Below are 54031 nucleotides of genomic sequence, written 5' to 3'. Positions count from 1 at the left end.
GCTGCCGGTGATCTTCCCGGCCTATCTGACCGGCATCACCCTGTCCTTCGCCCGCTCGCTGGGCGAGTTCGGGGCCGTCATCTTCATCGCCGGCAACCTGCCGATGAAGACCGAGATCGCCTCGCTGCTGGCGGTGATCCGGCTCGAGGAATACGACTACAACGGCGCCGCGGCCATCGCGCTGGTGCTGCTGGTGATCGCGCTGGCGCTGCTGGCGGTGTCGAACCTGCTGCAATCGCGCGCGCTGCGCTACAAGGCGGATGCGGCATGAACGTCACCGCCATCACCCCGCAGGACAGCGCCCGCGCCGCGCTGAGCCACGACATCGCGATGCGGCGGCTGCTGATCGGGGCGGCGCTGGCTCTGACGGCTTTGCTGGTGGTGGTGCCGCTGGCCTATATCTTCTATCGCGCCTTCGCGGCCGGCTGGCAGGTGTTCGCCGCCAATATCACCGAGCCGAACACCCTGCACGCCATCGGGCTGACCGCGCTGGTCGCGGCGATCGCGGTGCCGGTCAACATCGTCTTCGGCCTCTGCGCCGCATGGGTGATCGCGCGGTTCCGCTTTGCCGGCCGCAGGCTGCTGCTGACGCTGATCGAGATCCCGTTCTCGATTTCCCCGATCATCGCCGGGATCTGCTATCTGCTGCTCTACGGCCGCCAGGGGCTGCTGGGGCCGTTCCTGATGGCCCATGACATCCGTATCCTGTTCGCGCTGCCGGGCATCGTCATGGTCACCATGTTCGTGACCGCCCCCTTCGTGGTGCGCGAGGTGCTGCCGCTGATGCAGGCGCAGGGGTCCGAACAGGAACAGGCGGCGCTGACGCTGGGCGCCTCGGGCTGGCAGGTGTTCCGGCTCGTGTCGCTGCCCAATATCCGCTGGGCGCTGGTCTATGGCGCGGTGCTGTGCACCGCCCGCGCGGTGGGCGAGTTCGGCGGGGTCTCGGTGGTCTCGGGCTCGATCCGGGGCCAGACCAACACGCTGCCCCTGCAGATCGAGCTGCTGTTCAACGACCTGAACATGGTCGGCGCCTTTGCCGCCTCATCCGTGCTGACGCTGATCGCGGTGATCGCGCTGGTGGTCAAGTCGCTGCTGGAAACGCGGCGGGGGTAAGCGGCTGCCGGGGGATCGAGGCCGCAATATATCCTTTTAAATACAACCATTCGCCGGAAGCAGGAGGGGATGGGAGAGTGGCCTGCATCGGCAGGGCGTGGACGATCTGGACCTGACCGCCGGGGCGCCTGAGGACCGTCCGTCACGCAACCGGCCCCGGCCCCCGCTCAGGGCGCTTCGCACCGGCCCATCGCCTCGTCGAAGGGGGCGTCGCTTTTCTCCAGCCGGCCGTCGTCGATCTGGATCGGGCGAAAGGGCGGCTCGGCCTGGGCACCGGGCTGGACCTGGGTCAATCGGTAACAGCCGGTAAAGACGGTGACGGTGCCGTCCTTGCCGGTGGCCTGCAGGGCGATCGGGACCAGCGAATGGATCGAGCCTGCGGCGCCTTCGGTCTGCACCTCGCCCAGGCGCAACTCGACCTGGGTGGTGTCCGCATAGCCCGCGCTGAAATCACCGAGCGGAGGGGCGGTGTCCGCCTTGAAATAGCTCCACGCGCGCAGGTATTCCCCGCGATTGATGGCGTTGTAGAGCGAGACCACCACCCGCTCGGGCGACGAATGGTCGTCGATATACCGCTCTGCCTGCGGCCCGGCGACCGCCGGGGCCGCCAGAGCGAAAGCCAGGCCGAGGGGAAGGACGAAGCGCATCGGGTTTTCCGGTTGCCAGATCATTACCTCTCAACCCTCGCCGCCCGAGGGGCGTTCCATGCGCGGCCGCGGCGTCCTGCGCCCGCCGCCTGACCAGCGCCCGAGGCCGCCGGCCGCTCACCATCCCCGCAAGGTCACCGCCCCTTCGCCCCCGCTGGAATCGCACGCCCCGGTTCCATTTACTTTCCTGCAACTTGGGCGAAAGTCCGAGTCGATCAGCGAATCCCGGGGAGCATCATGCAGCAAGCAGAGCAATCGACGCTGAACTGGGACGATTTCCGCATCGTCTCGGCTGTCTGCGACACCGCCTCGTTCACCCGGGCGGCGCGAATGCTGGGGATGAACGAAACCACGGTCAGCCGCCGGGTCGGGCGGCTCGAGCGGCTGATGGGGCGCGCGTTGTTCGAGGCGGTGAACGGAGAGCGCCAGCCCACCGATGCCTGCCGGGCCATCCTGGCCGAGCTGCACGACATGGCGGCGGCCGCCGAGGACGCCACCCGGAAACTGCGCGAATCCGACTTTACCAGCCGCAAGTTCCGCCTGACGACCATCGCCGCGCTGGCCGAATACTGCCTGGCGCCGCATCTGGCCGGGTTGCTCGCCGACCTGCCCAGGCTGATCCTGGCCATCGACACCTCGGACCGGAATGTCGACATGTCGCGCTGGCAGGCGGATTTCGCCCTGCGGTTGAACCGGCCGCGGCAGGGCACCTTTCTGATGCGCAAGGTCGGCGTGGTCTCGTTCAGCCTGGTGCGGCCGAAGGACGGGGCGGGCGGCACGCCCGCGCTGGTCGCCTATCCCGACGCCTTGGGCGAAATGCCCGAGATGCACGCGCTTTCCAGCCATGCGCCCGCGCGGAGCGTCCGGCTCGAGACCGCCAGCCTCGAGATCATGCGCCGGTTTCTGAAAAGCGGCACCGCCACCGGGGTGCTGCCGGATTTCATGCTGGGCGAGTTCCTGCAGTCTCCGGCGTTCGAGATCGTGCCGGACGTTGCCGCGCGAGAGGTCTGGCTGCTGACGCAGCCGCATCTGCGCAACGATCCGCTGGCCCGCCGCATCGCGGAATGGTGCGCCGATCTGTTCGACGCCCCGCCCGCGCAAGTCCCGCCTTCATACTAAAATACGGCTTTTCGGACGTATCCCGCCGGGGTGCAGTTCACGCTAACCCCGTATTCCAGATAGGAAATAACCGACTCCGCGCCCGACCCGCATTTTTGCAGCCCCATGCTGCATGTTTAGCAATTTCTCCGATGCGACATCTTGTCTCACTGTCGGGTCATCCAGGGTGACGGCAGCCGCCCGCGTTCCAGAGAATGCGCCGGCTGCAGTTCGCCCTGGGGACCCGATGAGGAGGAGGCGTCCAGTGAGCAGCATGGGTGAGGTCGGGATCGACCCGGATTACGTGACCGGCGTGCCGGATTGCGTCAGTTTTCCCGAACAGTTTTCAAGGACGCGGCGGCTGGCGATTCTGGCCGGCAGTATGGCCGCAGGCGCCGGGGCGGGGTTCGCCATGAACGAGGGGATGGTCGCCCCGCTGCTGGTGGCGGCCGCCTTTGCGGGCGGGGTGCTGTCCACCTGGTCGCCCTGCGGGTATTCCTCGATCTCGCTGCTGCGGCCGACCGGCAAGGGCCCGCGGGCGATGCTGGACTGGCTGCCGACATTCGCGGCGCACGGGCTGGGCTATGCGGCGGGGGCGGCGATCCTCGGGACGCTGCTGGGCGCCATCGGGGTGCTGGCCGGGTTTTCCGGGGTCGCGACCGGCTTCGGGCTGGCGCTGCTGGCGCTGATCGGGCTGGCCTATGGTGCGCACCAGCTGGATTTCCTGCGCGTGCCCTACCCGCAGCGCCGCGCTCAGGTGCCCCATGACGCACGGCAGCGGTTTCCGAAATGGGTGGTCGGCGGGCTTTACGGCCTGTCGCTGGGGCTGGATTACCTGACCTATGTCCAGACGCCCCTGCTGTACATGACCACGGCGGCGGCGGTGCTGACCGGAAATATCGTCCATGCCATCGCGATCATCGCCGTGTTCAACCTGGGCCGCTATCTGCCGGTGGCGGTGAACCTGGCTCCGGTCAGCGACTACCAGATCCAGTCCTGGCTGGGCCGGCATCAGGAGCGCGCGGCGATCGCCGACGGCGCGATCCTGACGGCGATCGGCGCGGCCCTTGCGGTGCTGGCGCTGGCCTGACGCACCCGCCCTGACATCCCCACGATCCTGAAATCCTTTCCCGCGATCCGTCGCTGCGGTTCCGGGTGCCATCCAAGGGAGGAAACGATGGCTGCTCTTCCACGTGAATCGACCCCGGGCTATCTGAGGCTGCTCGGCGCCGGGCTGACCTGTTCGGTCCTGGCCCTGGGGGCCGCGCAGGCCCAGACCGGAACCGAGCCCGCCGAGGATGCCGACGCGGCGGCCGCGGCCGCTGCCGACGGCCAGACCCACGGCCAGCGCGCCGCCGCCGAGGCTGCCGCGGCGCTTGCCGCCGGCGAGGCGGACGAGCCGGTGATCCTGAAGGCCCCGGCCCCCGATACCAGGCGCGTCTATGTCCAGGACCCGGCGCATTTCGCCGCCGTCACCCAGCAATATGTCATCGACGGCGCCAGCGGCCGGGTGCTGGGCATGACGGACGGCGGCTTTCTGCCGCATCCGCTGGCCGCCGAGGACGGGTCCTTCTTTGCGCAGGTCAGCTCGGTCTGGTCGCGCATCGCCCGGGGCGACCGCGAGGATTACGTCGAGGTCTTCGATTCCGAGACCCTGCGGCCGATCGCGGACATCGCGATTCCCGACGACGCCCAGCGGTTCCTGGTCGGCACCTATCAGTGGATGAACGCGCTGACCCCCGACAACAAGACCCTGCTGTATTACCAGTTCTCGCCCGCGCCCGCCGTCGGCGTCGTCGACCTGGAGGAGCAGAAGTTCGACCGGCTGCTGGACGTGCCGGACTGCTATCATATCTTCCCGGCCTCTCCGACGGTGTTCTACATGAACTGCCGCGACGGCAGCCTGGCCCGCGTCGATTTTGCGGGTGGCGAAACCGAGGTCACCAACACCGAGGTCTTCCACACCGAGGAAGAGCTGCTGATCAACCACCCGGCGTTTTCCCTGCGCTCGGGGCGGTTGGTCTGGCCGACCTACACCGGCAAGATCTTCCAGATGGACCTGACCGAAGAGGGCGTGAACTTCCGCCCGCCCTTCGAGGCCCTGACCGAGGCCGAGCGCGCCGACGACTGGCGTCCCGGCGGCTGGCAGCAGACCGCCTATCACCGCCCCTCGGACCGCATCTATCTGCTGGTCGACCAGCGCGACGAATGGCGCCACAAGACCGCCAGCCGCTTCGTGGTGGTGATGAACGCCGCGACCGGCGAGCGGATCGACATGCTGGAACTGGGCCACGAGATCGACTCGATCAACGTCAGCCAGGATGCCGAGCCGCTGCTTTACGGGCTGTCGTCGGGCAGCAGGACCCTGCACATCTACGACGCCGCCTCGGGTCAGGAGCTGCGCAGCGTCGACCAGCTTGGCCGCGGTCCGCAGATCCTCATGACCCATGACATGGGGGCCTGAGATGCAGCAGCTCGTGCAAGAACCGCTGCTTCACTGGGCGTTGCGCAGCTTCCTCGCGGTGCTGTTCGCCACCGCGGCGCTGTCCAAGCTGACCGGCATGGAGGAGTTCTACGGCGTGGTCCGCAACTTCCGCCTGCTGCCCGATGCGCTGGCAAGGGCGGTGGCGATGGTGCTGCCGGTGGCAGAGCTGGCGGTGGCCGCGGGGCTGCTGATCACGCCGCTGGCGGGGCCCGCCGCGCTGGCCGCGGCGCTGCTGCTGGCCGGGTTCGGCCTTGCCATCGCGATCAACGTGCTGCGCGGGCGGACCCAGATCGACTGCGGCTGTTTCCGCAACGGCATGAAACAGCGGATCAGCTGGGCCATGGTCGGCCGCAACGCCGTGCTGAGCGCGATGGCGCTGGCCGCGGCGCTCGCGCTGCCCGGCGCCCGCGCGGCCGGGGTGGTCGATGCCGCCACCGGCATCATCGCCGGGCTGGTCCTGATCCTTCTCTATCTCAGCGCCTCGATGCTGGGCGGATTGCCCGCCCGGCGCCCCTCAACCGCTGCCGTGAAAGGTCGCTGACATGACGTTCCTGATGGTTTCCAACATCCTGCTGTGGGTCGCATTCCTGGGCGTGACCGTGGTGCTGCTGGGGCTGATGCGGCAGGTGGGGCTGCTGCACGAACGGTCCTCGCCCATGGGGGCGATGATCACCGACCACGGCCCCGACATCGGCGACAACGCGCCCGAGTTCGACCTGCCGGATTACTTCGGCCGCCCGCTCCATATCGGCGGGGCCTCGGAGCGCCCGACGCTGCTGATGTTCACCGCGCCGACCTGCCCGGTCTGCGACAAGCTGTTCCCGATCATCAAGTCGATCGCCCGGGCCGAGAATATCGGCGTGGTCATGATCAGCGACGGTGCCCCCGAGGAACACGCCCGGTTCCTGAAGACCCACGAGCTTGGCCAGATCCGCTATGTCGTCTCGGCCGAGCTGGGGATGGCCTTCCAGGTCGGCAAGATCCCCTACGGCGTGCTGCTGGATGCCGGCGGCATCATCCGCGCCAAGGGGCTGACCAACACCCGCGAGCATCTGGAAAGCCTGCTCGAGGCCGACAAGACCGGCTTTGCCTCGCTGCAGCAGTTCATGGCCAGCCGCAAGAAAACCGCGGCCTGACCCGGCCGATTCCACGCAATCCCAAGCAGAGGGAGGATAAACGATGCTGGGGAACTTCAGGTTCGACTCCATGGTCGAGAAGATGTCGCGCCGGGTGGCCGGCCGCACCAGCCGCCGCGGCGCCATCGGCCGCATCGGCACGGTGCTGGCCGGGGTGGCGCTGGTGCCGCTGCTGCCGGTGGACCGCCGCGGCCGCGTCAGCCGCGCCAATGCCGCCACGCCGGCCGAGGGCAGCGATCCGCGCGCCAAGTGGCAGCCGCAGGACACCGATATCCAGTCCTGCGACTACTGGCGGCACTGTTCCATCGACGGCAACATCTGCGACTGCTCGGGCGGGTCGCTGACCAACTGCCCGCCGGGGACCAAGCTGGCAACGGCGTCCTGGGTGGCCAGCTGCTACAACCCGACCGACGGGCAAAGCTACCTGATCGCCTATCGCGACTGCTGCGGCACCAACATGCCCGGCCGCTGCCCCTGCCTGAACACCGAGGGCGAGCTGCCGGTCTATCGCCCCGAGTTCGCCAACGACATCATCTGGTGCTTCGGCGCCGAGGATGACGCCATGACCTATCACTGCACCATCTCGCCCATCGTCGGCCGCGCCAGCTGACGATCCTGGCCGGGCGGCGGTTCGCCCGGCCCAATTCCCCCAGGAGGTTTCCATGAATTCCGCAATGACGTTCCGATCCGCGCTTGCCGCTTTCCTGCTGTCCGCCGTCAGCGCCACCGGAGCATTTGCACAGGACAGGATCGCCGTGCTGACCCATGCGCCCGTGGCGGCCGCCGAAGTGCCGGCCGACGCCATCGTCGTGAACATCGACAAGATGAAATACGACGTGCCGGAACTGACCGTCCAGGCCGGCGACACCGTTTATTGGGTCAACAAGGAGGTGATGCCCCACAACGTTGCCTTCAAGAAGGGCATCGTCGGCGACGGGGATTTCCGGGGCGAGATGCTGAAGAAGGATCAGGCCTACGCCATCACCTTCAACGAGGCCGGTGACTTCGAGTATTTCTGCACGCCGCATCCGTTCATGCGCGGCAAGGTCATCGTCGAATAGGTCAGCCGGGATGTGGATTCCTTACGACATCCGCGCCTCGCTCAAGGCCGACAGCAGCAAGGACACCCTGCGGCTGTCGCAGGCGGATCCGCGGCCGCGGGATTTCGTGGTCGGGTTCTTCCTGCGCAACCCGGTCACCCAGGCGTGGGAGCTGGACCTGGTGGCGGACGAGGGTTCGGCCGAGCTGCCGGCCGGGCCAGAGCTGCCGGATGCGTATCTGAGCCTGCATCCCAACCAGGCCGGCAAGCTGGCCGAGGTGATCTATCGCCTGCCGGCCAGCTCTGCGACCGAGGCGCTCGAGCTGGCCCATGCTGACATGCAGCGCCGGATGCTGCGCTGGCTGGTCGAGATCGGCCGCGGCATGGCCATCGCCGGCTGGCGGGTCGCTGACATGGCCCATGGCGCGCGCTGGCGCTGCACGCCCTTCCGGCCAAGCGCGATGCAGGTGAACCATGCGGCGCTGTCGCCGCTGGACGCGGATCTGGCGCCGGTGGTCGAGCTGTTCCAGCGCGCCCGCAACGCCCCGGATGCGGCCAGCCGGCTGCTGGCGGGGTTCGCGGTGCTGGTCGCGGCGCTTCGCCATCCCGCCATGGCGGGATCGGGGGCAGGGGCGCTGCGCGTCACCCAGGAAATGCTGGTCCATGCCGGGGCGCTGGCGCTGGCGGATCAGCTGCTGGACCTGTCGCTGCCCGAGCTTGTCGCCACGCTGCGCCCCGAGCATGAGCGGCTGGTTGGCACGGACGGGGTGCTGCTGCCGGTGCTGGACGATCTGGCGGGGCAGCGGCGCCTTGCGGTGCTGGCGAACCTTGCCGACCTGTCCGCGCATCGCCTGATCGTGGCCGAGATCCGGGCGCGGCAAGACTCTCGCGCGCCCGCTGCCCGCCCGCCTGTCCCCGAACTGGTCAAGGAAGGGTAGGGGTGATGACGAGGCCACCGCTGCCGCGCGCCCTGGTCCTGCTGTTCCCGGTCCTGCTTGCCGCGGCCGGGGTGGTGCTGGCGGCGACGCCAGAGCAGGGTCGGCATGACACCTTGCCCCGGGACGAACGGCAGCTGGCCGCGCTGGGGCGAGAGCTGTTTCACGACCGCGGGCTGTCGCGCGACGGCACCCAGTCCTGCGCGACCTGCCACGACCCCGAGTTTGCCTTTACCGATCCGCGGGAGACCGTTGCCGGCCGGGCGGTGTCGCTGGGCGACGACGGGGTGTCCCATGGCGACCGCAACACGCCGACCCTGTCCTATGCCGCGTTCAGCCCCGATTTCCACCAGACCGTCACCGGCGCCTTCAAGGGCGGGCAGTTCTGGGACGGGCGCGCGGACAACCTGCGCGACCAGGCCGGCCAGCCGATGCTGAACCCGGCCGAAATGGCGATGCCGGATCGCGAGACCGTGGTCTCTCGCCTGCGCGCAAGCCCCGAATATCGCGCCGCCTTCACCGGGCTGTTCGGAGAAGACGCGCTGGGGGATGTGGACCGCGCCTTCGACCACGCGGCCTCGGCGCTGGCCGCCTATCAGCAGACCGAGGAGTTCGCGCCCTTCGATTCCAGGTTCGACCGCTATCTGCGCGGCGAGGCTACCCTGACCCCGCAGGAAGAGTTCGGCCACACCGTGTTCATCACATGGAACTGCCGGCTCTGCCATCAGGTCCGCCAGCCCAGCTTCGTTGCGCAGGAAACCTTCACCAGCTATGAGTTCCACAATATCGGCGTGCCGGTGAACCATGAGGTGCGCCGCGTGAACGGGCTGGGCGCCGATCATGTCGACCAGGGGCTGCTGTCGCGGCCGGGGATCGACGATCCGGCGCAGGCGGGGCGGATCAAGGTGCCGACGCTGCGCAATGTCGCCGTGACCGGCCCCTACATGCACAATGGCGTGTTCAGCGACCTGCGCACGGCGGTTCTGTTCTATAACAAATACACCAGCCGCCGGCCGCAGTCGCAGATCAACCCGGAAACCGGCGAGCCCTGGGGCGACCCCGAGGTGGCCGAGAACCTGTCGCTGACCGAACTGCAGTCGGGGCTGATGCTGGACGATGCGCGCGTCGATGCGCTGGTCGCCTTTCTCGAGACCTTGACCGACCGGCGCTACGAGCCGCTGCTGGCCGAGCAGAAACGCGCAAGAGAGGAGGCCGCCGCCGGCAGGTGACGACCACGCACCCCAGGAACACGCACCCCAGGAAGGAGGGCGCAGAATGGCATCCGGTAAACGCAAGGTGAACCGGCGGACTGCGATCGTCGAGGTCGCCCGCACGGCCGGCGCGGTCTGCCTGGGCGGGCTGTCGCTGGCGGCGCTGGTCCGGTCGGCCGATCAGGCCGACGCCCGCGCGCTTCGCCCGCCCGGCGCCCAGCCGGAGCCGGACTTCCTGTCGGCCTGCGTGCGCTGCGGCCTGTGCGTGCAGGCCTGTCCCTATGGCACGCTGTCGCTGGCCGAATGGGGGCAGGAACCCGCCGTCGGCACCCCCTTCTTCACCCCGCGCGAGGTGCCCTGCTACATGTGCCGAGACGTGCCCTGCGCGCGCGCCTGTCCCACCGGGGCGCTGGACCGCGACATCGCCATAAGCGATGCGGACATGGGCGTCGCGGTGCTGGTCGGGCACGAGGACTGCCTGAACTACAAGGGCATGAATTGCAGCATCTGCGTGCGGGTCTGCCCGATCCGTGGCGACGCCATCACCCTGGAAGAGGGTGAGTTCAACGGCCGCAAGATCATGGTTCCGACCGTGCATTCCGCGCATTGCACCGGCTGCGGCACCTGCGAGAAACATTGCGTGACCGGCCACGCCTCGATCCGGGTGCTGCCGCGCGATCTGGGGCTGGGCGGCGACGGCCGCAACCGGGCCGGGCGGGCGACGTGATCGGCTGGTGGGTCTCGGACAGCCGCAAGCTGGCCGTCGCTTCCCGCGGGCTGCTGCCCGCGCATAAATGGTGGCTGCTGCGCCGGCTGAGCCAAGTCTCGGTGCTGGGGCTGTTCATGCTGGGGCCGATGGCGGGGATCTGGCTGGTGCGCGGCAACTTCGCCGCCAGCGACATCGGCGGGATGGTGACGCTGGCCGATCCCTATGTGCTGCTGCAATCCCTGGCGGGCGGGGCCGTGCCCATCGCCCCGGTGGTGGTCGGCGCCCTGCTGATCCTGCTGCTCTACCTGGTGGTCGGCGGACGGGCCTATTGCGGCTGGGTCTGCCCGGTGAACATCGTCACCGACACCGCCCACTGGCTGCGCGAAAAGACCGGCCTGACCCGGGACCGCAAGCTGGACCGGCGCAGCCGGCTGGTGATCCTCGGGGCCACGCTGGTCGCCTCGGGCCTGACCGGCACCATCGCGTGGGAGTTCGTCAACCCGGTCAGCCTGCTGCAGCGGGGCCTGATCTCCGGCATCGGCTTTGGCTGGACCATCATTCTGGCGGTGTTCCTGCTGGATCTGGTCGTGGCGCGCCGGGCCTGGTGCAGCCACCTGTGCCCGGTCGGCGCCTTTTACGGGCTGGTCGGCCGGGCCGCGGTCATCCGGGTCTCGGCCGCCCGCCGCGATGCCTGCACCGACTGCGGCGCCTGCTTCAACATCTGCCCCGAGCCGCATGTGATCGTCCCCGCGCTGAAAGGCGAGGGCAGCCCCCTGGTCCTGTCCGGCGACTGCCAGAACTGCGGCGGCTGCATCGATTCCTGCCCGGTGAAGGTGTTCCACCTCTCGGCCCGCGGGCGCGGAGGGGCCGGGCAGGTGCATTGACGCGAGAGCTGCGCGCGCTGCTGGGACGAGCGGTTGCCGGGATGTTTCTGTGAGCGGGGTTGGCCATGATAACGGCCTCGTCCTGCAGGAGAATCTGTGCCGGAATGTCGATGAAATGGCGCACCCGACAGGATTCGAACCTGTGACCTCTGCCTTCGGAGGGCAGCACTCTATCCAGCTGAGCTACGGGTGCCGTCCGGGTCGTTTAGTGCAAGCCGCCGCGGCCCGCAACCCGTATTCGTGCGGGGCGCGGCGGGCAGGACGGGCGCCGCCGGTCCCGGGAATCGCCGCCCCGGGCGCGCGGAAATCGCCGCCAAGGCTTGCAATCGCCGGCGATCGCGCATATGTGGCGCGCACTTCACAGGCAAGGGCGGGCCGCGGGCGGGAGACATCCGTTCAGGTCCACCGGTTGGGGGCGACCCCTGATCCCTTGCCCAAGGCGCAAACCGGAAAGGACATGGACATGGCGCTTCCCGAATACTCCATGCGTCAGCTGCTGGAAGCTGGCGTTCACTACGGCCACCAGACCCAGCGCTGGAACCCGCGCATGGCCGAATACATCTATGGCGACCGCAACGGTATCCATATCATCGACCTGACCCAGACCGTCCCGCTGCTGGACCAGGCGCTGCAGGTGATCCGCGATACCGTCGCCAAGGGCGGGCGGGTGCTGTTCGTCGGCACCAAGCGCCAGGCGCAGCGCGCAGTGGCCGATGCCGCGGAAAAATCCGCGCAGTTCTACATGAACCACCGCTGGCTGGGCGGCACGCTGACCAACTGGAAGACCGTCTCGCAGTCGATCCAGCGGCTCAAGCAGATTGACGAGCAGATGGCCTCGGGCGCCGAAGGGCTGACCAAGAAGGAACGCCTGGGGATGGAGCGCGAGCAGGCCAAGCTGCAGGCCAGCCTGGGCGGCATCCGCGACATGGGCGGCCTGCCGGACCTGCTGTTCGTGATCGACGTGAACAAGGAAGACCTCGCGGTCCAGGAAGCCAACAAGCTGGGCATCCCGGTGGTGGCGATCGTGGACACCAACTGCTCGCCCAAGGGCATCGCGCATGTGATCCCGGGCAACGATGACGCCGCCCGCGCCATCGCGCTTTACTGCGACCTGGTGGCCCGCGCCGCGCTGGACGGCATGAGCGCGCAGATGGGCGCCGCCGGCGTCGACCTGGGCGCGCTGGCCGAGCTGCCGGCCGAGGAACTGGACGATCTGTCCGGGGACGAGGCCGCCGCCGCCGCCGAGGAACAGGCCAGCGCCGTCGACGCGTAAGCCGCGACCGGCCGCAGGCACCCAACCACATGCAGGCGGGGGCATTCCCCGCCTGACCCGTTCAAGCAAGGAGATGACCATGGCTATCACGGCCGCGATGGTGAAAGAGCTGCGCGAATCGACCGGCGCCGGCATGATGGACGCCAAGAAGGCGCTGCAGGAAACCTCGGGCGACATGGAAGCCGCGGTCGACTGGCTGCGCACCAAGGGCCTGGCGAAAGCCGCCAAGAAATCCGGCCGCATCGCCGCCGAGGGGCTGGTGGCCGTCGCCGTCGAGGATGGCAAGGGCGTCGCCGTCGAGGTGAACTCGGAAACCGATTTCGTCGGCAAGAACGCCGAGTTCCAGTCGATGGTCGGCGATATCGCCCAGACCGCGCTGTCGGTCGATTCGACCGAAGCGCTGGCCGCCGCGCCGCTGAACGGCAAGCCGGTCAGCGAAGTGCTGACCGACGCCATCGCCCGCATCGGCGAAAACATGACGCTGCGCCGGATGGTTGCGGTCCGTGGCGACCACGTGGTCTCCTATGTCCACAACGCCGCCGCCCCCGGCATGGGCAAGATCGGCGTGCTGGTCGCGCTGAAGGGCGACGCCGACAAGGCGCAGGAGCTGGGCAAGCAGATCGCGATGCATATCGCGGCGACCTCGCCCGCCTCGCTGTCTGAGGCCGACCTGGACCCGGCGCTGGTCGAGCGTGAAAAATCGGTGCTGACCGAGCAGGCCCGCGAATCGGGCAAGCCCGAGGCGGTGATCGAAAAGATGATCGTCGGCCGCATGTCGAAGTTCTTCGAGGAAGTGACGCTGCTGGGCCAGAAATTCGTCATCAACCCCGACGTGACCGTGGCCCAGGCCGCGGCCGAGGCCGGGCTGGAAGTGACGGGCTATGCCCGCGTCGCCGTCGGCGAAGGCATCGAGAAGAAAGAGGAAGACTTCGCCGCCGAGGTCGCCAAGACCCTGCAAGGCGCCTGAGCAACCCCTCTGCTCCAAGATCCGGCCGGTCCCCACGGGGGCCGGCCGTTTTCGTTGCAGATGCCGGGACGGGTGTCGAGCGTTCAGGGCTGGTTTAAAAGGCCGGATTGACTGCCGTCCACCACACCGCAGCGATGCGACAAGCGCCTCAGCTAGGTACACCCCCCGGCCGCCCGACAGGACCTGTGATGCACGGGCGTTTTCTTGCAGGTCTGCGGTATCGGAGCGACCGCTACCCGCGGCCTCGCAGCGAAGATGGTAAGCGCCCAGGTCACAAGCCCCCGCCGCCGGACAAGCCCCTCGGGACCCGGGCTTTCCCTTTTGCCGCGTTCCAGGCGCCGGACAGCCGTTGCCCGCGGCAGCGCAACCCCCACACTCCGCCTTATCTCTTGTCCCCAAATATCCCCGCCGGAGGCTCCGGCCGTGCCATCCTGCGCCGCGGCGCCCATTCCTCACCGCCGCACAACTTCCTGCGACCAAAGGCGGACACCCGGCCCCCCGGCGTTGACTTGCCCGCCCCCGCTTCCAATCTTCATCCCAGATGCGACAACGGAGGAGGTGACGCATGGCCTGGTCGAAACCGATCGCCCGCGAAGTCAGGTGCGGGATGGAAATCAACATGTATGGTCCGGCCGAGGACGATCGCGACGCCCGCGACGTTCTCTGACGACCGTCCACAGTGAAGCTGAGGATTCTTGGGGCGGCCGCCGGAGGGGGGCTGCCCCAATGGAATTGCGGCTGCCCGAATTGCCGTGACGCGCGGACGGGACGGATTGCGCCGATGACGCAATCCTCGGTCGCGGTGACGGTGGGGGGCGAAACCGTGGTGCTGAATGCCTCGCCCGATATCCGTGCGCAGCTGCCCGCCTGCGGGCTGGAGCCGCCGGGCCTGCGCGGCAGTCCGCTGCGGGCGGTGGTGCTGACCAATGGCGACGTGGATCACATGGCTGGGCTCTTGAGCCTGCGCGAGAACAGTCCCTTCACCATCCACGCCACGCAATCCACGCTCGCGATCCTTGACCAGCCGATCTTCCGGGTGCTGAACCAGGATCACGTCGCCCGCGCGCCCATCCAACTGGACCAGAAGTTCCAACCGCTGCCAGAACTGACCGTCACCGCCTTTGCCGTCCCCGGCAAGGTGGCGCTGTGGCAGGAGGAGGGCGAGCCCGATACCGCGCTGATCGGCGAACAGACCGTGGGGCTGCGGCTGGACCACGGCGGCCGCACGGCGTTCTACATTCCCGGCTGCGCGGCGGTCACTGACGATCTGCTGGACCGGCTGACCGACGCCGACCTGTTGCTGTTCGACGGCACGGTCTGGGCCGACGACGACATGGAACGCAGCGGCACCGGCGCCAAGACCGGCGCCCGCATGGGGCATGTGGCGATGGACGGTCCCCATGGCAGCATCGCCCGGCTGGCCGGCCTGCGGGCGCGCCGCATCTTCACCCATATCAACAACACCAACCCGGTGCTGCAGCCCGGCTCGCCCGAACGCGCCGCAGTGGCCGCCGCCGGATGGGAACTGGCCCACGACGGCATGGAGATCGACCCGTGAACGACCACACCCCGAACCGGTCCGCCTTCGAATCCCGGCTGCGCCGCATCGGGGCCGAGCGCTATCACGACAAGCACCCGTTCCACGCGCTGCTGCACTCGGGCGGCTGCGACATTGACCAGGTGCGGGCTTGGGTGATCAACCGCTATTACTATCAGTCGCGCATCCCGATGAAGGACGCGGCCTTCATGTCGCGGGTGGACGATCCGGCGCTGCGCCGGGCCTGGCGCTCGCGCATCGAGGATCACGACGGCACCGAGGATCACCCCGGCGGCATCTGGCGCTGGCTGCGGCTGGCCGAGGGGGTGGGGCTCGACCCGGATTACGTGGCCTCGACCCGGGGCGTGCTGCCGGCCACGCGCTTCGCGGTCGACGCCTATGTGCGCTATGTCCGCGACCAGCCGCTGCTGGCCGCCGTGGCCTCGTCGCTGACGGAACTTTTCGCCCCCGCGATCCACGAACAACGCATCGCCGGGCTGCTCGCGCATTACGATTTCGCCAATCCGCAGACGATCAGCTATTTCCAGCACCGCCTGACCGAGGCGCCCAAGGACGTGGCCTTCGGCCTCGCCTGGGTGCTGGACCACGCAGGCACGGCGGAACAGCAGGACATGGCCGCCGCCGCGCTGGTGTTCAAGACGGATGTGCTGTGGGCGCAGCTTGACGCGCTCTATTCGGCCTATGTCGCCCCCGGCCGCATCCCCCCCGGCGGCTGGCAACCCGGAGAGGGGCTGCTGGGATGACCGGCCCGCTGACCCCCCGGGACCGGCCGTTCCTGCCGCGCGGGGTGCGGCTGCACCACGACCGGGTGCGCGACCTGCCGGTGCTGCTGGGCCCGGAAACCGCGCTGATGCTGGACCCGGTGGGCCACGCGGTGCTGGCCGAGCTGGACGGCGCCCGCGACATCGCCGCGATCAGCGCGGCGCTGGCCGAACGCTACGCCGCGCCGGTCGAGGTGATCGAGGCCGACGTGATCGAGTTTCTGGGCAACATGGCCGCGCAGCGGCTGGTGGAGGTCGCATGACCGCAATTCCGCAACCCACGCTTTCGCCGGACGCCACGCCGGCGCGACTGGTCCGCCCACCGCCGGCGCCGCCCCTGGCGATGCTGGCCGAGCTGACCCACCGCTGCCCGCTATCCTGCCCCTATTGCTCGAACCCGTTGGAGCTGGCCGCCCGCGACAGCGAGCTGACCACCGCCGAATGGGCCGAGGTGTTCCGCCAGGCCGTGGCGCTGGGGGTGCTGCAGCTGCATATCTCGGGGGGCGAGCCGGCCTCGCGTTCCGATCTGGTCGCCATCGTCGCCGCGGCGCGGGAAGCCGGGCTTTACACCAACCTGATCACCTCGGGGATCGGGCTTACGGGTGTGCGGCTGGACGAGCTCGACGCCGCCGGGCTCGACCATGTGCAGCTGTCCCTGCAAGGGGTGAACGCGGGGGTGGCGGATTTCGTCGGCGGCTATCGCGGCGGCTTCGACCGCAAGATGCAGGTCGCGGCCGAGATCGCCCGCATCGGCCTGCCGCTGACCCTGAACGCGGTGATGCACCGCCATAATCTGGGCGATCTGGCGCAGACCATCGCGCTGGCCCACCAGCTTGGTGCGCGGCGGATCGAGATCGCCTGCGTGCAGTTCCAGGGCTGGGCGCTGAAGAACCGCGCTGCCCTGCAGCCGACGCGTGAGCAGGTGGACGAGGCCAAGCGCGTGGTCGCGCAGGCGCGGCGCGACTATGCCGGGAAACTGGCCATCGACTTTGTACCCCCGGATTATTTCGCCGATTTCCCAAAGGCCTGCATGAACGGCTGGGGCTCGACCGGGCTGAATGTCACCCCCGACGGCACCGTGCTGCCCTGCCATGCAGCGGCGACGATTCCGGGGCTCAGCTTCGACAACGTGCGGACGACCCCGCTGGCTCGGATCTGGAACGAGGGTGCCGCCTTCAACGCCTTTCGCGGCACCGACTTTCTGCCCGAGCCCTGCCAGAGCTGCGAGCGCCGCGACATCGACTATGGCGGCTGCCGCTGCCAGGCGATGGCGATCGCGGGCGATGCGCGGGCGACCGACCCGGTCTGCCGCCGCTCGCCCCACCGCGCGCGGCTGGACGCGATCATCGCGGCGGAATCCTCGGCGCCGCCACCCGATTTCGTCTATCGGCGGATGGGGCGCGGCTGATCAGCGCCCGCGCGGCTTGCGGGCGGCCAGCAGCATCCGCGCGTGTTCCGCGATGTAGAGCGTGAACCCGGCGATCCAGGCGGCGCCGGCGGCGGCGATCAGGGTGTTCCAGGCGGCGAACTCGGCCGCGACCCGCAGCAGGGCCGAGGCCGCGATGGCGAGGAAGGCCAGTGTCGTGGGCCATGTCGCCTCGGTGGCGCGGCCGGTGTGGCTGCGGGTGGCGCGGGTCATTACTGCCAGCATCTCGCCCCCGATGGCGCCGGCGGCGAACACATGCAGCGCCGCGGCCTGCGTCAGCCCGCCAAGCGCCGCCAATGCCACCGCGGCAAAGCCCAACGGCACCATCAGCCAACCCAGATGCAGCCCCCAGACCATCGGCTCGCGCCACGCCCGCCAGCCGCGCCAGCGCGCCAGCCGCAGCAGGTTGACCGCGGCGGCAAGGGCGCAGGACGCGGCGGCGGCGGGGGTTTCGGGCCACGCCACCCACAGCGCCAGCGCCGCCACCGACAGCGCCACCGACACGCGGTCGAACCCGTCCAGCGGCGCGGGGACCGGGCCGGGGCGGTGCCGGGCCAGCCAGTTGCGGGTGAAGCTCGGCACCAGCCGCCCGCCCATGATCAGGATCAGCACCACATATCCCGCCACCGCCGCCCGCGCCGCCGGGCGCGGGTCGGCCCCCGTCAGCACCAAGGCGTGGAACCACAGATTCGCCGCCGCGATCACCGCCACCAGCCCGACCAGCTTGAGGTCGCGCCATTTCCGCCCCGCCGCGATCTCGCGCCAAAACAGCGCTGCCATCAGCGGCAGGAACAGCGATTCCAGCAGCACCGCCGGCCACAGCGGCGCTTCGGGCGGCGGAAAGCCGAAGCTCAGCCGCCCCCCCAGCCACAGCGCCGCCAGCGCCATCAGCGGCCGTCCCGACACCGGCATCCGCCCCGTCCAGTTCGGCACCGCGGTCATCAGGAAACCGCACAGCACCGCCGGGGCAAAGCCGAACAGCATCTCGTGCATGTGCCAATGCGAGGCGCCATAGCTCCCCCCCGGCGTGCCGAAGCCCGCCAGCGCCGCGACCCACAGCGCCATGGACAGCACGGCCCAGACCGCCCCGCCCAGGAAGAACGGGCGGAACCCATAGGAAAACAGCGCCGGGCCGTGGTGGTCCAGCCCGCGGGGGATGCCGCCGGGGCGGCGGGGAGGGGGCTTTGGCATGGGCGCAGGATAGGGGGTGCGGTGGGGAATGGAAGGGTGGAGCAGCGGAGCCTGGTCGCGGTGGCGCGGCCCGAGCCGGGGGCCGTCTGCCCCCATCGTCGTATACGACGATCCCCGAGGATATTTGAGATCGCCCGAAGCAGTTGGCCTGAGCCCGCGCGCGAGGGCTGAGCCATATGCGGCGGGCCGTATGCGGTGAGGAACACCCGCCGCTGAAAGCATTTATGACCGCCCGAAGCAGTCGGGTCAGCCGGCCTGTGCCTGCGCGCGGCGGGTGAGCCGCGTGCGGCGCAGGAAGGCGGCGATGAACGCGGCGGTCAGGATCAGGATGATCGTCGGCGCCGGCGCGCTGTCGAGGTAGAAGCTCAGATGCACCCCGGCCAGCATCGACGCCGCGTTGACCGCCACTGCCACCGCCAGCATCCGCCCGAAGCTGCGCACCAGCAGGAAGGCGATGGCGCCGGGGGAAATCAGCAGCCCCACCGCCAGGATCAGCCCGGTGGCGCTGAGCGTGGCGACGATGGCCAGCGACAGTGCGGTCAGCAGCCCGTAATGCAGCGCCCCCACCCGCAGCCCCGACACCCGCGCCTGCGCCGGATCGAAGGCGTGCAGCATCAGGTCGCGCCACCAGACCAGCAGCCCGGCCGAGACCACCGCCCCGATCGCCAGCGCCGTCCACAGATCGCCCGCGCCCACCCCCAGCATGTTGCCGAACAGGATATGGTCCAGATGCACGTCCGAGGTGATCGCCGTGTAAAGCACGATCCCCAGCCCGAACATGCCGGAAAACACCACCCCCATCACCGTGTCCTGCTTGATGCGGCTGTTTTCCGCCAGATAGCCGGTGGCGCCGGCGGTCAGCATGGCGGCGGCGAATGCGCCCAGGATCAGCGGCAGCCCGAGGATATAGGCCAGCACAATCCCCGGCAGCACCGCGTGGCTGACCGCATCCCCCATCAGCGCCCAGCCCTTGAGCACCAGGAAACAGGACAGCAGCGCCGTCGGCACCGCCACGATCAGCGCGATCAGATAGGCGTTCTGCATGAAGGGGAACTGGAACGGCAGCAGCAGCGTCTCGATCACGGCAGCGGCTCCTCGATGGCGGCGCGGGCCCGGGCGCGGGCGGCCAGTAGCCCATGTTTCGGGGCCCAGACAAAGGCGGCCAGGAACAGCGCAGTCTGCAGGCAGACGATGACGCCGCCGGTGGCGCCGTCCAGGAAATAGCTGAGATAGGCGCCAAGGAAGCTGGTCACCGTACCGATGGCGACCGACAGCGCGATCAGCCGCGGAAACCGGTCGCACAGCAGATAGGCGGTGGCCCCCGGCGTCACCACCAGCGCGATCACCAGAAACGCCCCCACCGTCTGCATCGCCGCCACGATACAGGCCGACAGCAGGGTGAAGAACACCGCCCGCAGCAGCCGCGGCCGCAGCCCGATCGAGCGCGCGTGGGTCTCGTCGAAGAACACCACCATCAGGTCGCGCCATTTCAGCAGCATCACCGCCAGCGATACCCCCGCGATCAGCACCAGCTGCAGGGTGTCGGCGGGGGCGATGGCCAGGATATTGCCCATGGTAATGGTCTGGACCGAGATCGCCACCGGATTCAGCGACACCATGAACAGGCCCAGCCCGAAAAACGCGGTGAAGATCAGCCCGATCACCACATCCGCCTTGAGCCCCGAGCGTTCCGACAGAAACAGCATCGCCGCCGCCGCCAGCCCGCCCGAGATGAAAGCCCCCAGCGCAAAGGGCAGCCCCAGCATATAGGCGCCGGCCACCCCGGGGACGACCGAATGCGAAAGCGCGTCCCCGATCAGCGACCAGCCCTTGAGCATCAGATAGGCCGACAGGAACGCGCAGACCCCGCCCACCAGTGCCGATACCCACATCGCGTTGGTCATGTAGCCATAGGCAAAGGGTTCCAGCAACGTCACGGCTCGGTCCCCCCGATCTCGCGCACATGGGCGCGGTCGTCGTAATGGACCAGCGGGCGTTCGTCGTCGGTCAGGATGGTGACGCGGCGCGGGTCGTCGTCGTCATGCAGCGCGTCGCCGCCCAGCGTGATGTGGCGCAGCACCCCGCCGAAGGCGCGTTCCAGGTTCTCGCGGGTGAAGGTGGTTGCGGTCGGTCCATGCGCCAGCACCGTGCCCCGGACCAGCACCACCCGGTCGCAGAACTCGGGCACCGAGCCGAGGTTGTGGGTCGACACCAGCATCACCCGGCCTTCGTCGCGCAGCTCGCCCAGAAGCGCGATGATCTGGTCCTCGGTCTGCACGTCGACGCCGGTGAAGGGCTCGTCCAGCAGGATGACGCGGCCGTCCTGCGCCAGCGCGCGGGCCAGGAATACCCGCTTGCGCTGGCCGCCCGAAAGCTCCCCGATCTGGCGGTGGCGCAGCTCGCTCATGCCGACCCGGGCCAGTGCCGCGTCCACCGCGGCGCGGTCGGCAGGGCGGGGGCGGCGCAGGAAGCCCATGTGGCCGTAGCGGCCCATCATCACCACATCCTCGACCAGCACCGGAAACGACCAGTCGACCTCTTCTGCCTGCGGGACATAGGCCACCAGGTTGCGGCGCAGCGCCTCGGCCACCGGCATCCCCAGCAGGGTGATCCGGCCCGCGGCCAGCGGCACGAAGCCCATGATCGCCTTGAACAGCGTCGATTTTCCGGCGCCGTTGACCCCAACCAGCGCGGTGATGGTCCCTTGCGGGGTGGTGAAGCTGGCGTGGCGCAGGGCGGTGTGGCCGTTGCGATAGGTGACGGTCACGTCCCGCGCGACGATGCCCTGCATGTCCTGCGCGCCGCTGCCTTGCGCGGTGCTGCCCTCGGTGCTCATTCCTGCGCCTCGATCCCCGCCGCCAGCCCGTCCGCGATGGTCTGCGAGGTCACCCGCAGCAGCTCCAGATAGCTGGGCACCGGACCGCCGGGCTCGGACAGGCTGTCCACATACAGCACGCCGCCGTAATGCGCCCCGGTTTCCCGCGCCACCTGTTTTGCCGGCGCCTGGTTGACGGTGCTTTCGCAGAACACCGCCGGGATGTCCTGCGCGCGCACCGTGTCGATGACCTGGCGCACCTGCTGCGGCGTGCCCATCTGGTCGGCGTTGATCGGCCACAGGAACAGCTCGCGCAGCCCCATGTCGCGGGCCAGATAGCTGAAGGCGCCCTCGCAGCTGACCAGCCAGCGCTTGTCCTTGGGGATCCCGGCGATCTGCGCGCGCAGGGGCTCGATGGCGGCGCGCAGATCGGCCTTGTAGCGTTCGGCGTTGGCGGCATAGTCGGCGGCGCCCGCGGGGTCGCTTTCGGACAGGGCGGCCGCAATATTGTCGATATAGATCATCGCGTTGTCCAACCCCATCCAGGCATGGGGGTTGGGCTTGCCGTCATAGTCGCCGCCGGCGATCGGCAAGGGCTCGATCCCCTCGCTGACGACGGCCGCGGGCACGTCGCGCAGGTTGTGCAGGAACTGCTCGAACCACAGCTCCAGATTCAGGCCGTTCCACAGCACCAGATCCGCCCCCTGCGCCGCCACCAGATCGCGCGGGGTGGGGGAATAGCCGTGGATCTCGGCCCCCGGGCGGGTGATCGAGACCACCTCGGCCCGCGTGCCCGCGACGTTGCGGGCGATGTCGGCGATCACGGTAAAGCTGGTCACGACCTTGATCGGCTCGGCCGCCGCCGTGCCCGCCAGCATCGCCAGTGCCGCCGCCAGTGTCATCCGCCCCGCCATGAAGAATCCCTTTCTGCTGTTCCCGCATCATGTAAATGCAACGCATTCGCAACTGTCAAGGCGAATGAGACCCATTCTCATTTGATTGCGGCGCCCGGACCGGCTACAGCACAAGACGGAAAGCAAAGGGTCAGGGGGCGATGGGCGCAGAGACGACGGATTTCGCGCAGGCGCTGCGCGACGCGGGGCTGAGGGTCACGCCGCAGCGCATGGTGCTGCTGTCGATCCTGATGGGCTCGGCCGACCACCCGAACGCCGACGAGCTGCTGGCGCGGGCGCGGGCGGTCGATGATTCCGTGGCGCTGGCCACCGTCTACCGCACGCTGTCGGCGCTGGAAGAGGCCGGGCTGATCCGCAAGCTGACCCTGGAAAACGAACCCGCCCGCTACGAGATCACCCCCGCCGCCGAACACGAACATATCGTCGACATCGACAGCGGCGAGGTGATCGAGATTTCCTGCGACGAGATCAACCGCCTGCGCCGCGAGCTGCTGGACCGGCTGGGCTACGAGATCGTCAGCCAGAACACCCTGATCCGCGCCCGCCGCATCCGCAAGCCGGGGCAGGGCTAGGGCGTCTTTCTGGTTCAAATACCCCGGGGGCGCGGGGGCTGGCCCCCGCTCCGACAGCGCCGCTCAGCGCAGGGGCTCGCCCGGAAACGCCGTGATCGCCACATCTTCGGCCTCCAGCGCCGCGCGCACTGCCTGCGCCATCCCGATCGCGCCGGGGGTGTCGCCGTGCAGGCAGATCGTGTCGATGCGGGTGGGTATCGGGGGGCCGTCCTCGGGCTGGATCGCGCCGGCGCGCAGCATCGCCAGCACCCGGCGCGCGGCCAGCTGCGGATCGTGGATCACCGCGCCCGGAAGGCGGCGGTCCAGCAGCGTGCCGTCGGCCTGATAGGCGCGGTCGGCGAAGATCTCGCAGGCCGCAGGCGCGCCCAGTTGCCGGGCCGCGCGTTCCTGCGCGGTGCCGGCCAGCACCACCAGCACCAGCGCCGGGTCGACGGACAGCGCGCCGCGGAAACAGGCCAGCGCCAGCGCCTCGTCGCGCGCGGCCATGTTGGCCAGCGCCCCGTGCAGCTTGAGGTGCCGCACCGCGCCCCCCGCGGCGCGCGCCATCGCCTGCGCCGCGCCCAGCTGCCAGCGCACCAGATTGGCGGCGCTGTCGGGGGAGAACTGCATCTCGCGGCGGCCGAAGCCTTGCAGGTCGGGAAACCCCGGATGCGCGCCGATGCCGACGCCGCGGGCCACCGCCTCGCGCATCACCCGCGCCATCACGTCCCAGTCGCCGGCATGGACCCCGCAGGCGACATTGGCCGAGCTGATGACCCCCAGCAGCGCCGCGTCGTCGCCCATTTCCCACGCCCCGAAGCCCTCGCCCAGATCGGCGTTCAGATCGACGGTTCTCATCGCTCGCTTCCTTCCGCTGTGGCGCTGACCACGCCGCCGATCAGGTTGTAGGACAGCAGGTCCGCCATGGTGGAGGGCTCGCGCAGCCGACGTGTGATGCGGCTGCGCAGCCCGGCCAGTGCGCTGGCATGGGCCTGCATGGCGGCGCGGGCCTCGTCCTGCCCGACCAGCCGAAAGCGCAGCGCGGCCCCGGGCGGGGCCTGCGCCACCCGGTAGAGGTCGCAGGGCAGCACGGTGGCGATGCGGGGATAGCCGCCGGTGGTCTGACATTCGGCCAGCAGCACCAGCGCGGTGCCGTCGCCGGTGATCTGGATGTCGCCGGGCTGCACGATTTCCGACACCACCGACAGCCCGCCCGAGGGCGCGAATCCCGGCGCATCGCCCTGATCCAGCCGCAGCCCCATGCGGTTGCCGCGCGGGTCGCGGCGGAACGCGGTGCGCTGGAAGCGGGCGATCTCGGCCGCCGGGAACAGCGCCGTCTGCAGCGAGGCCACCACCCGGATCGGGGCGGTGCTGTCGCGGGGCAGGGGGGCGATCCGCAACTCTGCCTGCGTGCCGGGGTCCGGCCCCAGCGCCAGACTGTCCCCTTCCGCCAGCGCCGCCCCGATCCCCGCCGCCAGATGCGCCGAGCGCGCGCCCAGCAGCAGCGGCGCATCGATGCCGCCGCCGGGGACCAGATAGCCATAGCCGCCCGCCAGCGGCGACAGCGCCAGCTCGGCGCCCGCCGGCAGCGCGTGGCTGGCGTTCCAGGCCAGCGGGGTCTCGGCCCCCGCGTCCCGTAGCAGCGCCCGGAACGGCGCCCCGGTCAGGGCGATGCGCGCGGGTGCGGTCAGGCGGAACCGCGCGGGCGCCGCGGCCAGCTCGATGGCGGCCAGCCCGGCGTCCTGTCCCAGCAGCGCCGCGCCCTCGGCCAGCGCCACCGGATCGGCGGCGCCGCCGCGCGACAGCCCCTGCGCCAGGAAGCCCGGGCGGCCCAGGTCCTGCACCGTGATCCCCAGCCCGGCCGCCAGCACGATCAGGCTCATGGCAGCGCCTCGACCGAGACTCCGCCGCCGGGGCTGCGCGCCAGTTCCGCCAGACGCTCGGCCGAGACCGGCGGAAACGCCACCGCGTCGCCGGTGCGCAGCAGGAACGGCTGCGCCGCGCCCGGGTCGAACAGCCGCGCCGCGGTCTGCCCCACCTGCCGCCAGCCGGTCTGCGAAGGAACCGAGAACAGCACCAGCTGCCGTATCGCCAGCGTCAGCGCGCCCGGCTGCACGCGCGGGGTCAGCGCCCGCAGCCGGGGGATGTCCCATTCGGGGCCAAGCTCGCCGATATAGGGCTGGCCGGGGGCAAAGCCGATGGTCAGCACCCGCAGGGGCGCGCAGGCCAGCGCCTCGATCGCCTGCCCGCGGCTCAGCCCGGCCAGCGCTGCGGCTTCGTCCAGATCGGGGGCATGGGCGGGCGCATAGCAGGTCGGGATACGCAGCAGCCGCCGCCCGGCCGGCAGCGCCGCCGCCCGCCAGTCGCGCGAGGCCACCAGCGCCCGCAGCCGTACCAGCACCGGCCCCGGATCCGCCAGCAGGTCGAGCCGCAGATAGGTCGACACCAGCGTGGCGGCGGTTTCCTGAACCTCGGGCCAGCTTGCGGCCTCGATGGCGGCGCGCAGCGCCAGCGCGGCGCGGTTCGCGGGCTCGTCCAGCCGCGCGGCAAAGCTGACCACCAGCCCGTCCACGCCGGTCGGCGCGATCCTTGGGTAATCCTCGCTCACCGTCGCACCCCCTTAGGCCGCAGGATCGCAAAGCGGTGCGGGACTGTCCATCGCCGCCTATGCTCCCGGGTCGAAGCGATAGCCAAAGCGCGCGATATCGGGCGCGCAAAGCCGCGCCACCAGCGCCGCATCGGCGTCGGAATAATAGCGCCGCCAGTCGCGGTCGCGGTCCGAGGCATTCTCCCGCCGCATCTGCAGCGCAAAGCCCAGATGTCGCTCGAACGGGGCCAGATCCGCGGCCAGATGCTCGAGCCGCACCCAGGCATCGCAGCGTTCCACCCCGTCCCGGTCGCGCAGCCAGGCGCCATAGGGCCAGGCGCGGAACGATTCCTGCGTCTGCGGGTGGTGCAGGAACTCGCCGAACCCCAGCGCCTGCGCCAGCGCCACCGCCGGATGGTCGAAACGCTGGACGCGCAGCCAGTGGTAATAGCTGACCAGCCGGTCCCAGGGGTTGCGCACCAGCGTCACCACGAACATCCGCGCGAGTTCGTGCGGCGTCATCAGCCCGTCGATGTCGGCCAGCGTCGCGTGCTTGCGCAGCCGCCCCGCCGCCTGCAGCGTCCTTTGCCGCCGCGCGCGGGCGCGGGCCTTGGGGGTGTCGCCCAGGATGATGTCGTCGCGCATGGCGCGGGCTTCCAGCGCCAGGCTCAGCGCGGTGCCGCCGGTCTTGGGGATGTGGACGAACACATAGGCGCGCCCATGCGAAATGATCACTGCTGGCTCCGGCTGGATGACCGCCCTTGGCCACACCTGCCGGGGCGCGGCGGCGGGGTCAAGCCGGTCAGCTGTCGCCGGGGGGCGTGGAGGAGGGCGGTTGCGGCTTTTTCAGCTTGTGCGCCATCGGGCTGATCAGCCGGTGGATCAGCCACAGCACCGTCATCGCCAGCGCCGTGGTCAGCAGCGCCAGCGACAGATCGCCCATGCCGCAGGCCAGCCCGATCGCCCCGCAGAGCCACATCGAGGCCCCGGTGGTGATCCCGCGTACGCTGACCCCGCTGACCACGATCGACCCCGCGGCGAGGAAGGCCACGCCCGAGGTCACCGCCTCGATCAGCCGCAGCGGGTCGACGCGCATCTGCTGCCCGGGGACCGCCTCGAAATGCACCAGCTCCATCGCCAGGATCGCGAACACCGCGGCGGCGAGAGAGATCATCATATGCGTGCGCAGCCCGGCGGCACGGGAATGCACCTCGCGTTCCCAGCCGATGATGCCGCCCAACAGCATCGCCGCCGCCAGCCGGATCGCGGCCACCTGCAGGGGCAGCGCCCCGACCGGGTCGAAGGCGCGCAGCAGTTCGTCGGTAATTGCGTCCATGGTCGGGCTTTCCGCTGGTGGCGGCGGCCCGGGATCAGCCGGGGCGCGAGGCTTTTTCCTTGATCCCCGAAACCCCCTCGCGGCGTTCGAGTTCCGCCAGCACCTCGGCCAGCGTCACCCCGCGCGCGGCCAGCATCACCAGCAGGTGATACAGCACGTCGGCGGCTTCCGAGGTCAGACGCGCGCGGTCGCCGCGCACGGCCTCGATGATCGCCTCGACGGCTTCCTCGCCGAATTTCTCGGCGCATTTCTCGGGGCCGCGGGACAGGAGCTTCGCGGTCCAGCTGGACTCGGGGTCGGCGCCGCGGCGGGATTCGACGGTGGCGGCCAGCCGTTCCAGCGCGCTCATTCCAGCCGCACCGGGATGCCGGCGGCGGCCATATGGGCCTTGGCCTCGGCGATGGTGTGGGTGCCGAAATGGAAGATCGAGGCCGCCAGAACGGCGCTGGCATGGCCCTCGGTCACGCCTTCGACCAGATGGTCCAGCGTGCCGACGCCGCCCGAGGCGATGACGGGGATGTCCACCGCATCGGCCACCGCCCGGGTCAGCGGGATGTTGTAGCCGTCGCGGGTGCCGTCGCGGTCCATCGAGGTCAGCAGGATCTCTCCCGCGCCTTTCGCGGCGACCGTGCGGGCAAACTCCACCGCGTCGATGCCGGTGGGCTTGCGCCCGCCATGGGTGAAGATTTCCCATTTCCCCGGCGCCACGGTCTTGGCGTCGATGGCGCAGACGATGCACTGGCTGCCGAAACGGTCGGCGGCGGCCGCGATCACATCCGGGTCGGCGACGGCCGCCGAGTTGAAACTGACCTTGTCAGCCCCGGCCAGCAGCAGGGCGCGCACGTCGTCGGGCGTACGCACGCCGCCGCCCACGGTCAGCGGGATGAAGCATTTTTCCGCAGTGCGCGACACCAGATCATACATGGTGCCGCGGTTTTCATGGGTGGCGTGGATGTCGAGGAAACACAGCTCGTCGGCGCCGGCGGCGTCGTAGGCGGCAGCGGCCTGAACCGGGTCGCCGGCGTCGATCAGATCGACGAAATTGACGCCCTTGACCACGCGGCCATCGGCGACATCAAGGCAGGGGATGATGCGGATCTTGAGCATGGCGCCTGATAGCGCGAGGCACGGGCCATGGAAAGCGGGTTTGCGCGGGGGCGCGGTTGCAGCGGGGGTTTCACACCCCCGCACCCCCGTGGGATATTTTCGTGATGAAGAACGGGCCGGGGAGGGGGGCGCGGGAGTCCGCCTGCGACTTGCTGCAGGATGAAAGAGCCGGGAGCGGGCGGGGGCAGGTAGCACGCCCGCGACTTGCAGCAAGATGAAGGATGGCTGGGGAGGGACGCGCTCCGGACGGCAGCACGCCCGCCACTGGAAGCAAGATGGGAGAGCCGGGAAGCGGGCGCGCGCGCCGGGCGGCAGAATGCCGGCCATTGGAAGCGAGATGAAGGAGAGCCGGAGCGGGAGCTCGTGCGGCGTCTGGACTGGGTGAGCGAGGCAGGAGGGGCTGCGCGGTTACCAGCGCAGGACGACGCTGCCCCAGCTCATGCCGCCGCCGATGGCCTCGGTCAGCACCACGTCGCCCGGTTTGAAGCGGCCCTCGCGGTCGGCGACCGACAGCGCCAGCGGGATCGAGGCGGCCGAGGTGTTGCCGTGGTCGGCCACGGTCAGCACCACCCGCTCGACCGGCAGGCCCATCTTTTGCGCGGTGCCGGTGATGATGCGCAGATTGGCCTGGTGCGGGACCAGCCAGTCCACGTCCGCGGGCGCCAGCCCGGCCTTGTCCAGCACCCGGTTGGCGGTGGCGGCGAGTTTTTCCACCGCGTGGCGGAACACCAAGTTGCCCTGCATCCGCAGCACCCCCGCGGTGCCGGTGCGGCTGACGCCGCCGTCCACGTAAAGCAGGTCGCGCAGCTTGCCGTCGCTGTTGAGGTCGCAGGCGAGGATCCCGCGGTCGCTGCTGTCGCCCTTGCCCTCGGCGGCTTCCAGGATCACGGCGCCGGCGCCGTCGCCGAACAGCACGCAGGTGCCGCGGTCGGTCCAGTCCATGATCCGGCTGAAGGTCTCGGCGCCGATCACCAGCACCCGGTCGGCCTGGCCGGTGCGGATCAGCCCGTCGGCATTGGCCAGCGCAAAGACGAAGCCGGCGCAGACCGCCTGCACGTCATAGGCAAAGCCGCGGGTCATCCCCAGCGCGGCCTGCACCATCGTCGCCACCGCCGGGAAGGTCAGGTCGGGGGTCGAGGTCGCCAGCACGATCGCGTCGATGTCGTCGGCGGTCATGCCGGCGCGGTCCAGCGCGTCGCGCGCCGCCGCCAGCGCCAGGTCCGAGGTGAACTCGTCCTCGGCCGCGAAATGCCGCCGCTCGATCCCGGTGCGGGTGCGGATCCATTCGTCCGTGGTGTCGAGCGTCTGCTCGAAAAAGCTGTTCTCGACCACGCGCGAGGGCAGGTAATGCCCCGTTCCGCGCACCACCGAACGTCGCATCAATGTCCTGCCTCTGCCTGTGGGGTACGGCCCGATGCCGCGTCCTGTTGGGCCGGCCCGGCGGCCGGTTCTGCGGGCTGCTCGGCCCAGCCTTCGGCGGGGCCCGCCTGTTCCGCGGCCTCGGCCGCCTGTGCCACCCGCATCTTGAGCCGGTCGTTGAACCCCGAGCGCGCCAGCTGGAACGCCAGCTTGACCGCCGCGGAGACGCCGGTTGCGTCGGCGGCGCCGTGGGATTTCACCACCGTGCCGTTCAGCCCCAGGAACACGCCGCCGTTGACCCGGCGCGGGTCGATCCGCTTCTGCAGCCGCTTCAGCGAGGTCATGGCCAGGAGAGCGGCGAATTTCGACATGATCGAGTTGGCGAAGGCGTCCTTGAGGAAATCTCCGACCAGCTTGGCCGTCCCCTCGCCGGTCTTCAAGGCCACGTTGCCGGTGAAACCGTCGGTGACGATCACATCCACGCGGGCGCTCATCATGTCGCCGCCCTCGACGAAGCCGACGTAATCCATGTTGGCGCCCTCGACCGCGGCGGCGGCGGCGATCAGGCGGTGGGCCTCTTTCAGCTCGGGGCGGCCCTTGTGGTCCTCGGTCCCGACGTTCAGCAGCCCGACGCGCGGCCGCGTCAGCCCCAGCCCGTTGCGGGCGTAGGACGCCCCCATCATCGCATATTGCAGCAGGTCGGTGGCGTCGGCGCGGATGTCGGCGCCCACGTCGAGGATGATGTTGAACCCCTGCGGTCCGCGCGAGGGCCACAGCACCGCGATGGCCGGCCGGTTCACCCCGGGCAGCTTGCGCAGCCGCAGCATCGACAGCGCCATCAGCGCGCCGGTGTTGCCGCAGCTGACCGCGACCGTCGCCTCGCCGTTGCGGACCGATTCGACCGCCGACCACATCGAGGTGCCCTGCGCCGAGCGCACCACCTGCCCGGGCTTGTCGTCCATGGTGACGACGCCCTCGGCATGGCGGATGTCGCAGCGCCCGGCCAGTTTCGAGCGGCGGGCGATCAGGCGGCGCAGTTCCGGCTCGGGGCCGTGGACGATGAAGCGGATGTCCGGGTTCTTCTGCGCGCTTTTCGCAATGCCGGCGATCACGGCCGCCGGGCCGCGGTCGCCCCCCATCGCATCGACTGAAATCACGACCGACCCGGGCGGGCCGGGCAGGGTCGGATCAGACTGGACAAGCGCGGTGGTCATCGCACCCTGCGGCGGTCAATCAGGCTGCGTCGTCGTCCAGGTCGATGTCGTTCGCCTGCGCGACGACTTCGCGGTCGGCATAGTGACCGCACGAGGGGCAGACGTGATGCGGGCGCTTGAGCTCGCCGCAGTTGGGGCATTCGTTCGGGTTCGCGGCGGACAGGCCGTCATGCGAGCGGCGCATGTTGCGGCGGGACCGGGTAACTCGGTTCTGAGGGACGGCCATGGGACAACCTTCGGTGGCAAGATGGACGGCGCGAATCCGCAGATTCCCGCCGTGTCATGTTTCGGATCGAACCGCGCAGATACGTCACAAACCGGAAAGCCGCAAGGGCCAAGGAAAAATGCGGAGGATCGCCGCCGCGGCGCGGGGACGGCTCAGTTGCCGTTGTCGTCCCCGTCCTTGCGCAGCAGCGCCGCCAGCCCGGCAAAGGGGCGGCGGGTGTCGCCCGCCTCCTCCCCGGCCGCCTCGTCGGCGCCGGGATCGTCGGGCAGCGCCGCGCCGGGGGCGCGCGGGTAAAGCGGCAGCGCCAGCGACAGCTCCTCGACCAGCACCTCGCCGGGGTCGATGACCGGGCCCAGGGGCTCGATCTCGTCATCGGGCATCTCGATCTCGTCGCCCTCGGGGGCGGTGGCATGGGGGGAATAGACCCGGCGGATGTCCTCGGCGATGGCGGTCGCGACCGGGGCCAGCGTCACCACGCAGCCCTGTTCCACCTGCGCGGTCAGCCGCCCCTCGAGCAGCCAGGAATCGTTCGGGGCGGGGGAAAGCGTGCCGGTCAGCCGCAGCTGCGGCAGCGCCAGCAGCCCCAGATGTGCAGCGATGCGGGCGCGCGCCTCGGCATCCGGGGCAAGCTCCAGCGCCAGGGGGCGGCGCGCGTTCAGCTGCGACACCCGCAGCTTGTGGGAATAGGGGGCAGGGGACATGTCTTGGGCCTTGGGGTCTGGAGCTGTGGCGGCGGGGCCGAGGAGTGGGCCGCGCCCGCCCGATGTTCTTGAGCGGCGCTGGCGAGTTTGCTAAGCGGGTCGGGCGCCGTCAACCGCCAGGGTCGTTCCTGACGGGGGGCGGGCATGGCACCGACAGCGCCAGCGACACCGATTGCGCCCGAAAGGCCCGGCAGAACGGCCCGGGGGCGATCATCACGGGGGCGCGGTGCGTGGAACGAAGGGACGGCAACGATGACCACGACCCGCCGGCGGGTGATCGCCCTGGCCCTGGCCGCCCCGCTGGTGGCGGCGGCCGGCTGCACGCGGATGTACCGCAACCACGGCTATCTGCCGACCGACGACGAGCTTGCGCAGGTGGTCGTCGGCCAGACCCGGCAAGAGGAACTGGAATATCTGATCGGCCTGCCCAGCTCGCAGGGGCTGCTGACCGGGGCGGGCTGGTATTACGTCGGCTCGCGCTGGGAACGTTTCGGCGTGCGCCAGCCGCGCGAGGTGGAACGGCAGGTGGTGGCGATCAGCTTCGACCAGAACGGCACCGTTTCCAACATCGAGCGTTTCGGGCTGGAACGCGGCCGCGTCGTCACCCTGTCGCGGCGCGTGACCGATACCGGCGTGGTCGATTCCGGGCTGCTGCGGCAGCTTCTGGGCAATATCGGCCGCTTCAATCCCGGCGATTTCCTGAACCAGTGATTCGGCCGGTGGTCCGGGGCCCCGGCCGGGCGGTTCAGCCCGCCGCGGCCTCGGGGACAAAGCGCAGCGCCACCCCGTTGATGCAATAGCGCAGCCCGGTCGGCGGCGGCCCGTCCGGGAACACATGCCCCAGATGCGCGTCGCAGCGCTCGCAGCGGACCTCGGTGCGAATCATGCCGTGGCTGGTGTCGCGATGTTCCCCGATCTCGCCGCCGGCGCGGCTGAAGCTGGGCCAGCCGCAATGGCTTTCGAACTTCTGGTCGCCGTCGAACAGCCGCGCCCCGCAGCAGGCGCAGACATAATGCCCCGGCCCCTGCGGAAACCCGGGGTGCGAGAACGGACGCTCGGTCCCCGCCTGCCGCGTCACGCGATAGGTCTCGGGGTCCAGCAGCTCGCGCCACTCGGCGTCCGGGCGGGTGATCCTCTCTGTCATCGGTTTTCCCTTTCCCCGGTGATTTCCCGGGCGTTTCCATTGTGCATCGGTTCCAATTTAGGGCTATGAAGCGGCCAGACAAGCGCGCCTGCGGGTGGGCCCTTGCGGCCCGCCGCCCCGGCAACGGGGGCAGGCGTCCCAGGAGAGTGGCGCGATGCCCCAGCTTCAGACCGGACGCTACCGGGTCCGCATCGCCACGGACGCCTGCGACCTGCGCGCGGCGCGGCAGCTGCGGTTCCGCTGTTTCCGCGCCCCCGCGCTGGTGTCCGCCTGGGCCGGGCCGGAGGCGGAGACGGGCGAGGACGCCGACCCGCTGGACGCGCACTGCCGGCACATGCTGGTCGAGCACCGCGAATCGGGACGGCTGGCGGCCTGTTTCCGCTGGCTGCCGCTCGGCTCGGGGGCCGAGATCGGGCGCAGCTATTCGGCGCAGCATTACGAGCTGTCGCGGCTGCGCGACTTCCCCGAGCCGATGATCGAGGTCGGGCGGTTCTGCGTCGATCCCGCCCATTCCCACCCCGAGATCCTGCGCCTGGCCTGGGCGGCGCTGGCGCGGCAGGTGGACGAGACCGGGGCGGGGGCTGCTGTTCGGCTGCTCGTCCTTCGCCGGGCTGGATGCGGGCGGCCACGCGCGCGCCTTTGCGCTGCTGCGCGACCGCCACCGGGCGCCGCCGCGCTGGCGCCCCGGCGTCAAGGCGCCCGAGGTCTGCCGCTTTGCCGCCCTGCCGGCGGCCGCCGACCCCGCAAGCGCCCGCGCCGGGCTACCGCCGCTGCTGCGCAGCTATCTGGCGATGGGGGGCTGGGTCAGCGACCACGCGGTGCTGGACCGCGAGCTGCGCACCATGCATGTGTTCACCGGGGTCGAGGTGCGGCTGATCCCGCCCGCGCGGGTGCGCGCCCTGCGGCGGCTGGCGGGCTGAAGATGCGCAGCCGCAGCGGGGGCTTTGCGCCCCCGCGCCCCCGCGGGATATTTGGACACGATGAAAGCAGCCGCGGTTGCCGCCTGCGCGGCGGAGGGCTAGAAGCCGGGCGATGAGCGGCTTTTCCTTTACCCTGAGCGCCACCGACGGGCGCGCCCGCAGCGGCGTCATCCGCACCCCGCGGGGCGAGATCCGCACCCCGGCCTTCATGCCCGTGGGCACCGCCGGCACGGTCAAGGCGATGCTGCCGGAATCGGTGCGCGCCACCGGCGCCGACATCCTGCTGGGCAACACCTATCACCTGATGCTGCGCCCGGGGGCCGAGCGCATCGCCCGGCTGGGTGGGCTGCACCGGTTCATGAACTGGTCCCGCCCGATCCTGACCGATTCCGGCGGCTTCCAGGTGATGAGCCTGTCCGAGCTGCGCAAGCTGACCGAAGAGGGCGTGACCTTTTCCAGCCACGTCGACGGCTCTCGCCATTTCCTGTCGCCGGAAACCAGCATGGAGATCCAGCGGCTGCTAGGATCCGACATCGTGATGGCCTTTGACGAATGCCCGGCGCTGCCCGCGACGCATGAGCGGCAGGCCGAGGCGATGCGCCTGTCGATGCGCTGGGCACAACGCTCGCGCGACGCCTTCGGCGACCGCCCCGGCCATGCGCTGTTCGGGATCATGCAGGGGGGCGTGGAACGCGACCTGCGCGAGGAATCGGCCGCAGCCCTGCGCCGGATCGGTTTCGACGGCTACGCCATCGGCGGGCTGGCCGTGGGCGAGGGGCAAGAGGCCATGCTGAGCGTGCTCGACTATGCCACCCACCTGCTGCCCGCCGAGCAGCCGCGCTACCTGATGGGGGTCGGCAAGCCCGACGACATCGTGGGCGCAGTGCAGCGCGGAGTGGACATGATGGACTGCGTGCTGCCCTCGCGTTCCGGGCGCACCGGGCAGGCGTGGACCCGGCGCGGGCAGATCAACATCAAGAACGCCCGCCACGCCGACGACCCGAGGCCCCTGGACGAGACCTGCACCTGCCCCGCCTGCACCGGCTATTCCCGCGCCTATCTGCACCATGTGTTCCGGGCCGGAGAGATGATTTCGGGGATGCTGCTGACCTGGCACAACCTGCATTACTATCAGCAGATCATGCAGCAGATGCGCGAGGCGATCGCGGCGGGGACGCTGGAGGACTGGGTGGCCGGCTTCCACGCAGAGCGCGCGGGGGGCGATATCGAGCCGCTCTAGCGTCGAGGCTTGACTGAGAGCTGCCCGCCGAGCGGGATGCTGATGGCCGGGCTCAACCGGCATTATGACTCGCAGATCATGCAGCGGATGCGCGAGGCGATCGCGGCGGGCTCTGGATGCCTGGGTCGCCGGCTTCCATGCAGAGCGCGCCGAGGGCGATATTCTACCGATCTAGCGCCGACACTTGACCGGGAGCTGCCACCCGAGCGGGGTGCTGATGGCCGGGCCCAACCGGCATTATTACCCGCAGATCACGCAGCGGATGCGCGAGGTAGTGGCGGCGGGCACCCTGGATGCCCGGGTTGCCGGCTTCCACGATGCGTGCCGGGGGCCGATATCCCGCCGCCCTAGCGCCGCGGCGGGCGTGGGCGATAGACCGGCAGTTGCCAGCCGAAGGCCATGCTGCCCAGGCGCAGCACCAGCGTGACCGCCCCGCAGGCGGCCACGGCCAGCGTGCGGTCCAGCCCCAGCCAGATCAGCAGCACCGCCGCCACCGCGCCGCCAAAGGCGGCGGTGACGTAAAGCTCGCCCTGTTTCAGCACCATCGGCAACTCGTTGCCGACCACGTCGCGCATCAGGCCGCCGAAGGTGCCGGTGAACACGCCCATGATGACGACCACCACCGGCGAGACCCCGGCCTCCAGCGCGACGCCGACGCCGGCGGGCACGGCGGCGGCCAGCGCCAGCGCGTCCAGCCAGCGGATCCAGCGCGCCCGGCTGTCCAGCAGATGCGCGCCCCAGAACACCAGCATCGCCGCGCCCGCGGCCAGCAGCACCAGCGAAGGGCGGTCCACCCAGAACACCGCGTCCCGCCCCAGCACCAGATCGCGCAGCGTGCCGCCGCCGACCGCGGTCATCACCGCCATGAAGATGAAGCCGACCGGGTCCAGCTGCAGCCGGCTGGCGACCAGCGCCCCGGTCAGCGCAAACACCAGCACCGAGCCGTAATCCAGCAGCCAGACCAGCGCCGGCAGGTTGGCGGCCAGCCCGCCCGTCACTTGAACGGCGCCATGCCGGCGCGGGCGAGTTCGTCGGCGCGCTCGTTTTCCGGGTGGCCGGCGTGGCCCTTGATCCACTCCCACGTCACCTGATGCGCGGCGGCGGCGGCCTCGAGCCGCTGCCACAGGTCGACGTTCTTGACCGGCTTGCGGTCCGCGGTCCGCCAGCCGTTGCGCTTCCAGCCGTGGATCCAGCCGGTGACGCCGTTCTTCACATAGGCCGAATCGGTGGTGATGGTGATGGCGCTGGGCCGGGTCAGCGCCTCGAGCGCGGAAATCGCCGCCATCAGCTCCATGCGGTTGTTGGTGGTGGCGGGCTCGCCGCCGGACAGCTCGCGCTCCTTGACGATGCGCCCGCCGTCAACGGCGCGCATCACCACCCCCCAGCCCCCGGGGCCGGGATTGCCGCTGCAGGCGCCATCGGTCCAGGCATGAAGTTCAGGCATCAATGGTCTCCAAGGCAGGTCCTGGCCGTCCCGGGCAGCCTGCGACAAATGCTGCTGCGGCTGCGCTGCGGCCGATGATTTCTTTCTGGCCGAAATACCCTCGGGGGGGCCGGGGGGCGAAGCGCCCCCGGTCGCGACGCTTCAACCCGGGGCGGGTTCGCGCAGGATGCGGGGCACCTTGAACTCGACCCGCTCGCGCGCGGTTTCCACCAGCTCGACCGTCAGCTCGTAGCGCCCCGCAAAGGCGGCGATCACCTCGTCCACCAGCACCTCGGGGGCGCTGGCGCCGGCGGTGACGCCGACCGAACGAATACCCTCCAGCGCCCGCCAGTCGATATCCGCCGCCCGCATCACCAGCTGCGCATAGGCGCAGCCGGCCGAGCGCCCGACCTCGACCAGCCGGCGCGAGTTGGAACTGTTCGGCGCCCCGATCACCAAGAGCGCGTCGATTTTCGGCGCGATCGCCTTGACCGCGGCCTGCCGGTTGGTGGTCGCATAGCAGATGTCGTCCTTGGCCGGGCCGACGATCGCCGGGAACCGCGCCTGCAACGCCGCCACGATCTCGGCGGTATCGTCCACCGACAGCGTGGTCTGGGTGATCCAGGCCAGCCGCTCGGAGTCGCGGGGGGTGACGCGGGCCACATCCTCGACCGTCTCGACCAGGATCACCTCGCCCGCCGGCAGCTGGCCCATGGTGCCCAGCACCTCGGGGTGGCCGGCGTGGCCGACCATGACCATCTGCAGCCCCTCGGCGTGGTGGCGCTCGGCCTCGACATGGACCTTGCTGACCAGCGGGCAGGTGGCATCGACAAAGATCATCTCGCGCCGCCGCGCCTCGGCCGGCACCGATTTCGGCACCCCATGCGCGGAAAAGATCACCGGGCGGTCGTCGGGAACCTCGTCCAGCTCGTCCACGAACACCGCGCCCTTTTCCCGCAGCCCGTCGACCACGAAGCGGTTGTGCACGATTTCATGGCGCACATAGACCGGTGCGCCCCATTTCTGCAGCGCGAGTTCCACGATCTGCACGGCCCGGTCCACGCCCGCGCAGAACCCGCGCGGCGCGGCCAGATACAGGGTCAGGGGCGGCTTGATGGGCTGGGATTCGGACATGCCCCCGATTACCGCGCCGGGCGGGCAAGGTCCATGCAAAGCGGCGCGAGGGGGCGCGCGCTTGACGCCATCCCGCCGCTCGGGGCAACTGTCGGGCAAAAAGGAAAGCGGGACATATGCAGCGCAGCGGCTTGCTGATCATCATCTCCTCGCCCTCGGGGGCGGGAAAATCCACGCTGGCGCGCCGGCTGATGGAATGGGACCCGAGCCTGCGGTTCTCGGTCTCGGCCACCACAAGGCCGCCGCGGCCGGGCGAGGTGGACGGGCAGCATTATCATTTCACCGACCGCGCCGCGTTCCAGGCGATGGTGGCGGACCGAAGGATGCTGGAACATGCCGAGGTGTTCGGCAATCTCTACGGCAGCCCCGCCGCCCCGGTCGAGACCGCGATCAGCGAGGGCCGCGACACGCTGTTCGACGTGGACTGGCAGGGCGGGCAGCAGATCCGGGCCTCGCATCTGGGCCAGCAGGTGGTGTCGATCTTCATCCTGCCCCCCAGCCTGGCCGAGTTGGAACGCCGCCTGCGCGCCCGCGGCCAGGACAGCGACGAGGTGATCGCCGGGCGGATGCGGAAAAGCCGCGACGAGATCAGCCACTGGGCCGAATACGACTATGTGCTGGTTAACGACGATCTGGACGCGACCGAGGCCGCCCTGCGCGCGATCCTGACCGCCGAGCGGCTGCGCCGCGACCGCCGCCCCGCCCTGGGCGGGTTTGTCCGCAAGCTGATGGAGGATGCAGCATGATCTGGGAACTTGACGGAATCGCCCCCGAAATCGCCGCCAGCGCCTGGGTCGCCCCCGACGCGCAGCTGATCGGCCGCGTGGTGCTCGAGGATGAGGCGAGCATCTGGTGGGGCGCGGTCCTGCGCGGCGACAACGAGGAAATCCGCGTCGGCCGCGGCTCGAACGTGCAGGAGCTGAGCGTGTTCCACACCGACCCCGGCTATCCGCTGACCATCGGCCGCGACGTGACCATCGGCCACCGCGCCATGCTGCACGGCTGCACCATCGACGACGGCGCGCTGATCGGGATGGGGGCGACGGTGCTGAACGGCGCGAAGATCGGTGCGGGCGCGCTGATCGGCGCCGGCGCCCTGATCGCCGAGGGCAAGGAAATCCCCCCCGGCGCGCTGGTGATGGGGGCGCCGGGCCGGGTGGTGCGGCAGCTCGACGACGATGCCGTCGCCAAGCTGCGTCAGTCCGCCGCGCATTACCGCGAGAACGCCGCACGATTCCGCGCCGGGCTGCGGCGGGTGGAGTAAGAGAAGGCCGGGCGGGTGCCCGGCCTGCCTCCGGCGGGGATATTTTTACACCAAAGACGGGCTGGTGGCGGCAGGGGGCCGCGGCTGGTGAGTATGGCGGCGGTGCTGGTCGGGGGTGATCGGTTTCGCCGCGGTGACGTGGCACGCGTCCGTTGCGTGCGGCTGGCGAAGCCGGGGCGCAGGAGAGCGGCCTGCGCGGGTGAGGGGCCGCTGATGAAGCCGGGCATATCTTCCGTTCCGGCGGGCGGGAAGGACAAGGCGTTTCCGCGTTCCGCAACTGCAGTGCGGGAGACGGATGCTGGCTGAGCTTGACCCAGCCGGCCCAAGGCGGCCTCGGATGGAAGAAAAGTCTATTTGACGGTGGAGACACCGCCGGTGTCAGCTCATGGGCCTGCGTGCATCACGGAGCAGACGCCATTCGGGGACAGCGGGGGGACGCCAGCTTTGCCCTGAGTGGTCAAAGGACGGGCGGTCCCTTGCTCCCGCAGGATCGTGCGCCGGGCTGACGGTCGGAGAAATCAAGGAAAGCAATCGCAGCGCTTCGGTTGCCCTCGGAGAGGGCCGCCGTCAGTTCATCCCGCAAAAGCGCTGCCACCCGTCCCTGCAGGCCGCCCGCAGCGGGCGGCCCCAGGTCAGCCCATGTTCTCGGCCAGCCAGCGTTCCAGCCAGTGGATCGAATAGTCGCCGCGCTGGATTTCGGGGTCGCGCAGCAGGCGGTCGAATAGCGGCACGGTGGTGTCCACCCCGTCGATGATCAGCTCGCCCAGGGCGCGGCGCATCCGTGCCAGCGCCTCGTCACGGTCGCGGCCGTGGACGATCAGCTTGCCGATCAGGCTGTCGTAATAGGGCGGGATCACATAACCGTCGTAGACCGCCGAATCCATTCGCACCCCCAGCCCGCCGGGGGCATGGTACTGGCTGACCCGCCCGGGCGAGGGCGCGAAATTGGGCAGGCGCTCGGCGTTGATCCGGGCCTCGATGGCGTGGCCGCGGATCGACAGGTCCTCTTGGCGCAGGCTCATCCCCTGGCCGGCGGCGACCAGGATCTGTTCGCGCACCAGGTCGACGCCATAGATCGCCTCGGTCACCGGGTGTTCGACCTGCAGGCGGGTGTTCATCTCGATGAAATAGAACTCGCCGTCCTCGAACAGGAACTCGATGGTGCCGGCGCCGGCGTATTGCAGCCGGGCGATGGCGTCGGCGCAGATGCCGCCGATGCGGTCGCGCTGTTCCTGGGTGATGGCGGGGCCGGGGGCTTCCTCGAGCACCTTCTGGTGGCGGCGCTGCAGCGAGCAGTCGCGTTCGCCCAGATGCACCGCGCCGCCGCGGCCGTCGCCGAACACCTGGATCTCGATATGCCGCGGGCGCTGGAGGTATTTCTCGATATACACCTCGTCATTGCCAAAGGCGGCCTTGGCCTCGGAGCGGGCGGTGCGGAAGGCGACCTCGAGCGCGGCATCGTCTAGCGCCACCTTCATCCCGCGGCCGCCGCCGCCGGCAGTGGCCTTGATGATGACCGGATAGCCGATCTCGGCCGCGACGCGGCGGGCGGTGTCGATGTCGGCCACACCCCCTTCGGAGCCCGGCACCACCGGGATGCCCAGCGATTTCGCGGTTTCCTTGGCGGTGATCTTGTCGCCCATCAGCCGGATATGTTCCGCGCGCGGGCCGATGAAGGTCAGGCCGTGATCCTCGACCATCTGCACGAATTGCGCGTTTTCCGACAGGAACCCGTAGCCCGGATGGATCGCCTGCGCGCCGGTGATCTCGCAGGCCGACAGGATCGCGGGCATGTGCAGGTAGGATACGGTCGAGGGCGGCGGGCCGATGCAGATCGATTCGTCGGCCATGCGCACATGCATGGCGTCGCTGTCGGCGGTGGAATGCACCGCGACCGAGGCGATGCCCATCTCGCTGCAGGCACGGATGACCCGCAGGGCGATTTCGCCGCGGTTGGCGATCAGGATCTTGTCGAACATGGCCCGGCCCGCCTTATTCGACGATCATCAGCGTGGTGCCGAACTCGACCGGCGTGCCATCCTCGACCAGCACCCGGCGGACGGTGCCGGCGCGGGGGGCGGGGATGTGGTTCATGGTCTTCATCGCCTCGACGATCATCAGCGTGTCGCCCTCGGCCACCTGCTGGCCGACGGTGACGAAGGGCGCGGCGCCGGGTTCGGGCGACAGATACGCGGTCCCGACCATGGGCGAGGGCACGGCGCCGGGGTGGTTGGCCGGGTCGCTGGCGGGGGCGGGCGCGGCGGCGGCCGGTGCGGCCGGGGCCGCGGCGGGTGCCTGCGGGGCCTGCGGCGCATAGGCGGGGGCGGATTGCACCATCACCTGGCGGCCGTGCTTGGACAGCTCGACCGTCAGCCGGTCATCCTCGCCATATTCACGCTCGACCTTCAGTTCGGTCAGCTCGTTGCGGTTCAGAAGCTCGGCCAGCGCCTGGATGAAGGCGGTGTCTTCCGCGTGGTGCCGGGTCGGGTCTTTGTCGCTCATGATCTTTCTGCCTTGGAGGGCCGTTCTGGGAACGCGGCGTTTCGCGGGGCTTATAGACGCTTGGGCGCCGCAAGGGAAATCGTTTCGGTCGGGATGGGGGCCGGGAATGAGGGTCGGGATGGGGGTCAGGGCGGCGGCAGCGGCGGCGCGCTGGCCGGGCCGCCGGCAAGCGCGGGGTGCGGCCCGTCGTCCTGCGTGTCGCCGTCATGCGTATCGTCGGACCCTGCATCCTGCCCGGCATCCGGGCGGGCGCGCAGGTTCTTCCAGCGGCGGTGGATCCAGAACCACTGCCCCATATGCGCGCGCACCAGCGCCTCAAGATCGTCGTTCAGCGCCTGCATCATGGCTGCGGGGTCGCCGGGCGGGATCGGGGCGCCGACCTCGACCCGGAAGCTCAGCCCGTCTTGCTGGCGGATGCCGGCGATGGGCAGCAGCAGCGCCTCGTAACGCAACGCCAGCTCGGCCGGGGTCAGCACCGTGCGGCTGGGCAGGCCGAAGAACCGCAGCATCGCGCCGTGGTGGTCGTACTGGTCAAAGCCCAGGCACAGCATCCCGCCGCCGCGCAGAAAGCGCAGCATCCCCGCCAGCCCGGCGCGGCCGCGGGGAAACAGCGGCTGGGCGATCGCCTCAATCGCCGGGACATAATGGCGGTTGAAGGCGCGGTTGTTCATCGGCCGGTAAAGCGCCCCCACCTGCCAGCCCCGTGCCGCCAGCACCGCGCGCATGGCGTCGTAATTGCCGAAATGCGCGCAGGCGAGGATCACCGGCCGCCCCGCTGCCTGCGCCTGTTCCAGCGCCGGCAGCCCGGGGCCGGACAGGGGGGCGCCGGCGCGGATGCGGGCGGTGAACTCGGCGCCCGAATAGATCTCGATCAGGGCGCGGCCGGCGTTGTCGGGGACGGTGCGGGTCAGGCGGCGGATCTCAGCCCCCGGCAGCTCGGGGCGGGCCAGCGCCAGATTGTCGCGGATGCGCTGCCGCCAGCCGGCGACCGGCGCCAGCAGATGTGCGAACACCCAACCCATCGCCGGGACGCGCCAGCGATAGGGCAGCAGCAGGAACGCCCCCACCAGCAGGCGAAACAGCGCGCTGCTCGCCCGGTCCTTCAGGGGGGTGGGGTCGGTCTCGTTCATCGCGCAGCCCGCATCGCCTGCGCCTCGCGCGCCCAGACATAGATCCCGGCCGTCACGATGATGACGGCACCGACGATCGTCCACCGATCCGGCACCGCGCCAAAGAACAGCCAGCCCCAGAGCGAGGCCCAGACCAGCCCGGTATAGCCAAAGGGGGCGATGGCGGCAGCCTCGGCCATGGCGAAGGCCTGGATCAGCAGCGCCTGCGCGACGGTGCCGATCAGCCCCAGCGCCAGGAACGGCCATAGATCGCCCGGCGCCACCGGCTGCCAGACGAACGGCACCACGGCCGAGGCGAACAGCGTCGCCACCCCCGTCGACCACAGGATCGAGGTGGCGGTGCCGTCCCCCCGCACCAGCCGCGTCATCACCGCCCCTGCCGCATAGGACACCGCCCCCAGCAGCGCCAGCAGCGCCGCTGGGTGGAACACCCCGGCGCCGGGGCGGATCACGATCATCGCCCCCAACAGCGCCGCCGCGATCCCGGCTATGCGGCGCGGGCCGATCCGCTCGCCCAGGAACAGCGCCGCGCCCAGGGTGATCAGCACCGGGTTGATGTCCATGATCGCGGTGGCCTCGGCCAGGCCGATGAACTGCAGCGCGGTGAAGAACAGCCCGATCGAGGCCAGCTGCATCACCCCCCGCCCGACCTGCAGCAGCGGCGAGGCCGACCGCACCACCACCCGCAGCCGCGGCGCCAGCACCAGCAGCACCAGCCCCAGGTTCAGCGCCATCCGCACCCAGACGATCTGCCCGGGGTGATACCCCTGCAAGGTCAGATGCTTGCCAAGCGCATCCATCACCGTGAAGCAGAACACCGACGCCAAGAGCGCCAGCACCCCCAGCGATTGCCGGGGCAGCGGCATCGGAGGGAGGGGCGGCGCGCTCATAACCGGAACCGGGGATGCCCGGCGGCGCTGCCGGACGCTCCGCGGGGGATATTTGGGCAAGGAAGACGGGCGGGGAAGCGAGGGGCAGCGGTGCGGGTGCGGGTTCCGGACGTGGCGATGTGGACAGCCGGGGCGCGGAACATGGCGGCGTAGGGGAAGGCCGAGGGATCCCCGAGACGCGCCGCGTGGCGATTGTCGGCGGCGTGGGAGACGGCGCTGCCGGGCGCTCCTCGGGGGATACTTGGGCAAGGAAGAAGGGCCGGGGAGCGGTAGGCGGCGCCGCTGGTGTGGGTAGCCGAGGCGCCGATTGCGGCGGCGTAGAGGGCGGCCGCGGGAGCAGCGGGTCGTGCCGCGCTGCGGTTATCGGCGGCGGGTGTGAAGGCACGGCCGGACGTTCCGCGGGGAAGGCTTCGTCGGCACGGAAGCATCGTGGGTACATGGGCAGCGGCGGCGCCGATGGCAGAAGCCCTGAAAGCCACCGGGCTGCGGCGATGCGCCACGGGTCGGCAAATTGGCCGGCGTTGGGCGATGCGGCAGCGGCGAGGCGCAGGGCGCCCCGAGGCGGCGCGCCGGGGTGAGGATGCCCGGGCGCGGGCTTGCGCCCCGGTCGCCGGGGGGCGGACCGGGGGCGCGGCAGGGGTCACAGCAGCGCCTTGACCTTTGCCACCGTGGCCTCGGGGGTGATCCCGAACTCTTTGTACAGCCGGTCGGCCGGGGCCGAGGCGCCAAAGCCGGTCATCCCGATGAAGCCTGCGCGTTTTTCCGCGCCGCGCTCGCCCATCAGCAGCCAGTCCCAGGGCTGGCGCACCGCGGCCTCGACCGCGACGCGGACCGGGCCCTCGGGCAGGACGTTGGCGCGGTAGTCCTCGGGCTGGTCGCGGAACAGCTCCATGCAGGGGACCGAGACCACGCGGGTCGGGATCCCCTCGGCTTCCAGCGCCTCGGCGGCCTTCACCGCGATCTCGACCTCCGACCCCGAGGCCATCAGGATCGCCTGCGGCGCCCCGGACGCCTCGCGCAGCACATAGGCGCCGCGGGCGGTCAGGTTGTCGTCGGTATGGTCCAGCCGCAGCGTCGGCAGGTTCTGCCGCGACAGCGCCAGCACCGAGGGGGTGCCGTCCGCGGTCAGCGCCAGTTCCCACGCCTCGGCGGTTTCCACCAGATCGGCGGGGCGGAAGGTCCAGGTGTTGGGCGTGGCGCGCAGCATCGCCAGGTGCTCGACCGGCTGGTGGGTGGGGCCGTCTTCGCCCAGGCCGATGGAGTCGTGGGTCATCACATAGACCACCGGCACCCCCATCAGCGCCGACAGCCGCATGGCGCCGCGGGCATAGTCGGTGAAGGCCATGAAGGTGCCGCCATAGGGGCGGAAACCGCCGTGCAGCGCCAGCCCGTTCATCGCCGCCGCCATGCCGTGTTCGCGGATGCCGTAATGCACATAGCGCCCGGCGCGGTTCTGGGCGTCGAAAATGCCCAGATCGGCGGTCTTGGTGTTGTTCGAGCCGGTCAGGTCGGCCGAGCCGCCGATGGTTTCGGGCAGGATCGGGTTGACGACCTCGAGCACCAGTTCGGACGCCTTGCGGGTCGCGACCTTGGGCGCGTCAGTGCTGGCCTTCTGTTTCAGCGCGGCGATGGCGGGGACCAGCTTGTCGCTGGTCTCGCCCGAGACGCGGGCGGCAAAGGCCTCGCGCCGGTCCTCGGGCAGCGCATCGACGCGGGCGGCCCAGGCCTCGCGCGCGGCAGCGCCGCGGGCGCCGATCTCGCGCCAGCGGGCGGTGATTTCCTCGGGCAGCTCAAAGGGGGCGTGTTCCCAGGCATAGGCGCTGCGGGTGGCGGCGATCTCGTCCGCGCCCAGCGGCGAGCCGTGCACCCCCGAGGTGCCGCCCTTCTTCGCCGAGCCAAAGCCGATGACGGTGTTGCAGGCGACCAGTACCGGGCGGCCGTCGTCCTGCGCCGCCGCGGTCAGGGCGCGGTCGATGTCGGCCGGGTCATGACCGTCGCAGCTGAGCGTGCGCCAGCCCGACGCCTCGAACCGCTTCAGCTGGTCGGTCGAATCCGACAGCGACAGCGCGCCGTCGATGGTGATCTTGTTGTCGTCCCACAGCACGATCAGCCGGCCCAGCCGCAGATGCCCGGCCAGCGCGATGGCTTCCTGGCTGATGCCTTCCATCAGGCAGCCGTCGCCGGCGATCACCCAGGTGCGGTGGTCGCACAGCTCTTCGCCGAACTCGGCGCGCATCTTGGCCTCGGCCATGGCAAAGCCGACCGAGGTCGCCAGCCCCTGGCCCAGCGGGCCGGTGGTGGTCTCGATCCCCTCGGCGTGGCCGTATTCGGGGTGGCCGGCGGTGGCGGCGCCCCACTGGCGGAAGTTCTTCAGCTGCTCGAGGCTCATCTGCTCGAACCCGGTCAGGTGCAGCAGCGAATAGATCAGCATCGAGCCGTGGCCCGCCGACAGGATGAAGCGGTCGCGGTCGAACCAGTTCGGCGCCGACGCATCAAACTTGAGATGCTTGCGCCACAGCACGGTGGCGACATCGGCCATGCCCATCGGCATTCCGGGGTGGCCGGAATTGGCCTGTTCGACCGCATCCATCGACAGGACGCGGATCGCGCTGGCAAGGCTCCAATGGTCGGGATCGGCAAGGCGGCGCGCGGTCAGGGGCATGGGGCGGCTCCGGGGCAAGGACGGTTCGGGGGTCGCCCGGGTGATAGGCAGAGGCCGGGGCGGTTGCAAGCGGCGGCGGTTGTAAAGAGATGTGCGGGTAAAAAGATGCGCCGCCGGAGCGGGGCCAGCCCCGCACCCCGGGATATTTGGGCAAGGAAGAAGAGATCAGGAGCGGTCCTGCGCCAGCGGGTGGCGGGTCAACACCAGCTCGCGCAGCCGCTCGTCCAGCACATGGGTGTAGATTTCGGTGGTGCCGAGATCGGCGTGGCCCAGCAGCGCCTGGATGGCACGCAGGTCGGCGCCGCCTTCCAGCAGATGGGTGGCAAAGGCGTGGCGCAGCACATGCGGGGTGACCTTGCCGGCCGGAAACCCCGCGGCGGCAGCAAGGCTGGCCAGCATCCCGTGGAACGCCTGCCGGGTCATGTGGCCCTCGGCGCCGGCGGCGGGAAACAGCCAGCGTCCGCCCTTGCCGGCCACCAGCCGGCCCAGCGGGCTGTCCGGGGGGGCGGCGTCGCGCAGGGCCAGCCATGCGGCGGTGGCGCGGCGGGCGGGGGCGGTCAGCGGCACCATGCGCTCGCGCCCGCCCTTGCCGCGGATCAGCAGCAGCTCGGGGTCGCCGCGCAGGCTGGCGGCGGGCAGCGAGACCAGTTCCGACACCCGCATCCCCGTCGCATAAGCGAGTTCCAGCGCCGCGAGGTTGCGGGCGCGCTCCTCTGGCGTGGCGCCGTGCCGGCTGGCGGCGTCGAACAGCCGCGCGATCTCGGGCTGCGACAGCACCCGCGGCAGGCGCTGGCTGCGCCCGGGGCCGGTCAGGCGGATCGCCGGATCGTCGTCGCGCCAGCCCTCCTCCAGCGCAAAGCGGGTGAACTGGCGGATCGCCGACAGGCGGCGGGCGCGGGTGGCGCGCGACAGGCCTTCGGCCTCGCAGCGGGAAAGGTAGGTTTCGATGTCCTCGCGGGCGACGGTGGCAAGGGTCAGGCCCCGATGCGCGGTAAAGGCGGCGAAATCCGCCAGGTCGCGCCCGTAGGCCAGCAGCGTGTTGCGCGCCGCCCCCGCCTCGGCCGCCTGCGCGTCGAGGAAGGCGCTGATCTGCCGCAGGTCGGGGGTGTTGGCGGCTGGTGGCGGCTTGCGGGTGCGGCGGCTGGGGGCGGGTGCGGCGGTGCTGTCGGGGCGCGGTGGGTGTTCGGTAGCTGCGGGGGTGCCGGAAGCGGCGAGTGCGGATGCGGCAGCGGGGGCAACGGCGGCCGTCCCGGAATCGGCGGAATCGTCGGGGGCACCATCGGGGGCTGCGCGGGAAGCGCCGGAATGCGCAGGGGCCGAGGCAGGTGGTTGCGTGTCGGTGGGCGCGGCCGCCCGCCGCGGCGGCTGCGCGTCTGCGGGGCCGTCTTGTGTCCCGGGGCGCGCCCCCGCAGCGGCGCCCGAGGGCCGGCGATTCGCCCCGGCGGGACCGGCAGCCCTGCGGCTCATGGCCGTGCCGGGCGGATCATCGCCGCAGACCCATGTGCTCGCCCAGCAGCAGCTCGACCGCGGCCATGCGGGCGTCGGCGGGCTGGCCGAGTTCCACCATCCGGCGCAGCCCGGCGCTGGCGCGGGCGGTGTCGCCGTCAAGCCCGGCGTCGACATCGGCGATGGCGGACAGCAGCGCCAGCCCGCGGCCCTCGCGGGGGGGGGCCTCCTGCGGCGTGGCGGTCAGCGCCGCGGCATAGGCGGCGCCGGGGCTGTCCTCGGGGAACTCTGCCGGCTCGCCCGCGGCGAGCGCGATCAGGGCGCGGTCCTCGGGGGGCAGGGCATCGCGGTCCACCCCCGGCAGCCCGGTCAGCAGCCGCAGATGCGCGGCGGTTTCGGCGGCCGAGGGCGCCAGCGCCAGCCCGTCGAGCTGCGGCCCGACCAGCCGCGCCAGCGGCATCGCCAGCCCGGCGCGGGCAAACAGCGCCGTCGTCTCGGGCAGCGCCGCCGACACGGCGGCCGAATCGCCCGCGGCCAGCGCCGCGTCCAGCCGCTGGAACGCCGCCGCCCGGTCCCAGACCCCGCCCGAGGCCGCCGGCGCCTGTTCCAGATAGGTCGCCGCCAGCAGCGCCGGGTCGATGGCGCCGGCGCGCGACAGCCGCTCGGCCGCCTCGATCCGCGCCTTCCAGCCGGCGTTGCCGGTCAGGTCGGACCAGGCGAAGCCCGGGTCCAGGTCGCCGGTGGCCAGCGGCTGCCCGATCGCCTCGAACAGCCGGAACTCCAGCGGAGAGATCTGCACCGGCGGCGGCAGGTCGGCAGAGAGATCGGCCGAGCCGTCGTCGAGAAAGCGTTCCAGCAGCGCCGCCGTCTGCGGTTCCAGCAGCCCGCCCGCCTGCGCGCCATGCAGGGTCAGCGCCGCCGCCGACCAGTCGCCGGCCCGGGCCAGGCAATAGATCCGCGCCGCCAGATCGGGGGCAAGGCCCGGGGTCTCGGCGATGGCGTGGCAGACCTCTTCGGCCTCGTCGCGCAGAAGCGCGATGTCGAAGCGGCGCTGGAAACGGGCGCGGTCCTTCCACCCCGCCGCGTGCAGCAGCGATTCGGCGTCATCCAGCCGCCCCAGCGCGATCAGCCGGTCGACGCGGGCCAGAAATAGCCGCCCCTCGTCACCCTGCGCGGTGCCGGCGGGCGGGTCGAGCTGCGCGGTCAGCATCCGCTGCAACAGCCAGCGCCCGGCCGACAGCCGCGGCTGCGCTTGGGCGATGGCCTGCGCGATCTCGCCCGCGGGGGCAGGGCCCCACAGGTCGCGCGGCAGCCGCGCGGATTGCGCCGGGATCGCGCCCTTGCCGTCGGGGTTGCCCTCGGCCAGCCGGGTGACGCCCACCGCCGGCGGCAGGCCGGTTGCGGGCAGCGCCTGGGCGGGCGGCATCTCGGGCGCGCGCAGGATCTGCGCATCGGGCGGGATCGCGTCGCCCGGCCGCCAGGCGGTGGCGGGGGGCAGCGGCGGCTTGCCGGTCTTCAGCCAGTCGTTGGCCGAGATCGGCGCGCCGCCGGTCGCCACCTGTGCCGCGGCGGGCAGCGCGGCCAGCGCCATGCACAGCACGACTGGCAGCGCCAGCCGTGCGGCGCGGCGGGGGGGGCGGCGCTCAGTCCAGCGCATCGGGGTCGCCCGGCGCATCCGCCTCGGCCGCGGGGTCCAGGGGCGCCTCGGCCGGCGCGGCCGGTGCTGCCGGGGCAGGGGGCGCGGGCGGGGCGGTCCCCAGATCCAGCCGCACCGGCACCCGGGTCGGGCGGGGATCGGCGCTCATGTCGCCGAAATAGGCATAGCCGGTCAGGGCGAGCAGCGCCGCCACCAGCAGAAAGACAATGACTCGCAACAGCCGCATCGGTCCCTCGATCCTCTCGGTTCCCCGCCGTATTCCCGGCAATGGGCCGGGCGGGGGTTTTCCCTTGGAATAGCCGGTAAGGCCGCGCGGCGAAAGCCGCTGCCCGCGCATCGTGATCGCGCGCGCCCTATGGCAATTCCGCGAAACTGGCGCCATTCACGGGGGATGCGGGCCGGATCGGGCAAAAGGGGCGGACGGATGAAGCGCAGCATCGTGCTGGTCGGGATGATGGGGGCGGGGAAATCCGCGGTCGGGGCGGAACTCGCCCGCCGGCTGGGCGTACCGCATCTGGACACCGACGCCGAGATCGCCCGCGCCGCCGCCGCCACCATCCCCGAGATCTTCGCCCGCGACGGCGAGGATTTCTTTCGCGCCCGCGAAACCGAGGTGCTGGGCCGGGTGCTGCGCGGCCCGCCCGCGGTGGTCTCGACCGGCGGCGGCGCCTGGATGCGGCCGGAAAACCGGGTGCTGGTGGCGGGGGCCGGGGTCTCGGTCTGGCTCGATTGCCCGCTGGCGCTGCTGTGGCACCGGGTGCGCCACAAGCCGACCCGGCCGCTGCTGCAGACCCAGGACCCGCTGGGCACGCTGACCCGGCTGCTGGAGGAGCGCGCCCCGACCTATGCGCTGGCCGAGGTCATCATCCCCGTGCGCGAGGGCGATTCGATCGAGACTACCGCCAGCCGCGTGCTCGAGGCCGTGCGCGCCCATCAGGCCGCACCCGCCATTTCCCCTGCGCAGGAGCCATGATGACCCGCATCGTCCCCGTCGCCCTGGGCGACCGTTCCTATCAGGTCCGCATCGGCCCCGGCCTCATCGCCCGCGCCGGGGCCGAGATCGCGCCGCTGCTGGCCCGCCCGCGGGTCGCCGTGCTGACGGATGAGACCGTCGCCGCCCTGCACCTGCCCGCGCTGCAGGCGGCGCTGGCGGCCGAGGGCATCGCCGTCGCCGCGCTGGCGCTGCCCGCGGGCGAGGCCACCAAGTCCTGGGAGCAGCTGGGCCGCGCCGTGGAATGGCTGATCGCCGAGCGGATCGAGCGTCGCGACATCGTGATCGCGCTGGGGGGCGGGGTGATCGGCGATCTGGCCGGTTTCGCCGCCGCCATCCTGCGCCGCGGCGTGCGCTTCGTGCAGATCCCGACCACGCTGCTGGCGCAGGTAGACAGTTCCGTCGGCGGCAAGACCGGCATCAACTCGCCGCAGGGCAAGAACCTGATCGGCGCCTTTCACCAGCCCAGCCTGGTGCTGGCCGATACCGACGCGCTGGCGACCCTGCCCGAGCGCGATTTCCGCGCGGGCTATGGCGAGGTGATGAAATACGGGCTGCTGGGGGACGCCGGCTTCTTCGAATGGCTGGAAACCCACGGCCCCACCCTGCGCGACGACCCCAAGGCGCTGCTGCACGCGGTCGCCCATTCGGTGGGGATGAAGGCCGATATCGTGGCCCGCGACGAAACCGAACAGGGCGACCGGGCGCTGCTGAACCTCGGCCATACCTTCGGACACGCGCTGGAATCCGCGACCCATTATTCCGCCCGGCTGCTGCATGGCGAGGGGGTGGGGATCGGCTGCGCGCTGGCCTTCGACCTGTCGGCGCGGCTGGGGCTTTGCGCGCAGGAAGACCCCTCGCGCGTGGCGGCGCATCTGGCGGCGATGGGGATGCCGGCGCGGCTGGCCGACATTCCCGGCGCTTTGCCCGACGAGGCCGGGCTGGTGGCGCTGATGGGGCAGGACAAGAAGGTGGTGGACGGGCGGCTGCGGCTGATCCTGGCCCGCGGCATCGGCCGTGCCTTTGTCGCCGACGACGTGGCGCCCGAGGCCATCGCCGCGGTGCTGGCAGGGTCGCGCTGACGGCTTGCCGCCGCGGCGCCGCCCGGGCTAGTAAAGGGGCCGAACTCAACCCGCGGGGAAACGTATATGGCAGGCAGCGTCAACAAGGTCATCCTGGTCGGCAATCTGGGCCAGGACCCGGAAATCCGCACCTTCCAGAACGGCGGCAAGATCGCCAACCTGCGCATCGCCACCTCGGAAACCTGGAAGGACCGCAACACCGGCGAACGCCGCGAGCGGACCGAGTGGCACACGGTGGTGATCCATTCCGAGCCGCTGGTGCGGGTGGCCGAGCAATATCTGAAAAAGGGCTCCAAGGTCTATGTCGAGGGCCAGCTGGAGACCCGCAAATGGCAGGACCAGTCCGGCGCTGACCGCTATTCGACCGAGGTGGCGCTGCGCCCGTTCCGCAGCGAACTGCACATGCTCGACAGCCGCGGCGGCGGCGGCGGCGGTGGTGCTGGTGGCGGCAGCTATGGCGGCGGCTCGCGCGGGGGCTATGACGACGGCGGCTATGGCGGCGGCCAAGGTGGCGGCGCCGGCGGCGGGCAGGGCGGCAGCGCCGGCGGCAGCCGCGGCGGCCCGGATTTCGACGACGAGATCCCGTTCTGAGCAATCGCCCATCGCAGACGACCCCGCCGGTTCCCGGCGGGGTTTTTCGTTGCATTTCAGGCAAATGGCGGCTGTGATGCCACCATTGCAACATGCAGCGGAAGGATCGCGCCGCCATGACATTCTATGCCCATTCCGGCAAGCAGCCCGACCGCAGCGACTGGCAGCTGCTGCCCGACCACCTGGACAATACCGCCCGGCTGGCGGCGGAACGGGCCGAGCCTCTGGGGCTAGCGGCTGCGGCGTCCCTGATCGGGCGCTACCATGATTTCGGCAAATACGACCCGACCTTCGATCGGGTGCTGAACGGCGGCAACGTCCGGGTCGACCACTCCACCGCCGGCGCCGCGCTGCTGCACGCCCGTGCCTCGGGCGCGATGCGGCTGGTGAGTGAGGTATTATGTTACCCGATCTTAGGCCACCACGCCGGGCTGCCCGACCGCACCGGCGCCGACAGCAGCATGGAGCGGCGGCTGGCCGCCTTCCGCGACCCGATCGACCCCGCCATCACCGCGGCCGAGATCCCCGATCTTGCCCCCGCCCTGCATGAGCTGGCGGCGCGGGTGCGCGGCGAGGCGCTGGGCTTCGATCTGTCGCTGGCCACGCGGATGCTGTTTTCCTGCCTGGTCGACGCCGATTACCGCGATACCGAGGCGTATTATGCGCAGCTGAACGGCCGCATCCCCGACCGCGACTGGCCGACGCTGGCCCAGCTGCTGCCCGACTGGCGCCGCCGCTTCGACGCCCATATGGCGGGCTTTGCCCCGAACAGCGACCTCAACCGCCTGCGCGCCGATATCCTTTCGCATGTGCGCGGGGGCGCCACGCTGCCGCCCGGCCTGTTCACCCTGACCGTGCCGACCGGGGGCGGCAAGACCCTGGCCTCGCTGGGCTTTGCGCTGGACCACGCCGCGCAGCACGGGCATCGGCGAATTATACTTGCGATTCCATACACGGGGGCGTGGGTCGAAACTCTGCGCGGGTGAGCAAGGGTCCCGCGATGATCGGTCGCCCCCCCGCGCGGGGGCGTGGGTCGAAACAGGTTGCAAAAGGAAAGGTGCAAACGATGAAACCCGGTCGCCCCCCGCGCGGGGGCGTGGGTCGAAACGCCTTATCGGTAGCGTCCTCGGCATCGCCAAGGGCGTCGCCCCCTGCGCGGGGGCGTGGATCGAAACAAGCGCCCATGGCTGCTGGATAGCGCGCGCGTGCGTCGCCCCCTGCGCGGGGGCGTGGGTCGAAACGCGCCGTTGAGAGTTGTCGCGTCGAGGCGGTAGCGGTCGCCCCCTGCGCGGGGCGTGGGTCGAAACATCGACCACCGAGAACTCCTCGGCCATGCCGGTGGTCGCCCCCTGCGCGGGGGCGTGGGTCGAAACCCGCTCGGTGGCTGATATGGTCGCCGCGCAATATCGTCGCCCCCTGCGCGGGGGCGTGGGTCGAAACTTGCAACCGCTCGAGCCCGTACTGGTCGCAGCCGGTCGCCCCCTGCGCGGGGGGCGTGGGTCAAGGTCCTCCATCGGCAATTTTCCGCCGATCGCGATCCCCGCCTCTCCGCTTCCTCCTGCCGCGGGGATGGCAGGCGGGCGGTTCTGGGGTAGTCTTGCGGCAAAACGACAAGACGGCACGAGGGAGCATTTCCGATGGGTGCAGTGACCGCAAGGGTGGTGCGGCTGGCCGGGGTGGCCGCGGTGATCTGCGCGGGGCTCGCGGTGGCGGTGCCGGCGCAGGCCGAGGGGTTGCGGCTGGGGGGCGGCTCCAAGTCGCGCACGGCGCAGTTCCAGCGCCAGACGCAGCTGATGGATTCGCGGCTCGCCGCGCAGTACCAGCGGTCCGAGCGGCTGAAGCCGCAGTCGGGGCGGCAGGTCATCAGCCTCGACGGGCGCGCCTCGACCTCGGGGCAGGCGATCCCGCGCTATGCCGGCAACCAGCGCAGCCAGTATCTGCCCCATGCCCGCGCCGCGGCCCGCAAGCATGGCGTGCCCGAGGATCTGTTCCTGCGGCTCGTGCAGCAGGAATCGGGCTGGAACGTGGGGGCGCGCTCGCACAAGGGGGCGACGGGGCTGGCGCAGCTGATGCCGGCGACGGCGGCCAAGCTGGGGGTAAACCCGCACGACCCGGTGCAGAACCTCGAGGGCGGGGCGCGCTACCTGCGGATGATGTACAACACCTTCGGCGACTGGCGGCTGGCGCTGGCGGCCTATAACGCCGGGCCGGGGGCGGTCACCAAATACCGCGGCGTGCCGCCCTATCGCGAGACCACGAATTACGTCCGGGTGATCCTCGGCGGCTGAGGCTGGTTCTGACGGAAAACCGCCGGACTGGCGGTTTTCCACCCGCCGAGTTCCTGTCGCAGCCTCCCTCGCTCAAGCCGCTTCAACAGGCCATCCGGCAGAAAACAGTCTCATGGGCGGCTTTTCATCCCCCGAGTCCAGCCGCAACCTCCCTCGCTCAAAATCGCTCCAACAGTCCATTCGGCGAAATAGCAGCCTCGCCGGCGGTTTTTTGAGCCGCATGTCTCGGGCGCTCCGCCCCCCGAGGTTACTTCTCCACCAAAGACCCGCGCCCTAGGCTGTGAACTCATAAACGGGATTCCGTTGTGATAGCAGGCGTGATTCACTGGACCTATGGAGGGTTCAGGATGGCGCGTTTCGATCTGACGGACTTTGAATGGGAACTGATCCGCCCGCTTCTGCCGAACAAGCCGCGTGGGGTGGC

Annotated in this window: 59 protein-coding genes, 1 tRNA gene and 1 pseudogene (1 of these 61 cut by a window edge); 31 read left to right on the top strand and 30 right to left on the bottom strand. The window is 70.5% G+C overall.

Annotated features, from left to right (window positions below):
- Positions 1 to 271, top strand: the 3' end of a protein-coding gene (gene cysT / locus BUB57_RS10285; protein ID WP_143159703.1) for a sulfate ABC transporter permease subunit CysT. Its footprint begins 575 nt before the window's first position; 271 of the gene's 846 nt are visible here — the last part of the coding sequence; its start codon lies off the left edge, out of view; its stop codon occupies positions 269 to 271.
- Between the two features lie 59 nt (positions 272 to 330).
- The gene (gene cysW / locus BUB57_RS10280; RefSeq protein ID WP_073066786.1) at positions 331 to 1113 is read left to right on the top strand and encodes a sulfate ABC transporter permease subunit CysW; all 783 of its coding nucleotides are present in this window, start codon (positions 331 to 333) and stop codon (positions 1111 to 1113) included.
- A 167-nt stretch (positions 1114 to 1280) separates the two neighbouring features.
- Here the strand turns inward: cysW and BUB57_RS10275 are convergent, their stop codons facing one another.
- Positions 1281 to 1760, bottom strand: coding sequence for a hypothetical protein (locus BUB57_RS10275; RefSeq protein ID WP_073066783.1), 480 nt, complete (start codon positions 1758 to 1760; stop codon positions 1281 to 1283).
- 237 nt (positions 1761 to 1997) lie between these two features.
- On the opposite strand from BUB57_RS10275, the gene BUB57_RS10270 reads away from it, so the two are divergent.
- From BUB57_RS10270 to napH, 11 genes are all read left to right on the top strand, one after another.
- The gene (locus BUB57_RS10270) at positions 1998 to 2879 is read left to right on the top strand and encodes a LysR family transcriptional regulator (protein ID WP_084732084.1); all 882 of its coding nucleotides are present in this window, start codon (positions 1998 to 2000) and stop codon (positions 2877 to 2879) included.
- A 253-nt stretch (positions 2880 to 3132) separates the two neighbouring features.
- Positions 3133 to 3948: a methylamine utilization protein MauF gene (locus BUB57_RS10265; protein WP_073066411.1), complete on the top strand. Its 816-nt coding sequence runs from the start codon at positions 3133 to 3135 to the stop codon at positions 3946 to 3948.
- Positions 3949 to 4035: 87 nt separating this feature from the next.
- The gene (gene mauB / locus BUB57_RS10260; RefSeq protein ID WP_073066408.1) at positions 4036 to 5322 is read left to right on the top strand and encodes a methylamine dehydrogenase (amicyanin) large subunit; all 1287 of its coding nucleotides are present in this window, start codon (positions 4036 to 4038) and stop codon (positions 5320 to 5322) included.
- Position 5323: 1 nt separating this feature from the next.
- Positions 5324 to 5884 (top strand): MauE/DoxX family redox-associated membrane protein, encoded by a 561-nt coding sequence (locus tag BUB57_RS10255; protein ID WP_073066404.1) that lies wholly within the window; start codon positions 5324 to 5326, stop codon positions 5882 to 5884.
- A gap of 1 nt (position 5885) precedes the next feature.
- Positions 5886 to 6479 (top strand): methylamine dehydrogenase accessory protein MauD, encoded by a 594-nt coding sequence (gene mauD, locus BUB57_RS10250; protein ID WP_073066401.1) that lies wholly within the window; start codon positions 5886 to 5888, stop codon positions 6477 to 6479.
- A 43-nt stretch (positions 6480 to 6522) separates the two neighbouring features.
- Entirely contained in the window at positions 6523 to 7089 is a 567-nt protein-coding gene (mauA, locus tag BUB57_RS10245) for a methylamine dehydrogenase (amicyanin) small subunit (RefSeq protein ID WP_073066397.1), read from the top strand.
- Between the two features lie 52 nt (positions 7090 to 7141).
- Positions 7142 to 7540, top strand: coding sequence for an amicyanin (locus tag BUB57_RS10240; protein WP_073066393.1), 399 nt, complete (start codon positions 7142 to 7144; stop codon positions 7538 to 7540).
- 10 nt (positions 7541 to 7550) lie between these two features.
- The gene (gene mauJ, locus BUB57_RS10235; protein WP_073066390.1) at positions 7551 to 8456 is read left to right on the top strand and encodes a methylamine utilization protein MauJ; all 906 of its coding nucleotides are present in this window, start codon (positions 7551 to 7553) and stop codon (positions 8454 to 8456) included.
- Positions 8457 to 8461: 5 nt separating this feature from the next.
- On the top strand, positions 8462 to 9682 hold the full coding sequence (locus BUB57_RS10230; protein ID WP_073066387.1) for a cytochrome-c peroxidase: 1221 nt from the start codon (positions 8462 to 8464) through the stop codon (positions 9680 to 9682).
- Positions 9683 to 9728: 46 nt separating this feature from the next.
- Positions 9729 to 10391, top strand: coding sequence for a ferredoxin-type protein NapG (gene napG, locus BUB57_RS10225; protein ID WP_073066383.1), 663 nt, complete (start codon positions 9729 to 9731; stop codon positions 10389 to 10391).
- Entirely contained in the window at positions 10388 to 11257 is an 870-nt protein-coding gene (gene napH / locus BUB57_RS10220; RefSeq protein ID WP_073066380.1) for a quinol dehydrogenase ferredoxin subunit NapH, read from the top strand. The genes napG and napH overlap by 4 nt, the downstream gene beginning before the upstream one ends.
- A gap of 116 nt (positions 11258 to 11373) precedes the next feature.
- Here napH and BUB57_RS10215 read toward each other — a convergent pair.
- Positions 11374 to 11450: transfer RNA gene (locus tag BUB57_RS10215), tRNA-Arg, on the bottom strand.
- 270 nt (positions 11451 to 11720) lie between these two features.
- Between BUB57_RS10215 and rpsB the strand changes: the two genes are divergently transcribed.
- From rpsB to pqqE, 7 genes are all read left to right on the top strand, one after another.
- On the top strand, positions 11721 to 12530 hold the full coding sequence (gene rpsB, locus BUB57_RS10210; RefSeq protein WP_159435570.1) for a 30S ribosomal protein S2: 810 nt from the start codon (positions 11721 to 11723) through the stop codon (positions 12528 to 12530).
- 79 nt (positions 12531 to 12609) lie between these two features.
- Complete coding sequence (gene tsf, locus BUB57_RS10205; protein ID WP_073066777.1) at positions 12610 to 13497, top strand: translation elongation factor Ts; 888 nt, start codon at positions 12610 to 12612, stop codon at positions 13495 to 13497.
- Positions 13498 to 14062: 565 nt separating this feature from the next.
- Positions 14063 to 14164 (top strand): pyrroloquinoline quinone precursor peptide PqqA, encoded by a 102-nt coding sequence (pqqA, locus tag BUB57_RS10200; RefSeq protein ID WP_073066373.1) that lies wholly within the window; start codon positions 14063 to 14065, stop codon positions 14162 to 14164.
- A gap of 12 nt (positions 14165 to 14176) precedes the next feature.
- Positions 14177 to 15055 carry a pyrroloquinoline quinone biosynthesis protein PqqB gene (gene pqqB, locus BUB57_RS10195; protein WP_073066371.1) on the top strand — a complete coding sequence of 293 codons (879 nt, stop codon included), beginning with the start codon at positions 14177 to 14179 and terminating at the stop codon, positions 15053 to 15055.
- Positions 15052 to 15798: a pyrroloquinoline-quinone synthase PqqC gene (pqqC, locus tag BUB57_RS10190; RefSeq protein WP_234952037.1), complete on the top strand. Its 747-nt coding sequence runs from the start codon at positions 15052 to 15054 to the stop codon at positions 15796 to 15798. The genes pqqB and pqqC overlap by 4 nt, the downstream gene beginning before the upstream one ends.
- Entirely contained in the window at positions 15795 to 16079 is a 285-nt protein-coding gene (pqqD, locus tag BUB57_RS10185; protein WP_073066364.1) for a pyrroloquinoline quinone biosynthesis peptide chaperone PqqD, read from the top strand. The genes pqqC and pqqD overlap by 4 nt, the downstream gene beginning before the upstream one ends.
- Positions 16080 to 16159: 80 nt before the next feature.
- Positions 16160 to 17224 carry a pyrroloquinoline quinone biosynthesis protein PqqE gene (gene pqqE, locus BUB57_RS10180; protein WP_234952048.1) on the top strand — a complete coding sequence of 355 codons (1065 nt, stop codon included), beginning with the start codon at positions 16160 to 16162 and terminating at the stop codon, positions 17222 to 17224.
- Here pqqE and BUB57_RS10175 read toward each other — a convergent pair whose 3' ends face one another.
- The 5 genes from BUB57_RS10175 to BUB57_RS10155 form a co-directional block, all read right to left on the bottom strand.
- Complete coding sequence (locus tag BUB57_RS10175) at positions 17225 to 18433, bottom strand: NnrS family protein (RefSeq protein ID WP_073066361.1); 1209 nt, start codon at positions 18431 to 18433, stop codon at positions 17225 to 17227. It abuts the gene before it with no gap.
- Between the two features lie 246 nt (positions 18434 to 18679).
- Entirely contained in the window at positions 18680 to 19516 is an 837-nt protein-coding gene (locus BUB57_RS10170; protein ID WP_073066358.1) for a metal ABC transporter permease, read from the bottom strand.
- On the bottom strand, positions 19513 to 20337 hold the full coding sequence (locus BUB57_RS10165) for a metal ABC transporter permease (protein ID WP_073066769.1): 825 nt from the start codon (positions 20335 to 20337) through the stop codon (positions 19513 to 19515). The genes BUB57_RS10170 and BUB57_RS10165 overlap by 4 nt, the downstream gene beginning before the upstream one ends.
- Positions 20338 to 20366: 29 nt before the next feature.
- A complete protein-coding gene (locus BUB57_RS10160) occupies positions 20367 to 21269 on the bottom strand; it encodes a manganese/iron ABC transporter ATP-binding protein (RefSeq protein ID WP_073066355.1) in 903 nt (300 codons plus the stop codon).
- A complete protein-coding gene (locus BUB57_RS10155; protein WP_073066353.1) occupies positions 21266 to 22162 on the bottom strand; it encodes a metal ABC transporter substrate-binding protein in 897 nt (298 codons plus the stop codon). The genes BUB57_RS10160 and BUB57_RS10155 overlap by 4 nt, the downstream gene beginning before the upstream one ends.
- A gap of 140 nt (positions 22163 to 22302) precedes the next feature.
- Between BUB57_RS10155 and BUB57_RS10150 the strand changes: the two genes are divergently transcribed.
- Positions 22303 to 22734 carry a Fur family transcriptional regulator gene (locus BUB57_RS10150; RefSeq protein ID WP_073066350.1) on the top strand — a complete coding sequence of 144 codons (432 nt, stop codon included), beginning with the start codon at positions 22303 to 22305 and terminating at the stop codon, positions 22732 to 22734.
- Positions 22735 to 22797: 63 nt separating this feature from the next.
- On the opposite strand, the gene BUB57_RS10145 is transcribed toward BUB57_RS10150, so the two are convergent.
- From BUB57_RS10145 to BUB57_RS10095, 11 genes are all read right to left on the bottom strand, one after another.
- On the bottom strand, positions 22798 to 23571 hold the full coding sequence (locus BUB57_RS10145; RefSeq protein ID WP_073066347.1) for a LamB/YcsF family protein: 774 nt from the start codon (positions 23569 to 23571) through the stop codon (positions 22798 to 22800).
- A complete protein-coding gene (locus BUB57_RS10140; protein ID WP_073066344.1) occupies positions 23568 to 24596 on the bottom strand; it encodes a 5-oxoprolinase subunit C family protein in 1029 nt (342 codons plus the stop codon). The genes BUB57_RS10145 and BUB57_RS10140 overlap by 4 nt, the downstream gene beginning before the upstream one ends.
- Positions 24593 to 25321: a 5-oxoprolinase subunit B family protein gene (locus BUB57_RS10135; RefSeq protein ID WP_073066341.1), complete on the bottom strand. Its 729-nt coding sequence runs from the start codon at positions 25319 to 25321 to the stop codon at positions 24593 to 24595. The genes BUB57_RS10140 and BUB57_RS10135 overlap by 4 nt, the downstream gene beginning before the upstream one ends.
- A 57-nt stretch (positions 25322 to 25378) precedes the next feature.
- A complete protein-coding gene (locus BUB57_RS10130; protein WP_073066336.1) occupies positions 25379 to 26035 on the bottom strand; it encodes a sulfotransferase family 2 domain-containing protein in 657 nt (218 codons plus the stop codon).
- Between the two features lie 67 nt (positions 26036 to 26102).
- Entirely contained in the window at positions 26103 to 26636 is a 534-nt protein-coding gene (locus BUB57_RS10125) for an MgtC/SapB family protein (protein WP_073066333.1), read from the bottom strand.
- 34 nt (positions 26637 to 26670) lie between these two features.
- The gene (locus BUB57_RS10120; RefSeq protein ID WP_073066329.1) at positions 26671 to 26985 is read right to left on the bottom strand and encodes a phosphoribosyl-ATP diphosphatase; all 315 of its coding nucleotides are present in this window, start codon (positions 26983 to 26985) and stop codon (positions 26671 to 26673) included.
- On the bottom strand, positions 26982 to 27743 hold the full coding sequence (hisF, locus tag BUB57_RS10115) for an imidazole glycerol phosphate synthase subunit HisF (protein WP_073066325.1): 762 nt from the start codon (positions 27741 to 27743) through the stop codon (positions 26982 to 26984). The genes BUB57_RS10120 and hisF overlap by 4 nt, the downstream gene beginning before the upstream one ends.
- 408 nt (positions 27744 to 28151) lie before the next feature.
- Positions 28152 to 29123 carry a beta-ketoacyl-ACP synthase III gene (locus BUB57_RS10110; protein ID WP_073066321.1) on the bottom strand — a complete coding sequence of 324 codons (972 nt, stop codon included), beginning with the start codon at positions 29121 to 29123 and terminating at the stop codon, positions 28152 to 28154.
- A complete protein-coding gene (gene plsX, locus BUB57_RS10105) occupies positions 29123 to 30316 on the bottom strand; it encodes a phosphate acyltransferase PlsX (protein ID WP_073066318.1) in 1194 nt (397 codons plus the stop codon). Before plsX ends, BUB57_RS10110 begins: the two co-directional genes overlap by 1 nt.
- 19 nt (positions 30317 to 30335) lie before the next feature.
- A complete protein-coding gene (rpmF, locus tag BUB57_RS10100) occupies positions 30336 to 30542 on the bottom strand; it encodes a 50S ribosomal protein L32 (RefSeq protein WP_073066315.1) in 207 nt (68 codons plus the stop codon).
- Between the two features lie 152 nt (positions 30543 to 30694).
- Positions 30695 to 31243 carry a YceD family protein gene (locus BUB57_RS10095; protein ID WP_073066312.1) on the bottom strand — a complete coding sequence of 183 codons (549 nt, stop codon included), beginning with the start codon at positions 31241 to 31243 and terminating at the stop codon, positions 30695 to 30697.
- 252 nt (positions 31244 to 31495) lie between these two features.
- On the opposite strand from BUB57_RS10095, the gene BUB57_RS10090 reads away from it, so the two are divergent.
- On the top strand, positions 31496 to 31954 hold the full coding sequence (locus tag BUB57_RS10090; RefSeq protein ID WP_073066310.1) for an outer membrane protein assembly factor BamE: 459 nt from the start codon (positions 31496 to 31498) through the stop codon (positions 31952 to 31954).
- Between the two features lie 34 nt (positions 31955 to 31988).
- On the opposite strand, the gene msrB is transcribed toward BUB57_RS10090, so the two are convergent.
- Positions 31989 to 32387, bottom strand: a complete 399-nt coding sequence (gene msrB / locus BUB57_RS10085; RefSeq protein ID WP_073066308.1) for a peptide-methionine (R)-S-oxide reductase MsrB — start codon at positions 32385 to 32387, stop codon at positions 31989 to 31991.
- Between the two features lie 154 nt (positions 32388 to 32541).
- Between msrB and BUB57_RS17375 the strand changes: the two are divergent.
- Together BUB57_RS17375 and tgt are read left to right on the top strand one after the other, a co-directional pair.
- A pseudogene (locus BUB57_RS17375) lies at positions 32542 to 33307 on the top strand (GNAT family N-acetyltransferase).
- Between the two features lie 112 nt (positions 33308 to 33419).
- Positions 33420 to 34547 carry a tRNA guanosine(34) transglycosylase Tgt gene (gene tgt, locus BUB57_RS10075; protein WP_073066305.1) on the top strand — a complete coding sequence of 376 codons (1128 nt, stop codon included), beginning with the start codon at positions 33420 to 33422 and terminating at the stop codon, positions 34545 to 34547.
- 347 nt (positions 34548 to 34894) lie between these two features.
- Here the strand turns inward: tgt and BUB57_RS10070 are convergent, their stop codons facing one another.
- The 3 genes from BUB57_RS10070 to ispH form a co-directional block, all read right to left on the bottom strand.
- Positions 34895 to 35545 (bottom strand): trimeric intracellular cation channel family protein, encoded by a 651-nt coding sequence (locus BUB57_RS10070; RefSeq protein ID WP_234952036.1) that lies wholly within the window; start codon positions 35543 to 35545, stop codon positions 34895 to 34897.
- Positions 35542 to 35991 (bottom strand): ribonuclease HI, encoded by a 450-nt coding sequence (rnhA, locus tag BUB57_RS10065; RefSeq protein WP_073066302.1) that lies wholly within the window; start codon positions 35989 to 35991, stop codon positions 35542 to 35544. Before rnhA ends, BUB57_RS10070 begins: the two co-directional genes overlap by 4 nt.
- A gap of 141 nt (positions 35992 to 36132) precedes the next feature.
- Positions 36133 to 37104: a 4-hydroxy-3-methylbut-2-enyl diphosphate reductase gene (ispH, locus tag BUB57_RS10060; RefSeq protein ID WP_073066299.1), complete on the bottom strand. Its 972-nt coding sequence runs from the start codon at positions 37102 to 37104 to the stop codon at positions 36133 to 36135.
- Positions 37105 to 37220: 116 nt separating this feature from the next.
- Between ispH and gmk the strand changes: the two genes are divergently transcribed.
- Complete coding sequence (gene gmk, locus BUB57_RS10055; RefSeq protein WP_073066295.1) at positions 37221 to 37850, top strand: guanylate kinase; 630 nt, start codon at positions 37221 to 37223, stop codon at positions 37848 to 37850.
- On the top strand, positions 37847 to 38368 hold the full coding sequence (locus BUB57_RS10050) for a gamma carbonic anhydrase family protein (RefSeq protein ID WP_073066292.1): 522 nt from the start codon (positions 37847 to 37849) through the stop codon (positions 38366 to 38368). Before gmk ends, BUB57_RS10050 begins: the two co-directional genes overlap by 4 nt.
- A 632-nt stretch (positions 38369 to 39000) precedes the next feature.
- On the opposite strand, the gene accC is transcribed toward BUB57_RS10050, so the two are convergent.
- From accC to BUB57_RS10010, 8 genes are all read right to left on the bottom strand, one after another.
- Positions 39001 to 40347, bottom strand: coding sequence for an acetyl-CoA carboxylase biotin carboxylase subunit (gene accC, locus BUB57_RS10045; protein ID WP_073066289.1), 1347 nt, complete (start codon positions 40345 to 40347; stop codon positions 39001 to 39003).
- Positions 40348 to 40360: 13 nt separating this feature from the next.
- On the bottom strand, positions 40361 to 40870 hold the full coding sequence (gene accB / locus BUB57_RS10040; RefSeq protein ID WP_073066285.1) for an acetyl-CoA carboxylase biotin carboxyl carrier protein: 510 nt from the start codon (positions 40868 to 40870) through the stop codon (positions 40361 to 40363).
- A 125-nt stretch (positions 40871 to 40995) separates the two neighbouring features.
- Positions 40996 to 42000 carry a lysophospholipid acyltransferase family protein gene (locus tag BUB57_RS10035; protein ID WP_073066282.1) on the bottom strand — a complete coding sequence of 335 codons (1005 nt, stop codon included), beginning with the start codon at positions 41998 to 42000 and terminating at the stop codon, positions 40996 to 40998.
- Complete coding sequence (locus BUB57_RS10030) at positions 41997 to 42890, bottom strand: DMT family transporter (RefSeq protein WP_073066279.1); 894 nt, start codon at positions 42888 to 42890, stop codon at positions 41997 to 41999. The genes BUB57_RS10035 and BUB57_RS10030 overlap by 4 nt, the downstream gene beginning before the upstream one ends.
- 640 nt (positions 42891 to 43530) lie before the next feature.
- Positions 43531 to 45552 carry a transketolase gene (gene tkt, locus BUB57_RS10025; protein WP_073066275.1) on the bottom strand — a complete coding sequence of 674 codons (2022 nt, stop codon included), beginning with the start codon at positions 45550 to 45552 and terminating at the stop codon, positions 43531 to 43533.
- A gap of 165 nt (positions 45553 to 45717) precedes the next feature.
- On the bottom strand, positions 45718 to 46650 hold the full coding sequence (locus BUB57_RS10020) for a tyrosine recombinase (RefSeq protein WP_073066762.1): 933 nt from the start codon (positions 46648 to 46650) through the stop codon (positions 45718 to 45720).
- A gap of 385 nt (positions 46651 to 47035) precedes the next feature.
- Positions 47036 to 48655 (bottom strand): hypothetical protein, encoded by a 1620-nt coding sequence (locus BUB57_RS10015; RefSeq protein ID WP_084732081.1) that lies wholly within the window; start codon positions 48653 to 48655, stop codon positions 47036 to 47038.
- Entirely contained in the window at positions 48642 to 48881 is a 240-nt protein-coding gene (locus BUB57_RS10010) for a hypothetical protein (protein ID WP_234952035.1), read from the bottom strand. Before BUB57_RS10010 ends, BUB57_RS10015 begins: the two co-directional genes overlap by 14 nt.
- Positions 48882 to 49079: 198 nt before the next feature.
- On the opposite strand from BUB57_RS10010, the gene BUB57_RS10005 reads away from it, so the two are divergent.
- The 5 genes from BUB57_RS10005 to BUB57_RS09985 all read left to right on the top strand — a co-directional run bounded on the left by BUB57_RS10005 (position 49080) and on the right by BUB57_RS09985 (position 53607).
- Positions 49080 to 49628, top strand: a complete 549-nt coding sequence (locus BUB57_RS10005; RefSeq protein WP_073066270.1) for a shikimate kinase — start codon at positions 49080 to 49082, stop codon at positions 49626 to 49628.
- Positions 49628 to 50728 carry a 3-dehydroquinate synthase gene (gene aroB, locus BUB57_RS10000; RefSeq protein ID WP_143159698.1) on the top strand — a complete coding sequence of 367 codons (1101 nt, stop codon included), beginning with the start codon at positions 49628 to 49630 and terminating at the stop codon, positions 50726 to 50728. Before BUB57_RS10005 ends, aroB begins: the two co-directional genes overlap by 1 nt.
- Before the next feature lie 66 nt (positions 50729 to 50794).
- Entirely contained in the window at positions 50795 to 51319 is a 525-nt protein-coding gene (gene ssb, locus BUB57_RS09995) for a single-stranded DNA-binding protein (protein WP_073066263.1), read from the top strand.
- A 116-nt stretch (positions 51320 to 51435) separates the two neighbouring features.
- The gene (locus BUB57_RS09990; RefSeq protein WP_084732096.1) at positions 51436 to 52305 is read left to right on the top strand and encodes a CRISPR-associated endonuclease Cas3''; all 870 of its coding nucleotides are present in this window, start codon (positions 51436 to 51438) and stop codon (positions 52303 to 52305) included.
- Between the two features lie 651 nt (positions 52306 to 52956).
- Positions 52957 to 53607 carry a lytic transglycosylase domain-containing protein gene (locus tag BUB57_RS09985; protein WP_084732080.1) on the top strand — a complete coding sequence of 217 codons (651 nt, stop codon included), beginning with the start codon at positions 52957 to 52959 and terminating at the stop codon, positions 53605 to 53607.
- The last annotated feature ends 424 nt before the right edge of the window (positions 53608 to 54031 follow it).

The organism is Paracoccus solventivorans, assembly GCF_900142875.1.
Classification (GTDB): Bacteria; Pseudomonadota; Alphaproteobacteria; order Rhodobacterales; family Rhodobacteraceae; genus Paracoccus; species Paracoccus solventivorans.
The sequence above is the reverse complement of the archived record's forward strand: the minus strand, read 5'-3'. Positions and strand labels throughout refer to the sequence as shown.

Excerpts from the sequence above, each read along its gene's own strand:
- cysW (WP_073066786.1), top strand. The coding sequence starts at position 331 with ATGCGGCGGCTGCTGATCGGGGCGGCGCTGGCTCTGACGGCTTTGCTG.
- BUB57_RS10275 (WP_073066783.1), bottom strand. The coding sequence starts at position 1,760 with ATGCGCTTCGTCCTTCCCCTCGGCCTGGCTTTCGCTCTGGCGGCCCCG.
- BUB57_RS10270 (WP_084732084.1), top strand. The coding sequence starts at position 1,998 with ATGCAGCAAGCAGAGCAATCGACGCTGAACTGGGACGATTTCCGCATC.
- BUB57_RS10265 (WP_073066411.1), top strand. The coding sequence starts at position 3,133 with ATGGGTGAGGTCGGGATCGACCCGGATTACGTGACCGGCGTGCCGGAT.
- mauB (WP_073066408.1), top strand. The coding sequence starts at position 4,036 with ATGGCTGCTCTTCCACGTGAATCGACCCCGGGCTATCTGAGGCTGCTC.
- BUB57_RS10255 (WP_073066404.1), top strand. The coding sequence starts at position 5,324 with ATGCAGCAGCTCGTGCAAGAACCGCTGCTTCACTGGGCGTTGCGCAGC.
- mauD (WP_073066401.1), top strand. The coding sequence starts at position 5,886 with ATGACGTTCCTGATGGTTTCCAACATCCTGCTGTGGGTCGCATTCCTG.
- mauA (WP_073066397.1), top strand. The coding sequence starts at position 6,523 with ATGCTGGGGAACTTCAGGTTCGACTCCATGGTCGAGAAGATGTCGCGC.
- BUB57_RS10240 (WP_073066393.1), top strand. The coding sequence starts at position 7,142 with ATGAATTCCGCAATGACGTTCCGATCCGCGCTTGCCGCTTTCCTGCTG.
- mauJ (WP_073066390.1), top strand. The coding sequence starts at position 7,551 with ATGTGGATTCCTTACGACATCCGCGCCTCGCTCAAGGCCGACAGCAGC.
- BUB57_RS10230 (WP_073066387.1), top strand. The coding sequence starts at position 8,462 with ATGACGAGGCCACCGCTGCCGCGCGCCCTGGTCCTGCTGTTCCCGGTC.
- napG (WP_073066383.1), top strand. The coding sequence starts at position 9,729 with ATGGCATCCGGTAAACGCAAGGTGAACCGGCGGACTGCGATCGTCGAG.
- rpsB (WP_159435570.1), top strand. The coding sequence starts at position 11,721 with ATGGCGCTTCCCGAATACTCCATGCGTCAGCTGCTGGAAGCTGGCGTT.
- tsf (WP_073066777.1), top strand. The coding sequence starts at position 12,610 with ATGGCTATCACGGCCGCGATGGTGAAAGAGCTGCGCGAATCGACCGGC.
- pqqA (WP_073066373.1), top strand. The coding sequence starts at position 14,063 with ATGGCCTGGTCGAAACCGATCGCCCGCGAAGTCAGGTGCGGGATGGAA.
- pqqD (WP_073066364.1), top strand. The coding sequence starts at position 15,795 with ATGACCGGCCCGCTGACCCCCCGGGACCGGCCGTTCCTGCCGCGCGGG.
- pqqE (WP_234952048.1), top strand. The coding sequence starts at position 16,160 with ATGCTGGCCGAGCTGACCCACCGCTGCCCGCTATCCTGCCCCTATTGC.
- BUB57_RS10175 (WP_073066361.1), bottom strand. The coding sequence starts at position 18,433 with ATGCCAAAGCCCCCTCCCCGCCGCCCCGGCGGCATCCCCCGCGGGCTG.
- BUB57_RS10165 (WP_073066769.1), bottom strand. The coding sequence starts at position 20,337 with ATGACCAACGCGATGTGGGTATCGGCACTGGTGGGCGGGGTCTGCGCG.
- BUB57_RS10160 (WP_073066355.1), bottom strand. The coding sequence starts at position 21,269 with ATGAGCACCGAGGGCAGCACCGCGCAAGGCAGCGGCGCGCAGGACATG.
- BUB57_RS10155 (WP_073066353.1), bottom strand. The coding sequence starts at position 22,162 with ATGGCGGGGCGGATGACACTGGCGGCGGCACTGGCGATGCTGGCGGGC.
- BUB57_RS10150 (WP_073066350.1), top strand. The coding sequence starts at position 22,303 with ATGGGCGCAGAGACGACGGATTTCGCGCAGGCGCTGCGCGACGCGGGG.
- BUB57_RS10145 (WP_073066347.1), bottom strand. The coding sequence starts at position 23,571 with ATGAGAACCGTCGATCTGAACGCCGATCTGGGCGAGGGCTTCGGGGCG.
- BUB57_RS10140 (WP_073066344.1), bottom strand. The coding sequence starts at position 24,596 with ATGAGCCTGATCGTGCTGGCGGCCGGGCTGGGGATCACGGTGCAGGAC.
- BUB57_RS10125 (WP_073066333.1), bottom strand. The coding sequence starts at position 26,636 with ATGGACGCAATTACCGACGAACTGCTGCGCGCCTTCGACCCGGTCGGG.
- BUB57_RS10120 (WP_073066329.1), bottom strand. The coding sequence starts at position 26,985 with ATGAGCGCGCTGGAACGGCTGGCCGCCACCGTCGAATCCCGCCGCGGC.
- hisF (WP_073066325.1), bottom strand. The coding sequence starts at position 27,743 with ATGCTCAAGATCCGCATCATCCCCTGCCTTGATGTCGCCGATGGCCGC.
- BUB57_RS10110 (WP_073066321.1), bottom strand. The coding sequence starts at position 29,123 with ATGCGACGTTCGGTGGTGCGCGGAACGGGGCATTACCTGCCCTCGCGC.
- plsX (WP_073066318.1), bottom strand. The coding sequence starts at position 30,316 with ATGACCACCGCGCTTGTCCAGTCTGATCCGACCCTGCCCGGCCCGCCC.
- rpmF (WP_073066315.1), bottom strand. The coding sequence starts at position 30,542 with ATGGCCGTCCCTCAGAACCGAGTTACCCGGTCCCGCCGCAACATGCGC.
- BUB57_RS10095 (WP_073066312.1), bottom strand. The coding sequence starts at position 31,243 with ATGTCCCCTGCCCCCTATTCCCACAAGCTGCGGGTGTCGCAGCTGAAC.
- BUB57_RS10090 (WP_073066310.1), top strand. The coding sequence starts at position 31,496 with ATGACCACGACCCGCCGGCGGGTGATCGCCCTGGCCCTGGCCGCCCCG.
- msrB (WP_073066308.1), bottom strand. The coding sequence starts at position 32,387 with ATGACAGAGAGGATCACCCGCCCGGACGCCGAGTGGCGCGAGCTGCTG.
- tgt (WP_073066305.1), top strand. The coding sequence starts at position 33,420 with ATGAGCGGCTTTTCCTTTACCCTGAGCGCCACCGACGGGCGCGCCCGC.
- rnhA (WP_073066302.1), bottom strand. The coding sequence starts at position 35,991 with ATGCCTGAACTTCATGCCTGGACCGATGGCGCCTGCAGCGGCAATCCC.
- ispH (WP_073066299.1), bottom strand. The coding sequence starts at position 37,104 with ATGTCCGAATCCCAGCCCATCAAGCCGCCCCTGACCCTGTATCTGGCC.
- gmk (WP_073066295.1), top strand. The coding sequence starts at position 37,221 with ATGCAGCGCAGCGGCTTGCTGATCATCATCTCCTCGCCCTCGGGGGCG.
- BUB57_RS10050 (WP_073066292.1), top strand. The coding sequence starts at position 37,847 with ATGATCTGGGAACTTGACGGAATCGCCCCCGAAATCGCCGCCAGCGCC.
- accC (WP_073066289.1), bottom strand. The coding sequence starts at position 40,347 with ATGTTCGACAAGATCCTGATCGCCAACCGCGGCGAAATCGCCCTGCGG.
- accB (WP_073066285.1), bottom strand. The coding sequence starts at position 40,870 with ATGAGCGACAAAGACCCGACCCGGCACCACGCGGAAGACACCGCCTTC.
- BUB57_RS10035 (WP_073066282.1), bottom strand. The coding sequence starts at position 42,000 with ATGAACGAGACCGACCCCACCCCCCTGAAGGACCGGGCGAGCAGCGCG.
- BUB57_RS10030 (WP_073066279.1), bottom strand. The coding sequence starts at position 42,890 with ATGAGCGCGCCGCCCCTCCCTCCGATGCCGCTGCCCCGGCAATCGCTG.
- tkt (WP_073066275.1), bottom strand. The coding sequence starts at position 45,552 with ATGCCCCTGACCGCGCGCCGCCTTGCCGATCCCGACCATTGGAGCCTT.
- BUB57_RS10015 (WP_084732081.1), bottom strand. The coding sequence starts at position 48,655 with ATGCGCTGGACTGAGCGCCGCCCCCCCCGCCGCGCCGCACGGCTGGCG.
- BUB57_RS10010 (WP_234952035.1), bottom strand. The coding sequence starts at position 48,881 with ATGCGGCTGTTGCGAGTCATTGTCTTTCTGCTGGTGGCGGCGCTGCTC.
- BUB57_RS10005 (WP_073066270.1), top strand. The coding sequence starts at position 49,080 with ATGAAGCGCAGCATCGTGCTGGTCGGGATGATGGGGGCGGGGAAATCC.
- aroB (WP_143159698.1), top strand. The coding sequence starts at position 49,628 with ATGACCCGCATCGTCCCCGTCGCCCTGGGCGACCGTTCCTATCAGGTC.
- ssb (WP_073066263.1), top strand. The coding sequence starts at position 50,795 with ATGGCAGGCAGCGTCAACAAGGTCATCCTGGTCGGCAATCTGGGCCAG.
- BUB57_RS09990 (WP_084732096.1), top strand. The coding sequence starts at position 51,436 with ATGACATTCTATGCCCATTCCGGCAAGCAGCCCGACCGCAGCGACTGG.
- BUB57_RS09985 (WP_084732080.1), top strand. The coding sequence starts at position 52,957 with ATGGGTGCAGTGACCGCAAGGGTGGTGCGGCTGGCCGGGGTGGCCGCG.